This is a genomic window from Xanthomonas sp. MUS 060 (genome assembly GCF_000963215.1).
Classification (GTDB): Bacteria; Pseudomonadota; Gammaproteobacteria; order Xanthomonadales; family Xanthomonadaceae; genus Xanthomonas_A.
In genome coordinates this window covers 227,389-281,280 of record NZ_JZIM01000004.1, presented here as the reverse complement: position 1 = coordinate 281,280, position 53,892 = coordinate 227,389, and the positions used below count along the sequence as shown (strand labels likewise).

Annotated in this window: 50 protein-coding genes, 3 pseudogenes and 1 CRISPR repeat array (1 of these 54 only partly in view); of the genes and pseudogenes, 41 read left to right on the top strand and 12 right to left on the bottom strand. The window is 64.0% G+C overall.

Annotated elements, in window-relative coordinates; all coding sequences use genetic code 11:
• From XANALMUS060_RS20510 to XANALMUS060_RS07210, 4 genes are all read left to right on the top strand, one after another.
• On the top strand, positions 1-220 hold a 220-nt coding region (locus XANALMUS060_RS20510; RefSeq protein WP_161795387.1), incomplete at its 5' end, for a hypothetical protein.
• 166 nt (positions 221-386) lie between these two features.
• Positions 387-1,199 (top strand): EcsC family protein, encoded by an 813-nt coding sequence (locus XANALMUS060_RS07215; RefSeq protein WP_200894017.1) that lies wholly within the window; start codon positions 387-389, stop codon positions 1,197-1,199.
• A 108-nt stretch (positions 1,200-1,307) separates the two neighbouring features.
• Complete coding sequence (locus tag XANALMUS060_RS20505; protein ID WP_161795386.1) at positions 1,308-1,469, top strand: hypothetical protein; 162 nt, start codon at positions 1,308-1,310, stop codon at positions 1,467-1,469.
• A gap of 37 nt (positions 1,470-1,506) precedes the next feature.
• The gene (locus XANALMUS060_RS07210; protein WP_045737768.1) at positions 1,507-2,112 is read left to right on the top strand and encodes a DUF938 domain-containing protein; all 606 of its coding nucleotides are present in this window, start codon (positions 1,507-1,509) and stop codon (positions 2,110-2,112) included.
• 27 nt (positions 2,113-2,139) lie between these two features.
• Here the strand turns inward: XANALMUS060_RS07210 and XANALMUS060_RS07205 are convergent, their stop codons facing one another.
• Complete coding sequence (locus XANALMUS060_RS07205) at positions 2,140-5,733, bottom strand: indolepyruvate ferredoxin oxidoreductase family protein (protein WP_045737767.1); 3,594 nt, start codon at positions 5,731-5,733, stop codon at positions 2,140-2,142.
• A gap of 181 nt (positions 5,734-5,914) precedes the next feature.
• Here XANALMUS060_RS07205 and XANALMUS060_RS07200 point away from each other — a divergent pair, with 181 nt between their 5' ends.
• From XANALMUS060_RS07200 to XANALMUS060_RS07150, 11 genes are all read left to right on the top strand, one after another.
• Complete coding sequence (locus XANALMUS060_RS07200) at positions 5,915-6,541, top strand: tetratricopeptide repeat protein (RefSeq protein WP_200894019.1); 627 nt, start codon at positions 5,915-5,917, stop codon at positions 6,539-6,541.
• 106 nt (positions 6,542-6,647) lie between these two features.
• Entirely contained in the window at positions 6,648-7,562 is a 915-nt protein-coding gene (locus XANALMUS060_RS07195) for an AEC family transporter (protein WP_045737766.1), read from the top strand.
• A gap of 191 nt (positions 7,563-7,753) precedes the next feature.
• On the top strand, positions 7,754-8,386 hold the full coding sequence (locus XANALMUS060_RS07190) for a ParA family protein (protein WP_045737765.1): 633 nt from the start codon (positions 7,754-7,756) through the stop codon (positions 8,384-8,386).
• Positions 8,387-8,389: 3 nt separating this feature from the next.
• On the top strand, positions 8,390-8,878 hold the full coding sequence (locus XANALMUS060_RS07185) for a histidine phosphatase family protein (protein ID WP_045737764.1): 489 nt from the start codon (positions 8,390-8,392) through the stop codon (positions 8,876-8,878).
• Positions 8,869-9,489, top strand: a complete 621-nt coding sequence (locus tag XANALMUS060_RS07180; RefSeq protein ID WP_045737763.1) for a YceI family protein — start codon at positions 8,869-8,871, stop codon at positions 9,487-9,489. Before XANALMUS060_RS07185 ends, XANALMUS060_RS07180 begins: the two co-directional genes overlap by 10 nt.
• Positions 9,486-11,468 carry a phospholipase D family protein gene (locus tag XANALMUS060_RS07175; protein WP_161795385.1) on the top strand — a complete coding sequence of 661 codons (1,983 nt, stop codon included), beginning with the start codon at positions 9,486-9,488 and terminating at the stop codon, positions 11,466-11,468. Before XANALMUS060_RS07180 ends, XANALMUS060_RS07175 begins: the two co-directional genes overlap by 4 nt.
• A 101-nt stretch (positions 11,469-11,569) precedes the next feature.
• Entirely contained in the window at positions 11,570-11,989 is a 420-nt protein-coding gene (locus XANALMUS060_RS07170) for a hotdog fold thioesterase (RefSeq protein WP_045728765.1), read from the top strand.
• 124 nt (positions 11,990-12,113) lie between these two features.
• The gene (locus XANALMUS060_RS07165) at positions 12,114-12,908 is read left to right on the top strand and encodes a lysophospholipid acyltransferase family protein (RefSeq protein WP_045728764.1); all 795 of its coding nucleotides are present in this window, start codon (positions 12,114-12,116) and stop codon (positions 12,906-12,908) included.
• Between the two features lie 67 nt (positions 12,909-12,975).
• Entirely contained in the window at positions 12,976-13,968 is a 993-nt protein-coding gene (locus tag XANALMUS060_RS07160; RefSeq protein WP_045728763.1) for an alpha/beta fold hydrolase, read from the top strand.
• A 76-nt stretch (positions 13,969-14,044) separates the two neighbouring features.
• On the top strand, positions 14,045-16,123 hold the full coding sequence (locus XANALMUS060_RS07155; RefSeq protein WP_045737761.1) for a tetratricopeptide repeat protein: 2,079 nt from the start codon (positions 14,045-14,047) through the stop codon (positions 16,121-16,123).
• A gap of 20 nt (positions 16,124-16,143) precedes the next feature.
• Positions 16,144-16,755, top strand: coding sequence for a YbhB/YbcL family Raf kinase inhibitor-like protein (locus XANALMUS060_RS07150; protein WP_045737760.1), 612 nt, complete (start codon positions 16,144-16,146; stop codon positions 16,753-16,755).
• Positions 16,756-16,812: 57 nt separating this feature from the next.
• Here XANALMUS060_RS07150 and XANALMUS060_RS07145 read toward each other — a convergent pair whose 3' ends face one another.
• Positions 16,813-17,604 carry an undecaprenyl-diphosphate phosphatase gene (locus XANALMUS060_RS07145; RefSeq protein ID WP_045728760.1) on the bottom strand — a complete coding sequence of 264 codons (792 nt, stop codon included), beginning with the start codon at positions 17,602-17,604 and terminating at the stop codon, positions 16,813-16,815.
• 226 nt (positions 17,605-17,830) lie between these two features.
• On the opposite strand from XANALMUS060_RS07145, the gene glnA reads away from it, so the two are divergent.
• The 8 genes and pseudogenes from glnA (at position 17,831) to XANALMUS060_RS07105 (ending at position 26,414) form a co-directional block, all read left to right on the top strand.
• Positions 17,831-19,240 carry a type I glutamate--ammonia ligase gene (glnA, locus tag XANALMUS060_RS07140; RefSeq protein ID WP_045737817.1) on the top strand — a complete coding sequence of 470 codons (1,410 nt, stop codon included), beginning with the start codon at positions 17,831-17,833 and terminating at the stop codon, positions 19,238-19,240.
• A gap of 325 nt (positions 19,241-19,565) precedes the next feature.
• Positions 19,566-19,904, top strand: a complete 339-nt coding sequence (locus XANALMUS060_RS07135; protein ID WP_012917562.1) for a P-II family nitrogen regulator — start codon at positions 19,566-19,568, stop codon at positions 19,902-19,904.
• A gap of 22 nt (positions 19,905-19,926) precedes the next feature.
• Entirely contained in the window at positions 19,927-21,363 is a 1,437-nt protein-coding gene (amt, locus tag XANALMUS060_RS07130; RefSeq protein WP_045737759.1) for an ammonium transporter, read from the top strand.
• A 306-nt stretch (positions 21,364-21,669) separates the two neighbouring features.
• Positions 21,670-22,707, top strand: a complete 1,038-nt coding sequence (locus XANALMUS060_RS07125) for an ATP-binding protein (protein ID WP_045737816.1) — start codon at positions 21,670-21,672, stop codon at positions 22,705-22,707.
• Between the two features lie 10 nt (positions 22,708-22,717).
• Positions 22,718-23,614: pseudogene (locus XANALMUS060_RS18395) on the top strand (sigma 54-interacting transcriptional regulator); the annotation flags it as partial.
• A pseudogene (locus XANALMUS060_RS07115) lies at positions 23,614-24,144 on the top strand (ATP-binding protein); the annotation flags it as partial. The pseudogenes XANALMUS060_RS18395 and XANALMUS060_RS07115, both read left to right, overlap by 1 nt.
• Before the next feature lie 10 nt (positions 24,145-24,154).
• The gene (ntrC, locus tag XANALMUS060_RS07110; RefSeq protein ID WP_045737757.1) at positions 24,155-25,579 is read left to right on the top strand and encodes a nitrogen regulation protein NR(I); all 1,425 of its coding nucleotides are present in this window, start codon (positions 24,155-24,157) and stop codon (positions 25,577-25,579) included.
• A gap of 253 nt (positions 25,580-25,832) precedes the next feature.
• Positions 25,833-26,414 carry a superoxide dismutase family protein gene (locus XANALMUS060_RS07105; RefSeq protein WP_045737814.1) on the top strand — a complete coding sequence of 194 codons (582 nt, stop codon included), beginning with the start codon at positions 25,833-25,835 and terminating at the stop codon, positions 26,412-26,414.
• Positions 26,415-26,754: 340 nt separating this feature from the next.
• Here the strand turns inward: XANALMUS060_RS07105 and XANALMUS060_RS07100 are convergent, their stop codons facing one another.
• Entirely contained in the window at positions 26,755-27,639 is an 885-nt protein-coding gene (locus tag XANALMUS060_RS07100) for a hypothetical protein (RefSeq protein ID WP_045737756.1), read from the bottom strand.
• Positions 27,640-27,741: 102 nt separating this feature from the next.
• On the opposite strand from XANALMUS060_RS07100, the gene XANALMUS060_RS07095 reads away from it, so the two are divergent.
• Entirely contained in the window at positions 27,742-29,022 is a 1,281-nt protein-coding gene (locus XANALMUS060_RS07095; protein ID WP_045728757.1) for an acetyl-CoA C-acetyltransferase, read from the top strand.
• Between the two features lie 135 nt (positions 29,023-29,157).
• Here XANALMUS060_RS07095 and XANALMUS060_RS07090 read toward each other — a convergent pair whose 3' ends face one another.
• The 3 genes from XANALMUS060_RS07090 to XANALMUS060_RS07080 form a co-directional block, all read right to left on the bottom strand.
• On the bottom strand, positions 29,158-30,423 hold the full coding sequence (locus XANALMUS060_RS07090) for a heme biosynthesis HemY N-terminal domain-containing protein (protein WP_045737755.1): 1,266 nt from the start codon (positions 30,421-30,423) through the stop codon (positions 29,158-29,160).
• On the bottom strand, positions 30,420-31,400 hold the full coding sequence (locus XANALMUS060_RS07085; protein WP_045737813.1) for a uroporphyrinogen-III C-methyltransferase: 981 nt from the start codon (positions 31,398-31,400) through the stop codon (positions 30,420-30,422). Before XANALMUS060_RS07085 ends, XANALMUS060_RS07090 begins: the two co-directional genes overlap by 4 nt.
• Before the next feature lie 121 nt (positions 31,401-31,521).
• Positions 31,522-32,307, bottom strand: a complete 786-nt coding sequence (locus tag XANALMUS060_RS07080) for a uroporphyrinogen-III synthase (RefSeq protein WP_082064960.1) — start codon at positions 32,305-32,307, stop codon at positions 31,522-31,524.
• 33 nt (positions 32,308-32,340) lie between these two features.
• Here XANALMUS060_RS07080 and XANALMUS060_RS07075 point away from each other — a divergent pair, with 33 nt between their 5' ends.
• The 5 genes from XANALMUS060_RS07075 to XANALMUS060_RS07055 all read left to right on the top strand — a co-directional run bounded on the left by XANALMUS060_RS07075 (position 32,341) and on the right by XANALMUS060_RS07055 (position 35,412).
• Positions 32,341-32,811, top strand: a complete 471-nt coding sequence (locus XANALMUS060_RS07075; RefSeq protein WP_045737811.1) for a YiiD C-terminal domain-containing protein — start codon at positions 32,341-32,343, stop codon at positions 32,809-32,811.
• A 46-nt stretch (positions 32,812-32,857) separates the two neighbouring features.
• Positions 32,858-33,277 carry a hypothetical protein gene (locus tag XANALMUS060_RS07070; RefSeq protein ID WP_045737754.1) on the top strand — a complete coding sequence of 140 codons (420 nt, stop codon included), beginning with the start codon at positions 32,858-32,860 and terminating at the stop codon, positions 33,275-33,277.
• Positions 33,278-33,330: 53 nt separating this feature from the next.
• Positions 33,331-33,765 carry a rhodanese-like domain-containing protein gene (locus XANALMUS060_RS07065; protein WP_045728751.1) on the top strand — a complete coding sequence of 145 codons (435 nt, stop codon included), beginning with the start codon at positions 33,331-33,333 and terminating at the stop codon, positions 33,763-33,765.
• An 87-nt stretch (positions 33,766-33,852) separates the two neighbouring features.
• Positions 33,853-34,371 (top strand): protein-export chaperone SecB, encoded by a 519-nt coding sequence (gene secB / locus XANALMUS060_RS07060; protein ID WP_045728750.1) that lies wholly within the window; start codon positions 33,853-33,855, stop codon positions 34,369-34,371.
• An 18-nt stretch (positions 34,372-34,389) separates the two neighbouring features.
• Entirely contained in the window at positions 34,390-35,412 is a 1,023-nt protein-coding gene (locus XANALMUS060_RS07055; RefSeq protein ID WP_045737753.1) for an NAD(P)H-dependent glycerol-3-phosphate dehydrogenase, read from the top strand.
• 184 nt (positions 35,413-35,596) lie between these two features.
• Here the strand turns inward: XANALMUS060_RS07055 and XANALMUS060_RS07050 are convergent, their stop codons facing one another.
• The 3 genes from XANALMUS060_RS07050 to XANALMUS060_RS07040 all read right to left on the bottom strand — a co-directional run bounded on the left by XANALMUS060_RS07050 (position 35,597) and on the right by XANALMUS060_RS07040 (position 37,264).
• Positions 35,597-36,181 (bottom strand): Ax21 family protein, encoded by a 585-nt coding sequence (locus XANALMUS060_RS07050; RefSeq protein ID WP_045737752.1) that lies wholly within the window; start codon positions 36,179-36,181, stop codon positions 35,597-35,599.
• Positions 36,182-36,376: 195 nt separating this feature from the next.
• Complete coding sequence (gene trmL, locus XANALMUS060_RS07045) at positions 36,377-36,856, bottom strand: tRNA (uridine(34)/cytosine(34)/5-carboxymethylaminomethyluridine(34)-2'-O)-methyltransferase TrmL (RefSeq protein WP_045737751.1); 480 nt, start codon at positions 36,854-36,856, stop codon at positions 36,377-36,379.
• Between the two features lie 42 nt (positions 36,857-36,898).
• Entirely contained in the window at positions 36,899-37,264 is a 366-nt protein-coding gene (locus tag XANALMUS060_RS07040; protein ID WP_045737810.1) for a hypothetical protein, read from the bottom strand.
• 471 nt (positions 37,265-37,735) lie between these two features.
• On the opposite strand from XANALMUS060_RS07040, the gene XANALMUS060_RS07035 reads away from it, so the two are divergent.
• The 4 genes from XANALMUS060_RS07035 to XANALMUS060_RS07020 all read left to right on the top strand — a co-directional run bounded on the left by XANALMUS060_RS07035 (position 37,736) and on the right by XANALMUS060_RS07020 (position 41,504).
• The gene (locus tag XANALMUS060_RS07035) at positions 37,736-38,053 is read left to right on the top strand and encodes a DUF4156 domain-containing protein (protein ID WP_045737809.1); all 318 of its coding nucleotides are present in this window, start codon (positions 37,736-37,738) and stop codon (positions 38,051-38,053) included.
• Between the two features lie 101 nt (positions 38,054-38,154).
• Positions 38,155-39,171, top strand: a complete 1,017-nt coding sequence (locus XANALMUS060_RS07030; protein WP_045737750.1) for a 3-oxoacyl-ACP synthase III — start codon at positions 38,155-38,157, stop codon at positions 39,169-39,171.
• Between the two features lie 655 nt (positions 39,172-39,826).
• Complete coding sequence (locus XANALMUS060_RS07025) at positions 39,827-40,732, top strand: alpha/beta fold hydrolase (RefSeq protein WP_045728743.1); 906 nt, start codon at positions 39,827-39,829, stop codon at positions 40,730-40,732.
• A gap of 283 nt (positions 40,733-41,015) precedes the next feature.
• Positions 41,016-41,504 carry a hypothetical protein gene (locus tag XANALMUS060_RS07020; RefSeq protein ID WP_200894016.1) on the top strand — a complete coding sequence of 163 codons (489 nt, stop codon included), beginning with the start codon at positions 41,016-41,018 and terminating at the stop codon, positions 41,502-41,504.
• 114 nt (positions 41,505-41,618) lie between these two features.
• Here XANALMUS060_RS07020 and XANALMUS060_RS07015 read toward each other — a convergent pair whose 3' ends face one another.
• Entirely contained in the window at positions 41,619-41,993 is a 375-nt protein-coding gene (locus XANALMUS060_RS07015; protein WP_045728741.1) for a YkgJ family cysteine cluster protein, read from the bottom strand.
• A 109-nt stretch (positions 41,994-42,102) separates the two neighbouring features.
• Here XANALMUS060_RS07015 and oleC point away from each other — a divergent pair, with 109 nt between their 5' ends.
• The 5 genes and pseudogenes from oleC to XANALMUS060_RS06990 all read left to right on the top strand — a co-directional run.
• Positions 42,103-43,749, top strand: a complete 1,647-nt coding sequence (gene oleC, locus XANALMUS060_RS07010; protein WP_045737808.1) for an olefin beta-lactone synthetase — start codon at positions 42,103-42,105, stop codon at positions 43,747-43,749.
• Positions 43,750-43,905: 156 nt separating this feature from the next.
• Positions 43,906-44,916 (top strand): 2-alkyl-3-oxoalkanoate reductase, encoded by a 1,011-nt coding sequence (oleD, locus tag XANALMUS060_RS07005; RefSeq protein ID WP_045737748.1) that lies wholly within the window; start codon positions 43,906-43,908, stop codon positions 44,914-44,916.
• Positions 44,917-44,982: 66 nt separating this feature from the next.
• On the top strand, positions 44,983-45,624 hold the full coding sequence (locus XANALMUS060_RS07000) for an SCP2 sterol-binding domain-containing protein (protein ID WP_045737807.1): 642 nt from the start codon (positions 44,983-44,985) through the stop codon (positions 45,622-45,624).
• Complete coding sequence (gene ubiB / locus XANALMUS060_RS06995; RefSeq protein ID WP_045737747.1) at positions 45,621-47,279, top strand: ubiquinone biosynthesis regulatory protein kinase UbiB; 1,659 nt, start codon at positions 45,621-45,623, stop codon at positions 47,277-47,279. Before XANALMUS060_RS07000 ends, ubiB begins: the two co-directional genes overlap by 4 nt.
• Positions 47,280-47,331: 52 nt before the next feature.
• Positions 47,332-48,150, top strand: a pseudogene (locus XANALMUS060_RS06990) (pseudouridine synthase); the annotation flags it as partial.
• Positions 48,151-48,365: 215 nt separating this feature from the next.
• On the opposite strand, the gene XANALMUS060_RS06985 reads toward XANALMUS060_RS06990, so the two are convergent.
• Positions 48,366-48,896, bottom strand: a complete 531-nt coding sequence (locus XANALMUS060_RS06985; RefSeq protein WP_045737746.1) for a DUF2059 domain-containing protein — start codon at positions 48,894-48,896, stop codon at positions 48,366-48,368.
• Between the two features lie 141 nt (positions 48,897-49,037).
• On the opposite strand from XANALMUS060_RS06985, the gene arfB reads away from it, so the two are divergent.
• The 3 genes from arfB to dcp all read left to right on the top strand — a co-directional run bounded on the left by arfB (position 49,038) and on the right by dcp (position 52,536).
• On the top strand, positions 49,038-49,469 hold the full coding sequence (gene arfB, locus XANALMUS060_RS06980) for an alternative ribosome rescue aminoacyl-tRNA hydrolase ArfB (RefSeq protein ID WP_045729247.1): 432 nt from the start codon (positions 49,038-49,040) through the stop codon (positions 49,467-49,469).
• A gap of 51 nt (positions 49,470-49,520) precedes the next feature.
• On the top strand, positions 49,521-50,075 hold the full coding sequence (locus tag XANALMUS060_RS06975) for a lysophospholipid acyltransferase family protein (protein WP_045737805.1): 555 nt from the start codon (positions 49,521-49,523) through the stop codon (positions 50,073-50,075).
• A gap of 310 nt (positions 50,076-50,385) precedes the next feature.
• Positions 50,386-52,536 (top strand): peptidyl-dipeptidase Dcp, encoded by a 2,151-nt coding sequence (gene dcp / locus XANALMUS060_RS06970; RefSeq protein WP_045737745.1) that lies wholly within the window; start codon positions 50,386-50,388, stop codon positions 52,534-52,536.
• A gap of 109 nt (positions 52,537-52,645) precedes the next feature.
• A CRISPR array of direct repeats spans positions 52,646-53,573; the repeat unit is 28 nt; unit sequence TTTCTGAGCTGCCTACACGGCAGTGAAC.
• Positions 53,574-53,702: 129 nt separating this feature from the next.
• Here dcp and cas6f read toward each other — a convergent pair.
• Positions 53,703-53,892, bottom strand: the 3' end of a protein-coding gene (gene cas6f / locus XANALMUS060_RS06965; protein ID WP_045737744.1) for a type I-F CRISPR-associated endoribonuclease Cas6/Csy4. The gene runs 377 nt beyond the window's last position; the window shows 190 of its 567 coding nt (coding positions 378-567); its start codon lies off the right edge, out of view — the gene reads right to left on this strand; the stop codon is at positions 53,703-53,705.

Sequence of the window (53,892 nt, the reverse complement as noted above, 5' to 3'; positions counted from 1 at the left end):
GAGTCCAGAAGGGAAAAACGATTTCGTGGTCAAGGGCGATATATTCGAGGGGTACGATCTCGATGTCTTCTATAAGCACTTCACGCTGGACCTGCGCGAGCCTGCGCCGTCGGTGCAGTCCACGCTCCAGCAGGTGCAGACCCAGCAGCAGAGACAAGAAGCGGAGTTGACAGCCATGCGGCAGCAACAGCAACAACAACAGAACTCGTATGGCCGATAGCCAGACCGATAGCATGAGCGCCGCCGCACACGACACACGCAGACGGCGCATTATTGAATAAACTCAAGACGGCTCTTGGGCCAACGGTCCGCGCAGCCTTTGTCCACAGCCGCGCAAGGCGGCGTAGTGCATGCTGTGGTACACCCTCGCCAGGAGTCTTGCGGCCATGACCTCGCATTTTCCCGTTCCTGTGCTGGATGCCGACGACTACCGCGATCTGGCCCAGGCGCGGACGTTGCTCGAACATCCCGGCTTGGCGACGAAAATCGCCAATGCGGTCGGTGCGCCGGTCGAGCACCTGCTCCGCAAACGCTTGCCGCGCGTGTTGTCCTCGCGGGTGGAGGCAATCAGCCAGCGTGCGTTGCGCGTGGCGTTGCGCTCGGCGTTGTCGACCCTGCGCACGCAGGCGCCAGCCAAAGCCCGACCGCGTCTGCACGGAGCTGCGGTCGCCACGACTGGCGCGGTTGGTGGCTTCTTCGGGTTGCCTGGGTTCGTGGTGGAGTTGCCGCTGACGACGACACTGATGCTGCGTTCCATTGCCGATATTGCCCGCGCCGAAGGCGAGCGCCTGGACGATCCAGCCACCGCGCTGGCCTGTTTGGAGGTGCTGGCGCATGGCGGGCCTCGCCAGGACGACGACAGCGAATCCGGTTATTTCGCCGTGCGTGCGGCGCTGGCGCAGCAACTCGGCGCTGCCGCGCAGTACGTCGCGGCGCACGGACTCGGCAGCAAGGGCGCGCCGGTGCTGGTGTCGGTGCTGTCGCGCATCGCGGCCAAATTCTCGGTCACGGTCAGCGAGAAGTTGGCGGCGCAGGCGGTCCCGCTGGTCGGTGCGGCCAGCGGCGCGCTGCTCAACGCTTTGTTTATTGCGCACTTCCAAGCGCTGGCGCGCGGCCATTTCATCGTGCGCCGGCTGGAACGTCGCTATGGCGAGGCGGCGGTGCGCCAGGCTTACGAGGCGTTACCAGCGCAGCGTTGAGTGCTGCTGTGCCGGGTCTGCGCAGACACAGAGGCAGCGTGTCGCGTCGTCCCCGTTCTTTCTGGGATCATGACGTCATGCCGCATCCGATTTTTGCAGGGCCTTGCCATGAAATCCCGCAACAGCACCGAGACCGACCACGATCCGCCACGCCTGGCGGTGCGGATCGATGTCGACAACGCGCAGTCGGCGGTGATCCCAGGTCTACTGGCCGAAGCGATCAAATACGCTGTCAGCAGCAAGTGCATTTTCGTGCGTTCGCGCGGGTGAAGCGGATGCGTGGGCAGCGACTGGGAGAACGGACACGATGAGCGAGAAACCGTTTGCGCCGGCCTGCGAGCGCAACCGTGGACCAATCCTGGACGTGCTGCGTCGGCACTTCGCCGATCGCCGATGTGTGCTGGAGATCGGCAGCGGTACCGGTCAGCACGCGGTGCATTTCGCCGCAGCGCTGCCGCAGTTGACCTGGCAATGCAGTGAGCGCCCCGAGCACCTCGCCGGTATCGCGCAATGGTTGGATGCGGCGGCGCTGCCGAACACGCCACCGGCCTTGTGCCTGGACGTGCGCGAAGGGCCATGGCCGGTTGCCGGCTACGATGCGGTGTTCAGCGCCAATACCCTGCACATCATGGACTGGCCGGCGGTGCAGGCCTTCTTTGCTGGCGTCGGACGATTGTTCGCCGATTGCGTGGGCGCGACGCTGGTGGTGTATGGGCCGTTCAACGTCGGCGGTGCGTTCACCAGCGAGAGCAACCGTGTGTTCGACGCCTGGCTGAAGGCGCGCGATCCCGCCAGCGGTCTGCGCGATGTAGAGGCGGTGATGGCACTCGCGCATGCGCGGGGGCTGACGCTGGAGGAAGATGCGACCATGCCGGCCAACAATCGCTGCCTGGTCTGGCGGCGCGGCTGCTGAGCCACGTGTCCGCGTCCGCGGACGGAGTCAGGTGGTCTGCACGATGTGCAGCGCCTTGGGATTGCGCCACGTCGCCAGCAACCGCGCTTCGCGTTGCTTGGCATCGTCCAGGTGCGCTTGCTTGACGTGACCGTAGCCGCGGATGTGCTCGGGAATGCTGGCGATCTGCACTGCCAGCGCCAGGTTATCGGTCTGCAGCCGCTGCAGCAGTTCGTCGACCGTGGCGATGTAGTCGGCGATGAGCTGACGTTCGCCGCGGCGTTCGGCGCTGTAGCCGAAGACATCCAAGCGGCTGCCGCGTAGTCGGCGCAGCTTGGCCAGCCACTTGAACGCGGTGAACATCCACGGCCCGTAAGCATGTTTACGCGGTTGGCCCTGTGCGTCCTTGGCGGCCAGCAGCGGCGGTGCCAGATGGAACTGCAGGGTGTAATCCCCATCGAACTGGGCGTGGACCTGCCGCTGGAATTCGCCGCTGGTGTACAGCCGCGCCACTTCGTATTCGTCCTTGTAGGCCATCAGCTTGAAAGCGTAGCGCGCCACCGCTTCGGTTAGTGCGGTCGAGGTCGGGGCGATGTGGTGTTCGGCCGCGCGCACGCGTTCCACCAGCGTGGTGTAGCGCGCGGCATAAGCGGCATCCTGGTAATCGGTCAGGAAGGCGTGGCGGCGCGCGATGCGTTCGTGCAGTGAGTGCGACAGGCGGCTGTCGTCCAGCGGCGCAGCGGCAGCGTCATCGATCTCGGCGGCATCGTTGACCTGGGACTTTCCGGCTGCGCGCTGCACCGCAGGCAGATCCAGCGCCGCTCGCCGGCCCCAGGCGAAGGCTTGCTGGTTCATCGCCACGGCGGCGCCATTGAGTTCGATGGCGCGCATCAAGGCCGCATGCGACAGGGGCACCAGACCTTGCTGCCAGGCGTAGCCAAGCATGAACAGATTGCTGGCGATGGCGTCGCCGAGTAACGCCGTGGCCAATTGCGTGGCATCCAGCAGCAAGGGCTCGCGTCCGCGCAGTGCCAGGCGCACGCTGGCGATAATCTCCGTGGCGGGAAAGTGCATGTCAGGATGCGTGGTGAAGCTGCCGGGCATTGCTTCGTAGGTATTGAGCAGCACCTGGGAGCGTTCCCCGTGCACCTTGGACAGGACGCAATAGTCGTTGACCACGCCCATGTCGCAACCCAACAGCAGGTTGGCTTCGCCGGCGGTAATGCGCACGGCATGCAATTGCTCGGGTCGGCGCGCCAGACGGACGTGGGTGGTGACGGCGCCGCCCTTTTGCGCCAGACCGGTCTGATCGAGCACGCTGGCGCCTTTGCCTTCCAGGTGTCCGGCCATGCCAAGCAACGCGCCGATGGTGACCACGCCGGTGCCGCCGACGCCGGTGATCAGGATGTTCCAAGGTTGCGTCAGATCACTTTGGAACGTGGGTTCCGGCAGCTGCTCCAGTAACGCGGAGGCGTCGATCTGGCTGCCTTTGCGCAACTGCCCACCGTGCACGGTGACGAAGCTGGGGCAGAAACCTGAGATGCAGGAAAAATCCTTGTTGCAATTGGACTGGTCGATCTGGCGTTTGCGTCCGTACTCGGTTTCCTTCGGCAGCACCGACACGCAGAAACTTTTTTCGCCACAATCGCCACAACCTTCGCACACCAGCGAGTTGACCAGCACCCGCTTGGGTGGGTCGGGCAGGGTGCCACGCTTGCGCCGGCGTCGTTTTTCGGTGGCGCAGGTCTGGTCGTAGATCAGCACGCTGGTCCCCTTGACCTCGCGCAGGTACCGCTGCACCGCATCCAGTTCACTGCGGTCGTGAAATTCGACCTCGCTGGGGAACAGCTCGCGCCGCCGCGTCCATTTGTCGATGTCGTCGCTGACCACGACGATGGTGCGCACGCCTTCGGCCTGCATTTGCCTGACGATGTCGGGCACGCTGAGTGTGCCGTCCACCGGCTGTCCGCCGGTCATCGCCACGGCGTCGTTGTAGAGGATCTTGTAGGTGATGTTGACCCCGGCGGCGATCGACTGACGAATCGCCAGTGAGCCGCTGTGGAAATAGGTGCCATCGCCCAGGTTCTGGAAGACGTGCGCGGTGTCGGTGAACGGCGCTTGCCCGGACCAGGTCACGCCTTCGCCGCCCATGTGGGTGAAGGTGTCGGTGGCGCGGTCCATCCACGTCACCATGTAGTGACAGCCGATGCCGCCCATGGCCCGCGATCCTTCTGGCACGGCCGTGGAGGTGTTGTGCGGGCAGCCGGAGCAGTAGTGCGGGACGCGGGTGAAGTCGACACGCGGCAGTGCCATTTCGGCTTCTTTGTCCGTCATCCACTGCAGTCGTTGTTCGATCGAGGTGGTATCGATCGCACTGGATTGCGGCAGGCGCAGGATGCGCTTGGCGATCACCGCGGCGATGGTGGCCGGGGTCAGTTCACCGGTGGAGGGCAGGATCCATTCGCCGGCCTCGTCGTACTTGCCGATGATGTTCGGGCGTGGGCCGGCGTTGCTTGGCCAGGCGTACAACTGTTCCTTCATCTGCCGCTCGATGAAGGACTTCTTTTCCTCCACCACCACGATGTCTTGCAGCCCGCGCGCGAACGCGGCGATGCCCAGCGGTTCCAGTGGCCAGCTCATGCCGACCTTGTACACACGGATACCGATCTGCGCGCAGGTGTCCGCGTCCAGGCCCAGGTACTCCAACGCCTGCAACACGTCCAGATAGCTTTTGCCGGTGGTGACGATGCCCAGTCGCGCCTGCGACGCGTCCATCACCATGCGGTCGATGCCGTTGGCACGGGCGAAGGCTTGCGCGGCGCCGATCGCGTAGCGGTGCAGGCGCATTTCCTGGTCCAGCGGCGGATCTGGCCAGCGGATGTTGAGTCCGCCCGGCGGCAGCGCGAAATCCTCCGGCAACACAATCTGCCGCGCAAACGGATTCACTTCCACCGATGCCGAGGATTCCACCGTCTCGGCGATGGTCTTGAAGCCGATCCAGCGCCCGGTATAACGGCTCATCGCCCAGCCGAGCAGGCCAAGGTCGAGAATGTCCTGCACGCCGGCCGGGTTGAGTACCGGCATCATCGCACTGACGAACTCCTCTTCCGAGCCGTGCGGCAGGGTCGAGCTACGGCAGGCATGGTCATCGGCGGCCAGCACCAGCACACCGCCATGACGCGAGGTGCCGGCGGCGTTACCGTGTTTGAACACGTCGCCGCAACGGTCTACGCCCGGGCCTTTGCCGTACCACATGGCGTATACACCATCCACGTGTGCGCCAGGGAACAGGTTGGTCTGTTGCGTGCCCCATACCATGGTCGCACCCAGGTCTTCATTGATGCCTGGCTTGAAGACCACATTGGCGGCGTCCAGGTGCTTGCGCGCGCGCCACAACTCCAGGTCAAAACCGCCCAGCGGACTGCCACGGTAGCCGCTGACGAAGCCGCCAGTGTTCAGGCCGACAGCACGGTCGCGTAACTGTTGCATCAGCGGCAGGCGCACCAGCGCTTGCACGCCGGACAAATAGATCCGGCCTTCGGTGCGGGTGTACTTGTCTTCCAACGTATAGCTGGCATCCACGCCAGCGTTGGCCACTGTGGCGAGAGAGGACGATGGACGCGAATCGGCGATGCGGTTCATGTACTTGCCCAGGGATGGAAGGTTGGCGCGCCGCATGCTTTAGCGTGCGCCAGCGGACGATTGTATCAGTCACGTTTTTGCAGGCAGGCGCTCGCCCGCAGCGCTGTTGGCGGTTAGGATGGGGCAAGAGGGAGGGGACGACCTGCAAGGGGTTTCAGTAATGAAGATACACACACAGGTAATGGCCATGGCACTGGCTTGCATGGGGGCAGTCGGTGTGACGGGGGCGCAAGCGTTGCCGGCGCCGAAAGAATTTTATTTCGATCAGGACCCAAGCACCACGCGTCCAGTGGTTGCCATTGCTGGCAATGGCGATGCGCTGGTGGAGCGTCTTGCCAATGCCGTGCAGCGCAATTTGGATGCCGGTTCGGGTACGAGTCAGGCGCGTGCGCAACTGGCCGCTATCGCCATGACCGACGGCCGCCAGGAATTGGGCAAACAGCTTTACCAAGAGGCTTTGCACGGCCTCTCAGGTGGGGTACAGCGTCGTCAGGTGGAGTGGAATTACGGCTGGAGCCTGCTGCGCATTGACGATCCGGCTGGCGCGCTGAGCCACTGGAGTGGGCTGATCAATGGTCATCCAGCGACGCCGGATTGGATCCCGCCGACCCTGGCACTGGTCCTGTGGCGCTTGCAGCGCAAGGACGAAGCGGTGAAGTGGTACGCCGCTGCCGTGCGCACTTGGCCGGATAAATGGGGGAGCGGTGCCGATTTCGCCGCCTTGCTGCCGAACTGGCGCGATGCCGAGCGCGCCACGTTGGCCGATGTCCAAGCTGCCTGGCAGGCTGCGCCGCCGGCTTGGCCTTGAGCCGCCAGATGGCAGCGCCTGGCGCGGCGCCGGCACCCTTCGTCGCTGTGGGCGCACCGCGCGCGTGTAAATGGCAGCGTAACTTGCGCAGAGCCTTGTAGCACCGATGGCCTTCGATGCGTTTGCACTGATCCTGACCATGCTGGCCCTTGGCAAGCTGTTCGCGCGCCTGCGCGTGCTGCCGCCCAATACCACCGATGTCCTCAACGCAGTTGTGCTCTACCTGTGTTTGCCGGCTTCGGTGTTGATGTATGTGCCGCGCCTGCAACTTGATCTCAGTCTGCTGGGACTGGTGCTGACTCCGTGGTTATTCACCGCTGCGACGGTCCTGGCGGTGCTGGCGCTGCGCGCTCCGCTGCGCCTGCGCCGCGAACAGCAGGCGGTCCTGTTGTTATGCGTGGCATTGGGTAACACCAGCTTCATCGGTTACCCGATGGTGCATGCGCTGCTTGGCGAGGCGGCGTTGCCCTATGCGGTGGTCTACGACCAGTTCGGCACATTCGTTTTGTTGTCCAGCTTCGGTCTGTACGTGTTGGCGCGCTACAGCGGCCAGACGCCGCCCTCACCGAAGCAGACGCTGTTGCGGATGGCACGCTTTCCGCCGCTGTGGGCCTTGGCGTTCGCGCTCACGCTGATGCCTGTGCGGCCTCCGGCCTGGATCGCCTCGACTCTGCAGCATCTAACCGATGCGATGTTGCCGCTGGTGATGCTGGCCGTCGGTTTTTCGATTCAGTTGCGATTGCCGCGCGATGAATTGGTGCCACTGGTCGCCGGGCTGGTGTTGAAGCTACTGTTGCTGCCGGCACTCGTCTGGCTGCTGTCATGGGCTCTGGGGCTGCGTGGGCAAATGCTTCAAGCCAACGTGCTGGAGTCGGCGATGCCGACCATGATTACCGCGGCGTTGTTGGCGATTTCGCACCGATTGGCACCGCGGCTGGCGGCGGCGCTGGTGGGTTACGGCATCTTGCTGTCGCTGCTGACCTTGCCGGCGTGGTTGTGGGTGCTGGGGGCACGGGGCTGAGCTGGAGGCGTTTGCCCGGGGCATACACTCGCATCGGTTTGGTTTGGGAAATGTGGACATCGTGTCGCCCCGTTGTCGCTCGATGCCGATGGCCAGCGAGCGTGCTGTAATCCGTCCGAGAACAGACGTTGACTACCTGCTGACGGAATGCCGGTGTACGCTGCCGGTTCTTCCCCGGAAGCGAGGCGTGCATGAAGACGATCCTGGTGGCCGGCTCCAAGGGTGGGGTGGGCAAAACGACCATCGCCACACATCTGGCCGCGTTCTATGCGCTGGCCGGTAAGCGGACGGTGCTGGCCGATGCCGATCCCCAGGGTTCCTCGACCCGCTGGGCCGAACGCCGCGTCTGCCTGGAAAGCGCTGTGCTGCCAATCGATGTCAGCCGCAAGCGCGCGTGGCGTGCCGGGCTGCCGGACGATGCGCAGCGGGTGATCATCGATGCCCCTGCCGGTGCCATGGCGGAGGATCTGGCGCCTTTCCTGGACGAGGCCGACGCGGTGGTGGTGCCGTTGACGCCTTCTGCATTGGACATCGAGGCCAGCGTCGGCTTCCTCAACACGCTGGCCAAGGTGCCACGGGTGCACCAGCGTAAGTTGCCGGTCGGGGTGCTGCTCAACCGCTGCAAGCCGTGGACCCACGCCACCCAGCAGGCGCTGCAGATGCTCGGCGAGTGGCCTTATCCGGTGGTGGGGCAACTGCGCGACAGCCAGGCCTATGTGGTGCTGGTCGGGCTGGGCCGCAGTTTGTTCGATTACCGCTCTGCCCAGGTCCGCGATCATCAAATGGACTGGGAGCCCTTGCTCAAGTGGCTGAAGAAGGCTTGACCGATGACCATCGTTCTACGCGAAGTGATTCTGCTGCGCCATGCCCATGCCGAGCCGGCCGACACGGGTCAGGCCGATTTCGACCGGCCGCTATCGCCGCACGGCCTGGCCGAGGCGGAGACCGCCGGGCGCTGGCTGCTGGAACAACGTCTGGTGCCGGACAGAGTGCTGTGTTCGCCTGCACGCCGCGCACGCGAGACCCTGGAAGCGATCCTGGGCTTGACCGGCTATGTCGAGCAGCGTTTGGAGCCGCGCATCTACGAAGCCACCTCTGGGACCCTGGCCGGCCTGCTGGACGGCCATCGCGACGTCGAGCGGCTGTTGTTGGTCGGCCATAACCCGGGCCTGGAGCGCTTGGTCGCGCTGATGCACAGCGGTCAGTCCGGCGACTATCGCGGCATGCCCACCGCCAGCATCGCCGTGCTGGCGGTTCCGCAAGATGCGCCGATCGAGCCTGGCCTGGCACGTCTGCACGCCTTCTGGTGGCCTTGATTCGGTTCCGTCGTCATTTGACTGCGGCGCTGTGCGCCGCGTTGTTGCCGTTGTGTCTGCTGTCCGCTAGGGGTGGCACGCAAATGTCTGCGACGCAACTACCGCCAGGCGACTACGCTGTGGACGCAGCGCAATCGTACTTCGGGTTCGAGATTCGCACCCGCTTTGGCCTGCGCATCGAAGGCGTTTTCCCGCGTTACGAAATTAACGTCCACGTCCTGCCGGATGGCCGTCACCAGGTGCGGCTACGCCTGTTCAGCGCCTATGCGCAGATCCCCGGCAAGCCGCGCTATACCGGCTGGATGCGTGGCGAGGATTTCTTCGATGCCGCGCGTTACCCCACGGTCTCCTTCGATTCGCAACCGTTTTCCCCGCGTTTATTGAGCAGCGGCGGGTCGATATCCGGGATCTTGAGCATCCGTGGAGTCAGTCATCCCGAAGTGTTGACCGTGATGCCGGCCGCATGCAGCCGGCCAGGCTATGATTGCGATGTCATCAGTCGCGGCACGGTGTTGCGTGGGCGTTACGGGATGGATAAGTGGGATCTGGCCTTGAGTGATCGGGTCACGTTCGTGTTTCATACGCGGTTGGTCGAGGTGGGCGTTCGGTGACAGCACTGATGAGGGGAGTGGTACTGGCGGTGTTGCTGCTCGCCAGTGGTTGCGCGAGCCTGTCGCACACACAGCATGCCCGTGCCATGGCGATTGCGCAGGCCGCGCAAGACCGTCAACTGACCTGCACGCGCAGTGACCACTGCGCGCTTGTCTCGCCGCTGCGTGGGTTGGCCGGTCAGGCTTTCGCCCAGTCCGGCGATGGGGTGGCGCACCATTACGCCACGATCTTGGATCACGGCGAGGAGGCGTTGGTGGCGCGGATCAACCTGATTCGCAGTGCCAGCCGTAGCATCGATCTGCAAACTTACATCTTCGACAAGGACGATAGCGCGCGGTTGGTGATGGATGAACTGCTGGATGCGGCGCGGCGTGGGGTCAAGGTGCGGGTGCTGATCGACCAACTTTCGGCGATCTCCGATTTGCAGATTCTCGGCGCGTTGGCCGGGGAGCACGAAAACTTCTCGCTACGCATCTACAACCCCACCTTCGGCCTGGCCAAGACCAATTACCTGCACTACGCGGCCAGTGTGCTGTGCTGCTTCCGCCACTTCAACCAGCGCATGCACAATAAGTTGCTGGTGGTGGACGATGCGATCGGTGTGGCTGGTGGGCGTAACTACCAGGACGACTATTTCGACTGGGACAGGGAATACAACTTCCGCGACCGCGACGTGCTGGTGGCCGGCCCAGTGGCGCGCGCGATGGCTGCCAGTTTCGATAGTTACTGGGAGGCGCGGCGCAGCGTGCCTGTGGCACGGCTCAACGACGTCGGCAAGCTCTTGTTGCGCGATGGTGTGCCGGCACTGCCGCCAGCGCGGTTCCTGCGCCCGGAGCGGGTCCAACGGGTGCGGCAGGAGGCGACCGATTCGGCGTTCGTAGAGAACGCGTTCGTGTTGCCGGCACTGCCGGTCGAGCATGTGGACTACGTCGCCGACCTGCCGCAAAAGCATCGCCGCGAACATGGCCCCAAGGCGATCTCCACCGCGCCACGGCTCGATCATCTGATCGCCGAGGCACGCGAGGAAATCCTGCTGCAGACGCCCTACCTGGTGCTATCGGATCCAGCGCAGGCGATCTTCCGCGACCTGCGCAAGCGCGCGCATCCACCCCGGGTGGTAGTGGCCAGCAACAGTCTGGCCTCCACTGACAATCCGGTGGTCTACGCGCTGTCCTACAAGTACAAGCGGCGCAATCTGCGCGCGCTGGGCCTGGACATCTACGAGTACATGCCGTTCCCGCTGGATGCGCCGGTGAACTACGCCAATTTGCTCCCCGCGCCGTTGCGTGGGGAACTGCCCGATGGTGATACCGTTGACGCGCCGTTGCCTGATGCGTCGGTCGGTGGCAGCATCGACAAGCGTTTTTCCTTGCTGGGCAGCGGTGGACCGTCCGGAAGTCGTGGCGACGGCAGCCAGGTCGAGCGCCGCCTGTTGCGGACCGAGACCCGGCGCCCCTATCTGGGCCGACGCATCGCCAATCACCCGCTGCCGGTGACGCGTGAGGGCGCGCGCATGGGCGTGCATGCCAAGTCGCTGGTGGTGGATCGTCGTGTCGGAGTGATCGGCTCGCACAACTTCGATCCGCGCAGTGAGACCTATAACACCGAGGGGGCGGTGATCGTCGACGATCCAGCCTTTGCCCAGGCATTGGCGGCCAGCATCGACCGCGACATCGAGCCGGAGAATTCCTGGGTGGTGGCGCCACGGGTCAAGCCTGCGCTGTTGTCGGGTTTGAACTACAGCATCGACAAGCTCTCCGAAGCGTTGCCGGTAATGGATCTGTGGCCGTGGCGCTATGCCACCGACTACGCCTTCCAACCCGGCCCGGATTGCCCGGCCCCGCTGACCCGGCATGATCCTGGCTTCCACCGCTGCTACGCCGCAGTGGGGGATTTTCCCGAGGTCGATGTCGGACCGAAGTGGCTGCTGGTCCGGATGCTGACAGCGTTCGGGTCCGGGTTGGTGCCGATTCTCTGAGGGACACGACCAGGATCGTGCTGGTGGAAAAGTACGGCTTGTAGGGTGTTGCGACCTGCCTGACGTTAGGCTGGGGTTCTTTGATTGCAGGGAATTTGCGTATGGCCTTTCGTGAACCGGTCGATCTGGATGCTCTCAATGCCGATGCGTGCGACACCCTGGTGACGCAGTTAGGTATCGTTTTCAGCGAGGCCGGCTCGGACTGGTTGCGCGCGAGGATGCCGGTGGATGCACGCACGCTGCAGCCATACGGGCTGCTCCACGGCGGCGCCTCGATGGTGCTGGCCGAGACCCTGGGCAGCAGTGCCGGCAATCTGTGCGTGGCGCCGGACGAGGTTTGTGTGGGTATGGAAATCAACGCCAATCACCTGCGCAGTGTGCGCAGCGGATGGGTGGTCGGTACCGCACGGCCATTGCATATCGGCCGAACCACGCAGGTGTGGGAGATCCGCATCGAGGATACGGCGGGCAAGCCGGTGTGCGTATCGCGGTTGACCCTGGCGGTGATCGCGCGTGGTTGAGCTTTGCCATTGTGGCGTGGCGCAGCTTGCGCGGTGTCGTCGCGCAACTGTCGGTCGCCGCGCAAGCGGCGCGAGACTGACACAATAGCTCGTCTACTCCCCTTGCTTCCGGTAACTGTTCCGAATGAGTGAGTTTTTGCACATTGCCACGCGTGGACAGGGTGGAGCGCTGCGCTGGATTCGTTATGGCTATCGTGTGCCGCTGCTGGCACTGCACGTGTCGATATCGACACCGTGCGCGCTGATGTGCATGGCCTTGTCGCCTGGGCGTGGCGGCGCCGAGTCCTTTGGTGATCGTATGGCGCGCTGGTGGTCGATCTGCTTCCTACGCATCTTTGGCCTGCGCGTGCGCCGTATCGGCGCACCATTGCCCAATCCAGTGTTGTTCGTGGCCAACCACGTCAGCTGGATCGATATCGTGATGTTGCATAGCCAGCGCATGATGGGTTTGGTCGCCAAGCACGAGATTGCCGGCTGGCCGCTGATCGGCTGGTTGGCCGTGCGCGTGCGCACCATCTTCCACCAGCGTGGTAGCAACGCATCGTTGAGTGGCGTCATGCAGGCGATGCGGGAAGAGTTGCGCTCGGGGCGCTCGGTCGGGGTGTTTCCGGAAGGGCGCACCCGTAGCGGTCATGATCTCGGTCCGTTCCATGCGCGGATCTTCCAGGCTGCAGTGGAAGTCGATGCGCCTGTGCAGCCAGTGGCGCTGCGTTATGGGTCAGGCGGCTCGGCCCAGGCGATTGTGGCGTTTGGGCCGCAGGAGAGTTTCTTGGTCAACATGGTGCGTATGCTCGGCGAACCCAGTCGTGCGGCTGAAGTGCATTTTCTCCAGCCGATTCACTTGCATGACGTGGAAGGACGGCGGCACATCGCCGAGACAGCGCGCGCGCGCATCGTCACGGCAATGGAACAAGGCTGAACCCTGGAACACCGGTCGCACCGTGGTTACAGGTTACCCTCCCTCTTTGCATGCAAGCTCATCTCCCATGAATGCAACCGATTACTCTCCCCCACGCTGGTTGCGCAATCCCCACCTGCAATCGGTGCTGGGGTCCAGCCTGTTGCGCGTGCGTCGTGGCGAACAATTGCTTGTCGCCAGCGGTGCGATCACCACCTCGCATATCCTCGATGGCGGCGATGGCGTGCGCCTGCAGGGCTGGTTGAGCGTGCCGGCCGATGCCGCCCCGCTCGGCACAGTGTTGCTGTTGCACGGTTGGGAAGGCAGTGCCGATTCGAGCTACATGTTTTTGACCGCCGCACAGATGGTTGCCCGTGGTTACCAGGTGTTTCGACTCAATTTCCGCGATCACGGCGATACCCACCACCTCAACGTGGACCTGTTCCATTCCGATCGTCTGGACGAGGTGTTCAATGCCGCCTGCGATCTATGGCGGCGTTTCCCGGCACCGATGCTGTTGGTCGCTGGCTATTCGCTTGGCGGCAATTTCGCATTGCGTCTGGCCTTGCGCGCACCGGTGGCCGGCTTGCCGCTGCAACGCGTGGCTGCGGTGTGTCCGTTGCTGGATCCGGCTGCCGCCATGCAGCGCGTCGAGAACGGCCCGCAGTTCTACGATTGGTATTTCCGCCGGAATTGGCGCGGATCGCTGATGCGCAAGCGCGAACTGTTTCCGGACCAACATGGTTACGACGATGCCACTCTGGCGCTGGACATGCGCGGATTGATGGGGTGGCTGGCGCAGCGGCACGCGGGTTTCGCCAGCCTGGATGCGTATTTCGATAGCTACAGCATTGCTGGCGAGCGTCTATTGGGCCTGCACGTACCGGCCGACATTCTGATGGCCGAGGACGATCCGGTGATTCCCCTGGACGATTTCCGCAGTTTGCGCCTGCCGGCCTTGGCGCGGCTGGAGATTGCGCGCTGGGGTGGGCATTGCGGTTTCATCGAAAACGCCCGTGGTGACGGTTTCGCCGAGCGGTGGGTGGCCGAGCGCCTGACCCAGGGGCTGGTGACGTCCTAAATCCTGCACCGCCGCGTCGCTGCGGATTGGCCGGGCACCCCCGCTACAATGTGGGTTTGTCTTCAGCCAGAGCACCATGCACGAGTCCATTCTCGACGCCCTACGCCGCCAGGACACCGCCGATGCCCTGCGTCTTGCCCAGGCCTGGGCGGCACAAGCCGCCGACGATGCACAAGCGCAGCGCTGGTTGGCGCTGGCGCGGCAGCAGCATGGTGATACCGCCGAGGCCCTGGACAGCATCGACCGGGCGATTGCGCTGGCGCCGGAAGATGCGCAATTGCATCTGCTGCGCGCCAGCATGTTGGTGGGTGCCAACGACATGGCCCAGGCCGAAGTCGCATTGGCACAGACCGCGGCGCTGGATCCCAACGCGTTCATGGCCTACATCATGCGCGGGCATCTGGCCCTGGGCCGTGGCGACCTGGACGAAGTGGAGCGGTTGAGTCGCACCGCCGCGCGGTTGCAGCCGGAGCATCCGCAGTTGCTCGGGTTGGACGGCATGCTGGCGCTGCGCCGTGGCGAGGCCGACCGCGCGCTGGCCTTGCTGTCGCATGCCAGCAATGCCGTGCCGGACGATCCGCGCCTGCTCTACGCGCTGGGCTTTGCTTATCTGGACAAACAGCATCTGGCCTTCGCCGAGACGGCGTTCCGCCGGGTCGCCACACTCACTCCTGGGACCAGTGTGCCGATGATGGCGCTGGTCGCGCAGCTCGCGCATCGTCAGGGCCGCCTCGAGGATGCCATTGCCGCGCTGGAAACGGTGCTGGCCGATCCTGCCGGCGATACCGCCAACATGCGCCGCCTGGCCGGCGAATACGCCTTGCAGGCCGACCGACCGGCGCAGGCGCTGGAGCATCTGCGTCCGGCCCTGGCTGCGGCTCCGGCCGATCGCCGCACACTGCACGCGGCGCTGATTGCCTGGCAGCGTCTGGGCACGCTCGACGAGGCGCGCGCGACCCTTGAAGCGGCGCTGACCAGCACGACCGACGCCCATGACCTGTGGTTGGCACGGCTGGCGCTGGAGCCGGTGGGCGGTGCCGAGGCACGTGCGCTGATCGCGCGCTGGCAGGCCGCCATGCCCGCACACGTGCCGGCGTTGGAGGCACAAATGCGGGTGCACGACATGGCCGGCGAGCGCGACCAAGGCGAGGCGGTGGCCCAGCGTATCGTGGCGCTAGAGCCGGGTCGGATCAGCGGCGAGGAGCGGCTGGTCGAGGCGATGCTGGAACGCGGCGAACACGCGGCGGCCATCGATCACGTGTGCGGCTTGATGCAGCGTCTGCCTGAGCAGAACCGGACCATTCTGCGGCCGTGGCTGGCGGCGGTGCAGGATGCCGCTGGTCGCGTCGAGGATGCGCTGGCGACCTGGCTGGCATTCCAGCAGGAACAACAAGCGCACCGTTTGCCGTTGCCGCCGCTGGGCCAGGAGGCGCTGTCGCCCTGGCCGCCGCTGGCCACGGTCCAGGCGCACACGCAGGCACGGCCGTTGTTTGTCTGGGGCGCGCCCGGCAGCGGCGTGGAACGAGTGATTACGGTGTTGGGTGCGGCCAGTCCGGTGCTGCGTGGCGACCGTTTCGGCGCCCAGCCGCCCAGCGATGGCTTGCAGCGCTACCGCAGTGTCGGCGAACTCGATAGTGGCGCGCTGGACGGCGCGGCGCTGGTCGCCGAGTGGCGCGCGCAGTTGCCGGCGCGCGGCATTGGCGATGGCAACATCGTCGACTGGTTGCTGTGGTGGGACAACGCCTTGCTGCGGGCGCTGCGCCCGCATCTGCCGGAAGGGCGGTTGCTGATCGTGCTGCGCGACCCGCGCGATATGCTGCTGGACTGGCTGGCCAATGGTGCCCCGGCACCGCTGCAACTGGTCTCGCCGCAGGTCGGTGCGCGCTGGCTGGCGGCGGTGCTGGAGCAGATCGCCACGCTGCATGCGCAGGACCTGTACCCGCACCGGCTACTGCGGCTGGACGGCATCGAGACCGATCCGGCCGCTGTGGCCGCAGCCCTGGAGCAAGCGTTCGGTGTCGCCTTTCCGACCGTGCCCACGCTCGGCCCACCGCGTCTGGCCGCCGGCCACTGGCGCGCCTATGCGGAGCCGCTGGCTGCCGCGTTCGCCCTGCTCACGCCCGTTGCGGTGCGCCTGGGCTACCCTGAAACCTGATTTCCCACGGAGCTTCCCGTATGCGCCTTCGCAGTGACAGCTTGCAGCCCGGCCAACTGCTTGCCGCGACCTATGCGATGGGGCAGCCCGACGGTTTCGGCGGCAATCGCAATCCGCATCTGGCTTGGGACGAGGTACCGTCTACGACCCGCTCGTTCGCCCTGTTGTGCATCGATCCGGACGTACCGACCGTGGCCGAGATGGTCGGCCGCGCCGATGTGCGGATTCCGGTCGAGCAGCCGCGCACGGAATTCATCCATTGGGTCATGGTGGATCTGCCGGCGGATGCGCGCGCGATTGCCGAAGGCAGCGCCAGCGACGGCGTGGTGGTCAAGGGCAAACAGCAACCGCCCGGCCTGGAGGGCGCGCGGCAGGGACTGAACAGCTACACCGACTGGTTCGCCGGCGACGCGGCGATGGGCGGCGACTATTACGGCTACGACGGCCCGTATCCGCCGGCCAACGATCTGCGCGTGCATCGTTATTTCTTTCGCCTGTTCGCGCTGGACGTCGCCCGACTCGATCTACCGGCGCGCTTTACTGGCGCCGACGCGCTGCGCGCGATGCAGGGTCACGTGGTGGCCGAAGCCACTGTGTACGGCACCTACAGCCTCAATCCCGCCTTGGCTTGAATCGCTTACCTTTCGGAACAGGGATTGGGGCAAGGGCGAGCCGGATCGCCCGTGCCATCACGCTGCCGGCAGCCATAGCAGCAGCGCCGTGCCCAGCGCGATGCGATACGCCGCGAAGGCGGTGAACCGGTGCGATTTGATGTAGCCCAACAGCCACCTCACCACCATGAAGCCGGTCACCAGCGCCGCGGCGAAGGCGATGCTCACGTCGCCCCAGTTCTCGCTGCCCAGCGCGCCGTGCTTGTACAGTTCCAGGAAGGAGTAGGCGCTGGCCGCGAACATGGTCGGGATTCCGAGCAGGAAAGCAAAATCGGCTGCGGCCGAGCGCTTGCTCAGGCCAAGCAGCATCGCCAGGAAGATCGTCGCCGCCGAGCGTGAGGTGCCGGGGAACACGCCGGCCACCACTTGTGCCAGGCCGACCGCGATGGCTACTTTCCAAGTGACCGTCTCGCGCTCGGGCAGTCGGCTTGCGATCTGCTCGGCCACCAGCATCCACACGCCACCGATCACCAGCGCCCAGGCCACCGGATGCACGCTCTCCGGCAACTGCCAGCCAGCCTTGCGCACCGTCAAGCCGACCACGGCAGTGACCAGGAATGCCGCGCTCAGCTTGAACACATAGTCGCGGTTGGCGCGGTCCCCCAGGCCGGTTGCCAGTGCCCACAGCCGCTGCCGGTACACCAGTGTGGTCGCCAGGATTGAGCCGGCCTGAATGACGATGTTGAAGAAGTCCGAGCGGTGGCCGAGCCATTGCTCGGCGATCAGCAGGTGCCCGGTGCTGGAGACAGGCAGGAATTCGGTCAGGCCTTCGATGATGCCCAACAACAGGGCGGACAGCGGGTCGCTCATGGAGGAGATTGGCTCAATGGGATGGGGGCAGGAGATGTACGCAAGGATAGAGCATTGAATTGCGCACCACAGTGGTGCTTTTCATGGCAATTGCATCGCAATGGTGCGGAATGCCTGCGCCATCTGCGTGCATGCCCTGTAAATTCAATGGCTTGTGAAGTCTACGAAGTTGGCATGTGGATTGCTCATAATTTCTCGTGCCATTCATAAACTGAGGTTGTATCTGATGTCTGCGGAAACTATTGAGAAGCTGGTTAAGGACAACAAGATCGAGTTCGTCGACTTGCGCTTCGTCGACATGCGCGGCGTGCAGCAGCACGTCACGTTCCCGGTCAGCATCATCGAGCCGGCACTGTTCGAAGAGGGCAAGATGTTCGACGGCAGCTCGATCGCCGGCTGGAAGGGCATCAATGAGTCGGACATGGTCCTGCTGCCGGACGCTGACACGGCTTTCCTCGACCCGTTCATGGCCGACCCGACCCTGGTGCTGACCTGCGACATCCTTGATCCGGCGACCATGCATAGCTATGCGCGCGATCCGCGCGGCGTGGCCAAGCGCGCCGAGGCTTATTTGAAGTCCAGCGGTATCGCCGATCAGGCGTTCTTCGGCCCGGAGCCGGAATTCTTCATCTTCGACGGCGTGCGTTTCGGCAACGACATGGGCCACACCTTCTTCAAGATCGATTCCGAGGAAGCGGCGTGGAGCAGCGGCAGCAAGATCGAAGGCGGTAACAGCGGTTATCGTCCGGCGGTCAAGGGTGGCTACTTCCCGGTGCCGCCGACCGACTCGCTGCAGGACCTGCGCGCGGAAATGTGCAAGACCCTGGAGCAGGTCGGCATCGAAGTCGAGGTGCACCACCACGAGGTTGCCACCGCTGGTCAGTGTGAAATCGGCACCAAGTTCAACTCGCTGGTGAAGAAGGCCGACGAGCTGATGATGATGAAGTACATCATCAAGAACGTCGCCTATCGCAACGGCAAGACCGTGACCTTCATGCCCAAGCCGATCGTCGGCGACAACGGCTCGGGCATGCACGTGCACCAGTCGCTTGCCAAGGGCGGCGTCAACCTGTTCTCCGGCGACGGCTATGGCGGCCTGTCGCAGATGGCGTTGTGGTACATCGGCGGCATTTTCAAGCATGCCAAGGCGATCAATGCCTTCACCAACTCCGGTACCAACAGCTACAAGCGTCTGGTCCCCGGCTTCGAAGCACCGGTGATGCTGGCCTACTCGGCGCGCAACCGCTCGGCCTCGTGCCGCATCCCGTGGGTGTCCAACCCGAAGGCCCGCCGCATCGAAATCCGCTTCCCGGATCCGCTGCAGTCCGGCTACCTGACCTTCGCCGCGCTGATGATGGCCGGCCTGGACGGCATCAAGAACCAGATCGACCCGGGCGCGCCCAGCGACAAGGATCTGTACGACCTGCCGCCTGAGGAAGAGAAGAAAATCCCGCAGGTCTGCTCGAGCCTGGATCAGGCGCTGGAAGCGCTGGATGCCGACCGTGAGTTCCTCAAGGCTGGCGGCGTGTTCACCGACGACTTCATCGATGGCTACATCGCGCTGAAGATGCAGGAAGTGACCAAGTTCCGTGCCGCGACTCACCCACTGGAATATCAGCTGTATTACGCCAACTGAGTTGCATGCGCAGCGACGGCGAAGGTTTCTTCCTTCGTCATCGCCGCTGCTGGTCCGGCTGGGGAGCCGGGCCAGTGGCTCGCGCTAGTCATCAGACTTTCGGCGGATAGAGCAGGGGTATCCACGCAATACCGCGCTTGCGTGCCGTGGGCCACGTTCCCTCCCACGTTGCCGCTACCGTCGCACTTCACAAGGGTGTGTCGCGTCGCGGCGTGATTCACGGAATGCTTCGCGCAGCAGTACTCGCGCCGTTCGCGGCGCGCACCACGTGCCACGCGCCGGACAGCGTTCGGCGGTTGTTTCCTTCCATCAACGGGATATGCGCATGAAACTGATCACCGCCATCATCCGGCCATTCAAGCTCGACGAGGTCCGCGAGGCCTTGTCGCAGGCGGGTGTGTCCGGCATCACCGTCACCGAGGTCAAGGGCTTCGGTCGGCAGAAGGGTCATACCGAGTTGTACCGCGGCGCCGAATACGTCGTCGACTTCCTGCCCAAGATCAAGATCGAGACAGTGGTGACCGACGAACACCTGGAGGCCGTGGTCGAGGCGATCCAGGCCGCCGCCGGGACCGGCAAGATCGGCGACGGCAAGATCTTTGTCACCGCGATCGAGCAGGTCGTCCGTATCCGTACCGGCGAGATCGGCGCCGATGCGCTCTAATCCCATCCTGGAACCCTTGATCATGAAGACAGGTTTGTTCTCCGGGTGGAAGTCCCGGTTTTATGCGGCGTGCATGCTGATCCTGGTTGGCGCGATGACGGCGAGTGTGCCGGGCAGCGTATTCGCTCAGGCGCAGATCACGCCGGTGTCCACGGCGAATGTGGAGACCGAGCAACTGACGCCGCCGCCCGCGCCGGCCACCGCTGCCACGCCCGCCGCCGCGCCGGTGGTGGACAAGGGCGACGTCGCCTGGATGTTGACCTCCACCTTGCTGGTGCTGCTGATGGTGGTGCCGGGCTTGGCCCTGTTCTACGGCGGGATGGTGCGCGCCAAGAACGTGTTGTCGGTGCTGATCCAGGTCGGTGTGGTGTTCTGCCTGATCGCGGTGCTGTGGGTGGTGTACGGCTACAGCTTGGCCTTCGCCGATGGCGGCGCGTTCATTGGAACGCTCAACAAGGCTCTGCTGACCGGAGTGGATACCACCACGCTGGCCGATACGTTCTCCAAGGGCTTCAAGCTGCCTGAGTATGTGTTCGTCGCGTTCCAGCTGACCTTCGCTGGCATCACCGGCGCGCTGATCGTCGGCGCTTTCGCCGAGCGGGTGAAGTTCGCCGCCGTGTTGTTGTTTGTCGTCATCTGGTTCACTGCCGGCTACCTGCCGCTGGCGCATATGGTGTGGTCGACGCCGGGCTTCCTGTTCGGCAAGGGGGCGCTGGACTTCGCTGGCGGCACCGTGGTCCACATCAATGCGGGCGTGGCCGGCTTGGTCGGCTCCTACTTCGTCGGCAAGCGTCTGGGGTTCGGTCATGCCGCGATGAAGCCGCACAACGTCACTCTGACTTTCGTCGGTGCGTCGTTGTTGTGGGTGGGCTGGTTCGGCTTCAATGCCGGTTCGGCGTTGGAAGCCAATGCCATCGCCGCGCTGGCGTTCCTCAATACGCTGCTGGCGACCGCTGCCGCGGTGTTGGCCTGGTCGTTGACCGAGAAGGTGGTCAAGGGCAAGTCCTCGGCATTGGGCGTTGCCTCGGGCATGGTGGCCGGCCTGGTCGGCATCACCCCGGCGGCTGGTACGGTGGGACCGTTCGGCGCGATTGCCATCGGTGCCGCCGCTGGCGTCATCTGCGTGTGGGGCGTCACCGGGCTGAAAAAGCTGCTCAACGCCGATGACACGCTGGACGTGTTCGGTGTGCATGGTGTCGGCGGCATTGTCGGTGCGCTTTTGACTGGCGTGTTCACCGACAAGGCGCTGGGTGGCACCGGTTACGCCACAGGGGTGACCATGGGCCACCAAGTGCTGGTGCAGGCTACCGGCGTCGGCCTGACCGTGCTGTGGATCGGCATCGTCTCCGTGGTGGGTTTCCTTGTCGCCAAGGCGGTGTTTGGCCTGCGGGTGTCGGAAGACGCCGAGCGCCAGGGTCTGGACATCACCTCGCACGGCGAATCGGCCTACGAGTCCTGAGCATCACCGGCTCGCGACCTCATGGTCCCGGGACTCGGAACTGTATAGGTGCGGCCGGCGTTTTCGCCGGCCCGCACGACCCGAGGCCTTCACGACGGACGCTCCCTGGGGCGTAAGGATGCCCGTGTTCCCAGCGATCGAGGTATTTGCCGTGGATGCTCGCTTCGCCCGTTTCTGTTTTTTTCGTGGTCTCGCCGCTGGCGCAGTCTGGTGTGCGGGCAAGGCAACGGTGCAATCGGACCGCTGTGTGGCCGGTTATCCAGCGAGCGTCGGGTCGAGCGTTTATTTTTGCACTATATTGGTGCGATGACGATGAGCGCCGCGCCGCCCCCGCTTTCCGCCCTCATCACCCCGGTCGTCTGGGCGGATGCCGACGGTCTCCTGCGCGGCGCCAACCCCGCGTTCACGCGCTGGCTCGGGGTCAGTGTGCGTCGCTTGCTCGACCAGCCGCTGGCTTCGCTGGAACTGCAGGGCGACGCGCTGGCGCGGTTCCTGCGCAACGACGAGCGCGATGTGTTGCGCCTGCATCGCATGGCCTTGGCTATCCCTGGCGAGGCGCCGCGCTTCGCCGAGGGGTGGTTGTCGCGGCTGGACGATGGCGGCTGGCTACTGGAGGCGCATCCAGTCGATGAGTTTCCCACCCTGGACCCGGCGCAAGTCTTGCCCAGTGCGTTGAGCGCCGCACTGAAAGGCTTGGCCCACGAACTGCGCAATCCATTGGCCGGGCTCAAGGGCGCGGCGCAGTTGCTGGCGCGACGCGCGCAACACCGTGAGGAGGACGAACACGAACTGATCGAATTGATCGGAGCGGAGATCGAGCGTCTCAATAGTTTGCTCGACCAGTTGTTGTCGCCGGCGCCAGCGCGGCCGCATGCCATGCTCAACATCCACGCGGTGCTCGAACGTGTATTGCGCCTTGCCGAGTCGGAGGGTGGTTGGTCGGTGCGCCTGCAGCGCGATTACGATCCCAGTATTCCCGAGTTCCTTGGCGATGCCGACCGTCTCACCCAGGCGGTGTGGAATCTGGTGCGCAACGCGATCCAGGCCGGTGCCGCACAGGTCACTTTGCGCACCCGTGTCGAACACGGCCAGCGCATTCGCGACCGCGTGCATTCGCTCGGCCTGCGCCTTGACATCGTCGACGACGGTCGTGGCGTGCCCGAGGAATTGGCCGAACATCTGTTCCTGCCGCTGGTCAGCGGCCGTGCCGAAGGTAGCGGGTTGGGTTTGGCGCTGGCGCAGCAGGTGGCGCGTGAACATGCTGGTTTGTTGAGTTTCCGCTCCCGCCCCGGGCACACCGTGTTCACCCTGTTACTGCCGCAAGCCGCTGCGGACACCGATTAGGAGCACTGCGATGACCGATTCCCTACACGGAACGCAACGCATCTGGGTGGTCGACGATGACCGCTCCGTCCGCTTCGTGTTGTCCACCGCGCTGCGTGATGCAGGCTATAGCGTGGACAGTTTCGACAGCGCCATCGCCGCCTTGCAGGCATTGGTGGAACGCTCGCCTCCGGATCTGCTATTCACCGATGTCCGCATGCCCGGTGACGATGGCCTGGTGTTGCTGGACAAACTCAAAGCCGCGCATCCGCAGTTGCCGGTGATCGTGATGTCCGCCTATACCGATGTGGCCAGCACCGCTGGTGCGTTCCGCGGCGGTGCCCACGAATTCCTGTCCAAGCCGTTCGACCTGGACGATGCGGTGGCACTGGCCGCGCGCGCCTTACCCGAGTCCAGCGCCAGCGTCGTGGCCACGCCGCCGGCCTCCGCGCAGGGCAGTGCCGAACTAATCGGCGACACTCCGGCGATGCGCGCGTTGTTCCGTGCCATCGGTCGCCTGGCGCAAGCGCCGTTGTCGGTGTTGATCAACGGCGAGACTGGCACTGGTAAGGAACTGGTCGCACACGCGCTGCACAACGAGTCGCCGCGTGCGCGCAAACCGTTCGTCGCGCTCAACACTGCGGCGATTCCGACCGAGCTGCTGGAGAGCGAACTGTTCGGCCACGAAGCTGGCGCTTTCACCGGCGCGCAGCGGCGTCACATCGGCCGCTTCGAACAGGCCGATGGCGGTACCTTGTTTCTCGACGAAATCGGCGACATGCCACTGCCGTTGCAGACGCGCTTGCTGCGCGTGCTGGCCGAGAACGAATTCTTCCGTGTTGGTGGCCGCGAGTTGATCCGCGTGGACGTGCGGGTGATCGCTGCGACCCACCAGGATCTGGAAGCGTTGGTCGAACAGGGCCGTTTCTCGAGCGTCTCAATAGTTTGCTCGACCAGTTGTTGTCGCCGGCGCCAGCGCGGCCGCATGCCATGCTCAACATCCACGCGGTGCTCGAACGTGTATTGCGCCTTGCCGAGTCGGAGGGTGGTTGGTCGGTGCGCCTGCAGCGCGATTACGATCCCAGTATTCCCGAGTTCCTTGGCGATGCCGACCGTCTCACCCAGGCGGTGTGGAATCTGGTGCGCAACGCGATCCAGGCCGGTGCCGCACAGGTCACTTTGCGCACCCGTGTCGAACACGGCCAGCGCATTCGCGACCGCGTGCATTCGCTCGGCCTGCGCCTTGACATCGTCGACGACGGTCGTGGCGTGCCCGAGGAATTGGCCGAACATCTGTTCCTGCCGCTGGTCAGCGGCCGTGCCGAAGGTAGCGGGTTGGGTTTGGCGCTGGCGCAGCAGGTGGCGCGTGAACATGCTGGTTTGTTGAGTTTCCGCTCCCGCCCCGGGCACACCGTGTTCACCCTGTTACTGCCGCAAGCCGCTGCGGACACCGATTAGGAGCACTGCGATGACCGATTCCCTACACGGAACGCAACGCATCTGGGTGGTCGACGATGACCGCTCCGTCCGCTTCGTGTTGTCCACCGCGCTGCGTGATGCAGGCTATAGCGTGGACAGTTTCGACAGCGCCATCGCCGCCTTGCAGGCATTGGTGGAACGCTCGCCTCCGGATCTGCTATTCACCGATGTCCGCATGCCCGGTGACGATGGCCTGGTGTTGCTGGACAAACTCAAAGCCGCGCATCCGCAGTTGCCGGTGATCGTGATGTCCGCCTATACCGATGTGGCCAGCACCGCTGGTGCGTTCCGCGGCGGTGCCCACGAATTCCTGTCCAAGCCGTTCGACCTGGACGATGCGGTGGCACTGGCCGCGCGCGCCTTACCCGAGTCCAGCGCCAGCGTCGTGGCCACGCCGCCGGCCTCCGCGCAGGGCAGTGCCGAACTAATCGGCGACACTCCGGCGATGCGCGCGTTGTTCCGTGCCATCGGTCGCCTGGCGCAAGCGCCGTTGTCGGTGTTGATCAACGGCGAGACTGGCACTGGTAAGGAACTGGTCGCACACGCGCTGCACAACGAGTCGCCGCGTGCGCGCAAACCGTTCGTCGCGCTCAACACTGCGGCGATTCCGACCGAGCTGCTGGAGAGCGAACTGTTCGGCCACGAAGCTGGCGCTTTCACCGGCGCGCAGCGGCGTCACATCGGCCGCTTCGAACAGGCCGATGGCGGTACCTTGTTTCTCGACGAAATCGGCGACATGCCACTGCCGTTGCAGACGCGCTTGCTGCGCGTGCTGGCCGAGAACGAATTCTTCCGTGTTGGTGGCCGCGAGTTGATCCGCGTGGACGTGCGGGTGATCGCTGCGACCCACCAGGATCTGGAAGCGTTGGTCGAACAGGGCCGTTTCCGCGCCGATCTGTTGCATCGTCTGGATGTGGTGCGTCTGCAACTGCCGCCGTTACGCGAGCGGCGCACCGACGTGCCACAACTGGCCGAGAATTTTTTGGCGATGGCCGCACGCAAGCTCGACACACCACCCAAGCGGCTGTCGCCGGCCGCATTGGCCTCGTTGCGCGACTATGCCTGGCCGGGCAACGTGCGCGAACTGGAGAACGTGTGCTGGCGTTTGGCCGCGCTGGCTCCGGCTGAGGTGATCGATGCGCACGATGTCGATAGCGCGTTGCTGCGCGGTGGCCGTCGCGAGCGCAGCGTTGACAGCGGCGAGTGGGAGACACAATTGTCGGCCTGGGCGCAGCAGCGCCTGTCCGATGGTGCCGAGGGCCTGCATGCCGAAGCGCGCGAACGCTTCGACAAGGCGCTGCTGGAAGTCGCCCTGCGCTTCACGCATGGCCGTCGCGCCGAAGCCGCCGCACGCCTGGGCGTGGGCCGCAATACCGTGACCCGTAAGCTCGGCCCGGGCCGGCACCGGCGCTGAAACGGCTTGCCTGATTGCTCGCAACGGGTGCACAGGTGCACATCTGTGGCAATGACGTTGAAGCGGACCTGTTTTGGCAAAAGAGCGCATGTATGCGCGCGACGTTATGGCGGTGTCGCATCGGCGATCCGTCGCCGCGCAAGGCGTAGCGAGGCGACGCCACTTCGAGTGCCGGTTAGACTGGCGTGCCGCGCGGCTTTCATGTGGTTTGCACGGTGGCCTTTTTCTCTATTGCATACAGGAGTCGATGCCGATGCGTTGTGGATTACATGGTCTCGTCGGAAGCGGGTTGTTGATGTTGGCTGCGTGCAGTAGTAAGCCGCACTCAGCGCCATCCCATCCGCCTTCCAAGGCCACGACGCTGCCCAGCGTCGGTACCGTGCAACAGGCGCAGGCGGTGTTGGCACCTGCCTCCGGCAGTCTGGTGAGTGGCAAGCTGTCGTTGGTCGCGGCGCCCGGTGGTGTGCGCATCACCGGTACGCTCGGTGGCTTGCAGCCAAACTATACCGTTGCTTTCCATCTGCATGAGCGTGGCGATTGCAGTGCGGCTGACGCAAGCAGTGCCGGTGGCGATTTCAATCTGCTCGACGCTGCGCAAGGACGGTCCAGCAAGGGTCCGCGCCATGCCGGCGAGATCGATCACCTCACCGTCAATGCCGAGGGTACCGTTCAGATCGATGTGCTGCTGCGCGGCATTGTGCTCGGCGGCGGCGCGGCCAACGACATCGTGGGCCGTGCGCTGATCGTGCATACGGATCCTGACGACAACCGCGGCCAGCCGGCTGGCAATTCCGATGTGCGCGTGTCCTGCGGGGTGATCACGGTGCTGCGTTGATCGGCACAGCGTGGCGTGTTCCCACCCTGGCGAGCCTGGATCCTGCAACGAAGCGACGAGGGAGAGCGGCTGTACGTCTTCCCCCTCGGTTCTGCTTTCTCGTGCCGATGCGCAACAAGCACGGTTGCTAGTGACACGATGACGCATGCGTCGATGCGGTCTGCATGCACTGGAAAGACGGATGCGCAAACCCGTTCGTATTTTGTTGCCAGGAGGATCCATCGCACGTCAGGTACTGACGGCGAAGTGTTTGCTGGACGGCGTTTTTCCGCGACAACTGGTCGCCATTACACACTGGGATGCGTCGTCATCCGGTGCGGTGCAGCTTGCCGCTGTCTGGTCAGGACTCCAGTGCCTGCCTGGCGTCGTGGCCGCTCCCGCAGTGCACGTACAGCACAGGCATGCCGTGGGCTTCCAGCACGGCGGCCAGTTGCCGCTGACGTGCTAGATACTGCTCGTAAATTCGCTGCAGGCGGTCGCAGTCCTGATGGTCGTAGGCATAGTGTGCACACCAGCCGGCTGGGTCGAACAGGGCCATGCGCACCTCGCCACCGCGATAACACAGCAGCGGCTCGGGCGGGCTTTCCAGCCATTGTTCTTGTTCCGGCGCCAGCAACGCAGTCTCGATCAGTGGCCACAGCGCGGCAAGCCCCTGATGCTCGTACTGCATCGACATCATGGCCGCCAGATCGTTCACGGTCAGGTAGCGAGCATGCTCGATCTGCGCGCCGAAGCCCTGCTGCATCAGCAGCGCCGTGTCCGCTTGCGCCATGCCTTGCGCCAGCAGCACGTCTTCCAACGTCTCGGCCACCGGCTGTACGACGGCCGTCGGTCCGCTGAGCAGGAACGGCACCACGCGCAGTGCAGCTCCGCGGAGCGTGGCATCGGCCTGGAACGGTAACGGCACGCTGCCGTCGGCATCGGCGCCGAATGCGAGCAGGCGTGGACCGTCGTCACGTCCTGGCGCGCGTGCGCGCAGTTCGTCCAGACGCCGGTGCACTGGCCAGCCCGGTCGTAACACCTCGGCTGGATCGAAGTGCGCGCCGGCCAAGCTCAGGTCCAGTTCGCGTACCGCAGGTACCAACTGTGCGAGATCGCGGCCGATCTTTTCCGCCAACTCGGCGGTGAGTGCATGCGGCAATGCTGCATGCGCCGGTTCGCGCCCGGAAGACAGTTCAAGGGCGATCACACCACAGACATTGTTGCTGGCGAGGATTTGGCTCATGGTTGGCGGTTGGCCTGTCGCGGACGCATAGCTACACTCGCTTCATTATGCCTGCGCTAACGTGGAGGCGATCTTACCGACTTCCTCGCGCGAGGTGATCTCATGCCAGTAGCCCGCCCTGTCGCTATTCTCGGCGGCGTCCGTATTCCGTTTTGTCGCCAGAACACGGTGTATGCGGATGTCGGGAACCTCGGCATGTCGGTGCGCACGCTGGGTGCGCTGGTGGAGCGCTACGGCCTCCACGGCCAGCAGTTGGGCGAAGTGGCGATGGGCGCGGTGATCAAGCATGCCAGCGATTGGAATCTTGGTCGCGAGGCGGCACTGTCGTCGGGGCTGTCGCCGCTGACTCCCGGCATCACCCTGCAGCGCGCGTGCGGGACCAGCCTGGACAGCATTATCACGGTGGCTAACAAAATCGCGCTCGGGCAGATCGAATCTGGGATCGGCGGCGGTTCGGACACCACATCCGAAGTTCCGATCGTCTATGGCAAAAAGTTGCGCGCGCGTCTGCTGGCCGCCAACCGTGCCAAGACGGCTGGTGACAAGTTGCGCGTGCTCACCCGCAATTTCAAGTTCGCCGAACTCAAGCCCGAGTTCCCCGGTGTGGTCGAGCCGCGTACCGGTAAAAGCATGGGCGAGCATTGCGAGGACATGGCCAAGCAGTGGAGCATCGCGCGTGATTCGCAAGATGCCTGGGCGGTGTCCTCGCACAAGAAACTGGCGGCAGCCTACGCGCGCGGCTTCTTCGCCGACTTGATCGTGCCGTTCCGTGGCGTGGAGCGCGACAACATTCTGCGCGCGGATACGTCGCTGGAAAAATTGGCGACGTTGAAGCCGGCCTTCGATAAGGCCAGTGGCCGCGGCACCCTGACCGCCGCCAATTCCACTCCGCTGACCGATGGGGCCGCAGCGGTGTTGCTTGCCTCCGAGGAATGGGCGCGTGCGCATGGTCATGCGCCAATGGCCTATCTGCGCGACGTACACGTGTCGGCGGTGGATTTCGTGCATGGCGAGGGCCTGTTGATGGCACCGACGGTGGCCGTGCCGGAAATGCTCAAGCGTCACGGACTGGGCCTGCAGGATTTCGATATCTACGAAATCCACGAAGCTTTCGCCGCGCAGGTGTTGTGCACGCTGCGCGCCTGGGAGAGCGAGGACTACTGCCGCACGCGTCTGGGTTTGGATGCGCCGCTGGGGCAGATCGATCCGGCCAAGATCAATCCGCTGGGATCCTCGCTCGCCACCGGTCACCCGTTCGCCGCGACAGGGGCGCGCATTGTCTCGACCGTCGCCAAGCAATTGGTCGAGCGGGGCGGAGGTCGTGCGTTGATCTCGATCTGCACCGCTGGCGGGATGGGCGTGGTGGCGATCGTCGAGCGCTGAAGTGTCGGGTGTCCGCGCTGCAAGACCGTGCGGCGTGATGGTCAGAGGGTGTCTTACCTACGCGCTGCGGCGCTTACGCTGCGTTGCAGCTGGTGTGCACGGTGACGGCGATGGTGTGGCGCATGCCGTCGCAGTTCAGTCTTGCCGTTGTGTAAAGCCGTCGTCCTCGCGTTGCGCCATTACCTGTGCCTGTGGATCGTGCGACGACGGAGACACCTGCGCGGGTAATGGCGACGCCTGCTCGCCGCGCTGCACGCGCAGCGCATTGGCATAGCAGCGCTGCGCGGCGAGCGTGTCGCCGGCCTCGGCATATCCATCGCCCAATACCTCCCAGGCCTCGGCATCGGCGTCGAGCGTCAGCGCCCGGTGCAGGAACTCTTCGGCTTGCGGCCACTGCTGCTGGTGGCGCGCCAGGCGCGCCAGCGTCAGCAACAGCGCCGGGCTGTCAGGATGCTGCTGGAGCCAGCGTTGTGCGCTGGCGTGGCGCGTATCGTATCGCTCCATCGGCAGGCGTCCGTACAGCACCGCCAAGCGCTCGTCCCAGCGCGTGTCCAGCGCCTGTTCCAGACTGCGCAGTGCCGCATCGTCCCAGCCCAAGGCAGCGGCACGCAATGCATAGGTCCCAACCACATCCGGCTCGCTGCTCAGGGATCTGGGTAGGCTTTCCCAACGCTCGGCGAGTGCGTTGGCATCGCTGGCCTGTTCCAGTGATGCGGTGGCCAGACGGGTTTCCAGCGCGGCGATGGCGTCCAATGGCAAGGCTTGTTGCCGGCGGATCGCGCCAAGTTGGCCATAGGCCTCGTTGGCGCGACCGATCTGGATCAGTGCTTCGGTACGCAGTAACAGTCCGCGTGGCGGTAGCGGCTGCGCCGCCGCCACGTCGAGCGTGTTGATCGCATCGACCGGGCGCTTCCGGTCCAGATGGCGTTCGGCTTGTAGCAGCGCGTGGGCACAGGCATCGCGTTCGGCCAGGCGCCGCAGATGGCGTTCGACCGCTTCTGCATCGCCACGCGCGTCGGCCACACGGACCGCGGCGAGCAGGGCAATCACGCTCACGTCTGGATCTTGCGCTGCGGTATCCAGTTGTTTTTCCGCACGCGTCCACTGGCCGTTGTGTACGGCGGTCAGGCCCTCGATCAGGCGTGCTCGCGATTGTTTGCGGCGATGTTGGCCCCAAGCGCGGAACGGAAAACTCAGCACGTTTCCGATCAGCCACAGCAGCAGGAACGCGATCACCAGCAGCAACGCGGCCTGCGGGAGTGACGCGATGTAGTCGGTGTCGCCGGCACGCACGATCACTTCGCCGAATTCGCGCAGTTGCTCCTGCGCCAGCCATTGCGCGCCGATCACGCCGAGTGCGATCACGATCAGTAGCACGATCAGGGAACGGAAAGATTTCATGAGTGGCTCCTTGCGTCGCGCAGGGTGCGTAGTTGCTGCAGGGTGGTTCCCAACTCGGGAATCGTCGGGCGCAGGTCGGCATTACCCAGCGTGCGCAGGGTGTCGCGACATGCACGTAGCTGCGGCGATTCCGGCCAGAGCCGTCGCAGCCACCTGTCGGCACGCGCCAGGGCGCTGCGGTAGCCACGCGCGTCGCCACGCTCCAGCGCCGCACGGGTCAGGGTCAGGTCCAATTGCAGGGCGTCGCGGGCAGCCACGCGTTCCGAGCGAGCGGCCAGCACTCCGCCTTGTGCTGGACGAATCTTGATCAGCGGTGCCAGCAAACGCTGCCACAACGGTTGCTGTGCGCTCTCCGGCAGCCGCGTGGGCAGTGCATCGATACTGGCGGCGAAGGCGTCCAGTTGTGCCGATAAACGCGCCTGTGGTCCTTCGCCGAGCGCATCCAAGGCGGTACGTTCCTGTAGCAGGGTTTGCCGTAGGTTGAGGAAGTGTGGGTCGTCGATGCCATCGAGCACGCCGCTGGCCAGTGCGTAGGCGCGCCGCGCACCTTGCGCATCGCCGGCAAGCAGTAGGCGTTGCTGCCCCTGGTTGAGGAGCAGTTCGACCTCGTCCAGGCGCAGTGCCTGCGCGTCGTGGCGATTGGAATCGGCCAGTTTTGCCACGTTGGCTTCGAGCAGCGCGCTGCGCTGGCTCAATCCGAGCATTTCGTCGCGCAACACGCGATTGGTACTCGCTGCGTCCTGGAGCCGCTGTACGGTGGCGCGCTGATCGCTGCGTAGAACTTCAAGGTTCTGTTGCAAGGCCTGCAATTGCTGCTGGACTTCCGACTGCAGCACTCGTTCGCGTGCGCTGCGTGCCTGCCACCAGTTCCAACCTCGCCAGCCCGTGGCCCCAAGCGCCAGCAGTGTGGCAGCGACCAACAGCAGCCCGATCCAGTGCAAGGAACGGCGTGGCGTGGATAGAGTGTCGTCGGTCATTGGCAGCATCCTTATCCTTCATGGCTTTCGCCCCGTTGCAAACTAAGGTGAAGGTCGGCACCTCGCGACCGGAGCATGGCGTGTGCGGCACCGTGGCCGCAAGCCAGTTGTTCGCCCGCGTTCAGCGAGGTCGTGGATGTGTCATCGTGGCCGTAGCGGCTGCAGCCAATTGCTGCGGCCGTGGTCCGGCCGCGCGAGTGATGTCGGTAAAGCCCAGCTCGGCGGCCAGCGCTGCCAAACGCGCGCTGGCAGCGACCAGTGGTTGCGTGCGCCAGGCTGCACGCAGGTCGTCGGGCAGTTGCGCCACGATCAATTGCAGCGCCTCGCCACTGCTCAACGCCAGTACGCCGGACCCGACGGTGCGCAGTTGCGCGATCCGTTGTGGCTTGAGTTGTAGCGGTACGCGCTCATACACGTCGGCGCGCAGCAGTGGCGTGCCGCGCGCCTGCAATTGCGTGGCGATCATGCCGCGGCCGCCGGGTGCGGTGACCAATCCGACCGGTGCAGCAACAGCCGCCAGTTGCGGCAGGGCCAATAGTCCATCGCTATCCATCCGTGTCGGCACTGCCACGTCGGCGATACCGTGGCGGTGTAGTGCGCGTGCGGTGCCGGCACCGACCGCCAGCCAGCACTGGTCCGCCCTGGAGACCAACGGCTGCAGCGCCGCCGCTGCGCGTACCGCCGCCGGGCTGCTGAAGATCACCCGCGGTGCGGCCAGCGCCTGTGCCAGTGTGCTGCGGGTGGTGCTATCGGTGCGGCCTTGCAGACGCCAGGGCGACACTGCCAGCAGCCGCGCGCCATGGCGTGCGGCGGCCCGTCGCAGTGGTTCATGTTCGCCGAGCGGGCGCAGTGAAATCAGCGTCCAGGCCACCGCTGCGGTGGTTGCATATGTGCTCATGCCATGCATTATGCGAGCCTTCACTGGCCGCACAATCGCACCATGGCAACGGATCTCTCTTTCGATGCGTTCTTGCAGCAGTTGCAACGGCAGTTCGAGGCGATGCCGCCGGCGGCGGCGTTGCAAGTCACGCTGCAGGGCTATGCCGAGCGACGCCTGCATATGAGCGCGCCGCTGGCGGCGAACATCAACGACAAAGGTAATGCGTTCGGCGGTAGTCTGGGTTCGGTGATGACGCTGGCCGGCTGGGCCTTGGTCAATTACGAATTGCACCAGGCCCGATTGCATGGCGATGTGTACGTCGCCGAGACGCAGGTGCGCTATCTGGCCCCGCTGTACGTTGACTTGCATGCCCAGGCCGCTGCAGAGGAGGGCGCCGACTGGGACGTGTTTGTGGCCACCTTCCGCCAGCGTGGTCGTGCCCGGATCGGCATCCAGGCGCAGGTGGGCGCGCTTGGCGCGGCGGCGGCGGCGACGCTGAGCGGGCGCTTCGTTGCCATTGCCAAAGGATAGAATGCACGCATCGCACGCGCGGCGCGCCGCCCCGGGGGGACCTGTCATGCACTCGATGTTCCGCACGCTTGTGCTGGTGTTGCTGCTGGGTTGCCTCGGCACGGCCATGGCCGGTAGTCGCGCGCAACAGCGCAAACTGGACGATTTGCAGACTGCCTACGCCGCCGCGATTCGCTGGAGCGAGTTCGAATCGGCCTGGCAGGCGGTGGACCCGGCCTACCGGCAAGCGCACCCGCTGACCGACATGCAACTGGAGCGCTACCGTCAGATTCAGATTTCCTCCTATCGGGTCGGAGCCGCCATGGCGAGCGATGGTGAGGTGCAACGCGAAATTGAACTGGGGGTGATCAACCGCAACACCCAGGCCGAGCGTAGCGTCCGCTACCGTGAACGCTGGCGTTGGGATGCCGAGGCCAAGACCTGGTGGTTGCAGGATGGCCTGCCGGATCTATGGAATGGCCAGTAGCGCGGCCATCTAGCTGTGCGACAATCTGCGCCCGTTTCCAGTCCCCGATTCCTGTGAACTCCCAAGAACTGTTGGCCTTCGCCGGTCGCAATCCGATGCTGGCCATGGCCCTGGTTGGCCTGACCATCGCCTTGGTCGTCACCGAAGTGGCGCGCCTGTTTCGCGGCTATAAGGGCTTGCGCCCGGCCGAACTGACCCGGCTGATCAATGCTGGCAATACGGTGGTGGTGGACCTGTCGGCTTCGGCTGATTTCGAAAAGGGCCATATCGCCGGGAGCCGTAGCGCGTTACCTAGTCAGTTCGGTCCGCAACACAAGCTGGTGAGCAATGCCAAGTCGCAGCCGGTGGTACTGGTGTGCCGCACCGGTACTACCGCCGACGGCGCAGCCAAACAATTGAAGAAGGCTGGCTTCGAGCAGGTTTACGTGCTCGATGGCGGCATCGCCGCCTGGCAGCAGGCCGAGTTACCACTGGTCAAAGGCCGCTGAGGCGCGCCATCGCCGGCCATCGAGTCGTATGGCTGGCATGTGATAATCCCCTTTTGTGCTATTACTGAATCCACCGGAGTCAAAATAATGTCCGATGTCACCAACAACGGCGCGGCTGCGCCGACCGAAGCTGCGGCTGGCCCCGCTTTCACCATCGAGAAGATCTACGTCAAGGACGTTTCGTTCGAGTCGCGTAATGCGCCGTTGGTGTTCAACGATAACGCACAGCCGGAATTGCAGCTCAACCTCAATCAGCGCGTGCAGCGTCTGAACGAGCAGGCGTTCGAAGTGGTGCTCGGCGTGACACTGACCTGCACCGCCGCTGGCAAGACCGCTTACGTGGCCGAAGTGCAGCAGGCTGGTGTGTTCGGTTTGATCGGCCTGGAGCCGCAGGCAGTGGACGTACTGCTTGGTACGCAATGCCCAAGCATCCTGTTCCCCTACGTGCGTTCGTTGGTCAGCGATTTGATTCAGGCCGGCGGTTTTCCTCCGTTCTTCCTGCAGCCGATCAACTTCGAGGCGCTGTACGCCGAGACCCTGCGCCAGCGTGCGCAGCAGGGTGAGGACCAGGCGCTGGCCGATTCGGAGCCGGCAGGCAACGCCTGAGCGCGTCCGCCATTACGCATGCGCGATAACGCCAAGAAGATCGCCGTTCTCGGTGCCGGCTCCTGGGGGACGGCCTTGGCCGCGCTTACCGCACGGCATGGTTTTGCGACCGTGTTATGGGGGCGCGACCTCAGCGTCGCTGAGGCCATCGCGCAACGCCACGAGAATCCGCGTTATCTGCCGGCCATTGCGTTGCCGGCGACGCTGCAGGCCACCACCGATCTGGCGGCGGCGGTCCACGGCGCCGACTGGATCCTGGTGGTGGTGCCGTCGCATGCGTTCACCCAGACCATGCGTCAGCTAGCTCCGTTGCGGCCGGCGCAGGCAGGCGTGGCTTGGGCGACCAAGGGCTTCGAGCCCGGTTCCGGGCGTTTCTTGCATGAGGTGGCGCAGGAGATCCTGGGTCGGCACGTGCCGCTGGCGGTCGTCACCGGCCCTTCCTTTGCGAAGGAAGTGGCACTGAACCTGCCGACTGCGGTGACCGTGCATGGGGATGCCGCGTTCGCGCAACAGGTCGCCGGAGCGATGCATGGACCGACCTTCCGCGCCTACACCGGCGACGACATGATCGGCGCCGAGCTGGGTGGGGCGATGAAGAACGTGTTGGCGGTCGCCACCGGTGTGGCCGATGGCATGGAGTTGGGCTTGAACGCGCGCGCTGGGCTGATTACCCGCGGCCTCAACGAGATGCTGCGGCTGGCTGCGGCGATCGGCGCCAAACCGGAAACACTGATGGGCCTGGCCGGACTTGGCGATCTGGTGCTGACCTGTACCGGCGACCTGTCGCGTAATCGCCGCCTGGGCCTGGCCCTGGGGCGCGGGCAGCCGTTACAGGAAGCGGTGCGTGCGATTGGCCAGGTGGTCGAGTCGGTGCAGACGGCTGACGAGGTGATGCGCCAGGCCGAGCGTCATGGGATTGATCTGCCGATCTCCAATGCCGTGCGTGCCGTATTGCACGGCGAACTGACCCCGGCCGCTGGCTTGCAGCAGTTGCTGGCGCGTGAGCAGAAGCCCGAGTACCCGGCCACCCTGTTCAGCTGATTCGAGCCAGGCTCGACCGATTGCGCGCCTGGCTACGCCGGGCGTTTTCGTATGCGTTGCCGTAAACGGCGTCGTTGCTTGCGATCGATTGGTCGCGCACAAAAAAAGCCCGGTCGTGAGACCGGGCTTTCAGAGCCGCGCGCGGCGGGAGAGAAGACGTCGCGCGTGGCGCTAGGACAAGCGCTTACCAGCTGAAGCGCGGGCCGACGAACCATTCTTTGCTGCCGTGGCGGTCCATCTTCATGTCGGCGCTCAGACCCCAGTTCTGGTTGAGCTTGGCTTCGCCGCCGATAACGCCGTAGAAATAGCCCTTCGGATTGATACCGTCCTTCTTGAGGTAATCCTGGTAGCCGCCCAGCGCATACACTTCCAGGTATGGTGCGAAGGCGGTACGGAGGCCGGCTTCGGCGCTCCAGCCGTTGAACTTGGTGTTGTGCTGCGGGTCGAAACGGTTGTAAGCAACGCGGGTCACCAGGTCGGTGCTGCTCGCGATCTCGTAGTTGTAGCCAGCGCCGACGCGGAACTGGTCGATGCGGAAATTGCCGATATCGGTCTTCTGGCGGTTGAAATCGCCGAACACGCTGAAGTTCGGGTGGAACGCGTAGGAACCCTTCACGGCCCAGCCGTCAGCATCTGTGGCGTTGGTGCCGCCGCGGCTGTCGGTCTGAACGTAACCGCCCTCAACGTAGTTGTAGGAAATGCCTTCGGCGGCCGAAGCGGCGAACGGCAGGGTGGCCAGCAGGCCCAGAGCAAGCAAAGAGGTCTTCATAATAATCGGGTACCTTCGTTATGGGTGTGTTGGCGCTGAGGCGTGATGCCGTTCGCTGCCGTTTGTAAATTATCCGTTATCTATCCGAACTTGCCCTGAATTTAAAGCTGAGATTTCTCGCCGTGTTCAGGAAATTCTGGGGTGTAATTGCTTGACTTGGCAAGGTTAATTGGGATGTAAATTTTTTGTAGCTATTCACACAGCGTCGGCGAATCCCAGCTGTCGCCATGCCTCGAACACCACGACCGCCACGGCGTTGGACAGGTTGAGGCTGCGGTTGTTCGGGCGCATCGGCAGGCGCAGCCGCTGTGTTGGCGGGATCGCTTCCAGTACCTCGGTGGGGAGGCCTCGGGTTTCCGGGCCGAACAAAAACGCGTCGCCATCTGTGAACGCGGGAGCATCGTAACGGACGCATCCGCGCGTACTCAGTGCGAACAGGCGTTGCGGGGCGACCGTTTGCAACGCGGCGTTCAGCGAAGCATGGACCTGCAACTGGGCATATTCGTGATAGTCCAGACCAGCACGCTTGAGTTGCTTGTCGCTAAGGTCGAAGCCCAGTGGCTCGATCAGGTGCAACTGTGCACCGGTATTGGCGCACAGGCGGATGACGTTGCCCGTATTCGGCGGGATCTCGGGTTGGAACAGCAGAACGTGCAGCTTCGGTGTGGCAGTCATGGGCGCAGTTTACGCGCCGGGAATAGGTGTCGCGCGGGTCAATTATTGCGTCAGGTCGCTCGCCAGTGCCTGAGCACACTGCCGCAACACACTGCCCGCGCCATTGCCGAGCGCGAAGATCCCCTCCAGTTTGGCATCTGGGTGTACACACACCGTCGCCAGGGTGAGCAGGTGTGGGCTGGCGGCTTGCTCCACATCGCGCAGGGCGATCAGGTCGGCCGACGGGCGTACTCGCACTGCGGCAAGGGTGACGATGTGGTCCGACAGGACAGTACGGTGCTGGGCGAGCTGCTCGGTGGAAGGGTGCACCTGAACAACTCCCAGGGTGGCGATGCGGGGAGTAGCGAGTGCCGGTGTGACGCACGCGGCTGCAATGGCCGCAGCCAGCAGGAAGGAGACGGTTTTCATCGATGACCTCATTGGTGCTTTTGATTTGTGGTGTTGTAGTAAAGTAAAACACTAAATCAAAAAGGGCAAGCTCTCTTGGCTGTCGCGCATCTCAATTAAGCTGAAATTCATTTTTCTCTGTAGCGTTTACTCCATACAAGAGAGATTGCTGCAACGACAATCGATTGTTTTATAAGGAATTGACTCGTGCGGTGGTGTGCGCGAGCCGGTCAGGTCTTCCCGCATGCATCCGTCATATTCCAGCGCTGCATTAGGCTCACGAGCAGATGGGGGTGTTCACCAACGCCAAGACGCGGTCGATCGCGTAACAGAAGATGGCAGGCCTGCGCCGCGCCATCGGGCCCTGAGCTTGCCAACGCTGATCGAGATGGCCGACACCCGTGGCCCACGCTGCGGCATCGAGCCAGTGAACGTCATCGTCGATTCAGCGATGTGCGCCACAATCCGAGTCCACCTGCCAGCGAACTGCCCATGCGCCTATTGATCCTGTCCTTCCTGCTTGTCAGTCTCGTCGCCTGCACCTGGGTGCCGATGGCGCCGGAAGGTAAGAGCGTCCGGGTGCTGCTGCCTGGGCAGGCCGTCGCTGGTTGCGAGAAGCGGGGCGAGGTGGCGGTGTCAGTGAAGAGCAGCGTCGGCTTCTACCAACGCAATCCGCTGCGGGTGCGGGAAGAGCTGGAGACCCTGGCCCGCAACGAGGCGTCGGGTGTGGGCGCCAACACAGTGCAAGCCATGGGCGAGCCGAGCAATGGCGAGCAGCGTTTTGTCGCCTACCAGTGCGGCGGATCCTGAATCGCTCAGGCCATACGCTCTCGCTGGATCTGTTAAAGATGCGCTAAAACCGAGCAGCCGCTAGAATTGGTGCCCCTCGCCTTACCCTGGCGTACACCTCGATGCTCTTTAACAATGTCTCCATCGCGGGGCTGGCGCACATTGATGCGCCACACACGTTGACTTCTAAGCAGATCAACGAGCGTCTGCAGCCGACATACCAACGGCTGGGGATCCGTGCCGATGCACTGGGCGATATCGCCGGTATCCATGCGCGGCGCATGTGGGATCAGGGCATGCAGGCGTCCGACGTGGCCACCCTGGCCGCGCGCAAGGCGATGCAGGATGCGGGGATCGAGGCCAACCAGGTCGGTCTGCTGGTCAATACCTCGGTCAGTCGCGACTATCTGGAGCCGTCCACGGCCAGCATCGTTTCTGGCAACCTGGGCGTTGGCGAGCAGTGCATGACCTTCGACGTCGCCAATGCCTGCCTGGCCTTCATCAACGGCATGGATATCGCGGCGCGGATGATTGAGCGCCGCGAAATTGATTACGCCTTGGTCGTCGATGGCGAGACCGCCAACCTGCTCTACGAGAAGACCCTGGAACGAATGACCTCGCCGGAGGTGACCGCGAACGAATTCCGCGACGAGCTGGCCGCACTGACGTTGGGCTGTGGTGCCGTGGCGATGGTGATGGCGCGTGCCGAACTGGTGCCGGACGCGCCGCGTTACCGCGGCTGTGTGACTCGTTCGGCCACCGAATGGAACAAGCTGTGCCGTGGCAATCTGGACCGCATGGTCACTGACACCCGGATGCTGTTGATCGAAGGCATCAAGCTGGCGCATAAAACCTTTGCCGCCGCCAAGCAGGCACTGGGCTGGGCGGTGGATGAACTGGATCAGTTCGTCATCCATCAGGTCAGCCTGCCGCACACCCAAGCCTTCATCAAGAATTTCGGCATCGATCCCAAGAAGGTCATGACCATCTTTGGCGAACACGGCAACATCGGCCCCGCCAGCGTGCCGATCGTGTTGAGCAAACTGAAAGAACTGGGCCGGCTGAAGAAGGGCGACCGCATCGCGTTGATGGGCATCGGCTCTGGCCTGAATTGTTCGATGGCCGAGGTGGTGTGGTAGGCGGCGCGAGAAGCGTGCTTGCAGCGTCCATAGCAAAGCGAACATGTATAGATTTTTGGAAAAATTAGACAGGTTCGCTCTGGCGAGCAGATAAAATCCATTTCTCTTTGCATGTGCTTGCCAGGATGCCGATCCATGCGTTGAACTGGCGCTGTGCAGCGCGCCTGGACATCAACGACAGCATCCTTCGTCTACGCCGGAAACGGCTTTAGTGGCTGGATCGATATTGGCGGCTTCTCCAGGCGGTGCGCGAGCAAGACGAATGCAGCAGCCAAGTGCTGTACATGTCCGATGCTCTCGCCACCACTGCGGCATAGACAGGTGCGACGTGCGTGGCGATCAAACGTTGTTGCAGTCTCCAAGTAACGCCTGTGTCAGAGCGCGCTCAGTTCCATCGGCAGGACTTGATCCACGATCTGTTCAATCTCCAGACCGCTCGATCTGCTGGCACAGGATGGGGTCTTGCAGAAGCTCAGAGTCGGGCGCAACAACTATGATGTGAACCGGCCACTATTCGAATTGCTTGGACGCGGTGCCGACACCCCGGAGCGTGGCTGACGCACTTTCGTCCCGATGCGTGTGCTGCGCATGCAGATGTTGCAACGCGATGTCTGTCTCCCACTACCGTCTCCGCCCACGAGAAGTGTCCATTGGCATGAACTACCCCGGCTATCCCTTCACTCCGCAGCGCTTCCAGGTGCGTCCGGGTGTGCAGATGTCCTACCTCGACGAAGGTCCACGCGACGGCGAGGTGGTGCTGATGCTGCATGGCAATCCGTCGTGGAGCTATCTGTGGCGCACGCTGGTGACCGGACTGTCGGACCGATACCGCTGCATCGTGCCCGACCACATCGGCATGGGGCTTTCTGACAAACCGGATGATGCACCCGGTGCGCAACCGGGCTATGACTACACGCTGCAGTCGCGTGTGGACGATCTCGATGCGCTGTTGCGGCATCTGCGCATCGACGGACCGGTGACGTTGGCCGTGCACGATTGGGGCGGCATGATCGGTTTCGGCTGGGCTCTGTCGCACCCCGCGCAGGTCCGGCGCCTGGTGATCACCAACACGGCGGCGTTTCCGCTGCCGGCAGCCAAGCCGATGCCGTGGCAGATCGCCATGGGCAGACACTGGCGTTTGGGCGAGTGGTTCATCCGTACTTTCAACGCGTTCTCCGCCGGCGCATCGTGGTTGGGCGTGTCGCGACGCATGCCAGCCGACGTGCGTCGCGCTTACGTGGCGCCCTACGACACGTGGGCAAACCGCATTTCCACGATCCGCTTCATGCAGGACATTCCGCTATCGCCCGCGGACCCGGCGTGGTCGTTACTGGAGCGCGCGGCGCAGGCGCTACCTGGCTTCGCTGATCGTCCCGCATTCATTGGATGGGGTTTGCGCGATATCTGCTTCGATCACCATTTCCTTGAGGGATTTCGCCGCGCGCTGCCGCAGGCCGAGGTCATGGCCTTCGAGGATGCCAACCACTATGTGTTGGAAGACAAACACGAGGTGTTGGTGCCGGCGATCCGCAGGTTTCTGGACGCGCATCCGTTGACGTGAGCGTGCGCCTGTGTGAAATGGAGGCAAGTTTGGCGTAAGCGTTGCTGGCAATGCGGTGCGATGGCATGGCGTTGTTGTCCATGCTGTCCATGCGGATTTCTGGATCACGCAGGGCGGTCACGGCCGGCTACGTCGCCACCGGCTGCATCGGCAGTCGTGCGAGGTTGCCGAAATGCAACCGATTGCCACCCCGTCATAAGAGCGCCAAGATAGAGTGTAGATGCGTTGTGCATGCGATCAGCCGCATCGAGCGATTGATTGAAACCGACAGGAGACAAATCCAGTGAAAGCAATGGTAATGTCGATGTTAATGATGTCGATGAGCAGTACGGGTGTGCACGCGGAAGACTTGACGACTTCCCACGATGGCAAGACGCTGGTGGTCGGTTTCGGCCAGCCAACCATCAAGCAGGTGCTGCATTATCGGAAAATGTACGATAAAAAACCGTTCCCCGATGCCGAGCTCTATTACTACAGCAACGGCGTTTACAAGCTCATTTCCCAGGGCGAGAATCATTACGGCGTGTACGTGCTGCAAGGCAGTTTCGATGACCAGACCTATACCGTCAGGTTCATTTCCTTGCCTTCCGAAGATTGGGGCAACAAGACCGCCTTCCATCAATTGACGTTCGTGCGTGGCGAGAAGCAGAACGTGTTCATCCAGAACGCTATCGTCGATACCGGCGAAGCCATTGCCCAGCAGAACGGCACTTATACCCAGGAAAAGAACACCGTGACCAATCCGGTGCCAACCGGGTGGAAGCACAAGTGAACCGTGTCCACGCCTGTGCGTGGGGCATCGGCCGCAGCGCCGCACTGGACCCGGTCGGCACAGTGCAATAAAGCCTGTCCGGTGCAGACGGTCGCGACCTCCCTCGCGACCGCCTCAAGCATCCGGAAGGTTGCGCTCGATCACGCCGTCCCAGTCTGCTTCGTTCAAGAGTGAGAGCCCGTGTGCCAGCCGCGCCTTGTCGCATTGCGCACTGCGTTCGCCGAACTCCAGTGAGGCGGGAACCGCCGCACACACGGAGGGGCGCTGGGTGTGGATCGTGCAACGGCTGTAGCGACCGATGTCGGCATCCAGCGCGACGCAGCGCGGTTGCGCCTGCGAGGTTCCGCGCATCGCCCGCTCGTGCGTGCGTAGCGGTTCGGTGAGGTCCAACGGCACTCTGCCGCCGAGTGCGGGATCGGCTTCGCTCCAGTGGAAACTGACGCGAAAGTAAGCGCAGCAAGCGCCGCAAGTGAGGCAGGGATGAGCCATGACACAGCCGGATTTTGCGCGGCAAGCGCGTGGGGGAGCGGGTCATTGTGACCGAACCGATGCCACCTGTGGTGCAGTGCGCGGGTGCGGCATCGGCGATAATCCGCCGATGACCACCAATTGGAACATCGCGGCGACGCTGCCGCTGTTGGCGCGCGAGCGTCCCGACCAGATCGCGATCCGCTGTCCTGGCCGCCGCGGTGTCGATGGCTTGGCCGCCTACGACGTGACCCTGAGCTATGCGCAATTGGACGCACGCAGCGATGCAATCGCCGCCGGTCTGGCCGGTTACGGCATCGGTCGCGGAACCCGCGCCGTGGTGATGGTGCGGCCATCGCTGGAGTTCTTCCTGCTGATGTTTGCGTTGTTCAAAATCGGTGCGGTGCCGGTGCTGGTCGATCCGGGCATCGACAAGCGCGCGCTCGCGCAATGTCTGGACGAGGCGCAACCTCAGGCGTTCATTGGTATCGCGCTGGCGCAGTTGGCGCGGCGTTTGCTGGGATGGGCACGGTCGGCGACGCGCATTGTCACCGTGGGCCGACGCTGGGCTTGGGGCGGCACCACACTCGCGCAGATTGAACGTGCCGGCCAGGGCGCGGCCGGCCAGTTGGTGGCCACCGACGCCGACACGATGGCGGCGATCCTGTTCACCAGTGGCTCCACCGGCGTGCCCAAGGGTGTGGTCTATCGGCACCGCCATTTCATCGCGCAGATCGAACTGATGCGCAATGCATTCGGCATGCTGCCCGGTGGGGTCGACTTGCCGACATTCCCGCCGTTCGCCTTGTTCGACCCGGCGTTGGGTTTGACCTCGGTGATTCCGGATATGGATCCGACCCGTCCAGCCAACGTCGATCCGCGCAGGCTGCACGATGCGATCGCGCGTTTCGGCGTGACTCAGTTATTTGGATCGCCGGCCCTGATGCGGGTCTTGGCCGACTATGGCAAGCCGCTGCCGAATGTGCGTCGTGCGACCTCGGCGGGCGCCCCGGTGCCGCCGGAGGTCGTCGCCAAAATGCGCCGGTTATTGCCGCAGGACGCACAACTGTGGACCCCCTACGGCGCCACCGAGTGCCTGCCGGTGGCGGTGATCGAAGGGCGCGAACTGCAGGATACCCGCGCAGCCACGGAAAGCGGCGCCGGCACCTGCGTCGGCAAGGTGGTGGCGCCCAACCACGTGCGCATCATCGCCATCGACGATGCGGCGATTGTCCAATGGAGCGACGTGCGCGAACTGCCGCAGGGGAGTGTCGGCGAGATCACCGTAGCCGGGCCGACCGCCACCGATACCTATTTCAACCGCGATGCGGCCACGTCTCTGGCCAAGATTCGCGAACGCCTGGCCGACGGCAGCGAGCGCATCGTGCACCGCATGGGCGATGTCGGCTATTTCGATGCGCAGGGACGGTTGTGGTTCTGCGGGCGGAAAACCCAACGCGTGGAAACCGCGCAGGGGCCACTGCACACCGAGCAGGTGGAGCCGATCTTCAATACAGTGCCGTGGCTGCGACGCAGTGCTCTGGTCGGGATCGGCAAGCCAGGCGCGCAGCGCCCTGTGCTGTGCTACGAGGTCGTGCAGGGCGTGGCGGTGCCGACGCGAGCGCAAGCGCAACTGCGTGCGCTGGCGTTGGCGCATCCGCATACCGCCGGCATCGTCGATTTCCTGTGCCATCCGGGTTTTCCGGTGGACATCCGCCACAATGCCAAGATCGGTCGCGAGAAACTGGCCGGGTGGGCCAAGGACCGCGTGCGCTGAGCCACCACGCTGACGTGCTCGATGCCACGGTGAAGATTTCCGAAGGTATGCAGGATCCCGCGCTCGCATGACGCCCTCGCGGGATGCGCTGCTGTGGATCGCCTTCGCTGGTGACCCCGGCTATCGTGTGTCCCTTGGTTCGATGGATGCGACACGATGAAAATTGTGGTGACCGGTGGTGGTGGGTTCCTGGGGCAGGCGTTGTGTCGTGGCCTGGTCGCGCGTGGGCACCAAGTGGTCAGTTACAACCGCGGCCACTATCCGGAACTCCGGACGCTGGGCGTGGCCCAGGTGCGTGGCGACCTGACCGATGCGCGGGCGCTGCAGCATGCGCTGGCCGGTGCCGACGTGGTCTTGCACAACGCGGCCAAAGCCGGCGTCTGGGGTCGCTACGACAGTTATTACCAGTCCAACGTGGTCGGCACCGAGAACGTGCTGGCCGCGTGCCGTGCGCATGGGGTGAGCCGGTTGATCTACACCTCCACGCCGAGCGTGACCCATCGCGCCACCCATCCGGTCGAAGGCCTGGGCGCGGACGCGGTGCCATACGGAGAAAATTTCCAGGCACCGTATGCGGCGACCAAGATGCTCGCCGAACGCAAGGCGCTCGCCGCCAACGACGCGCAGTTGGCGGTGGTGGCTTTGCGCCCGCGCCTGATCTGGGGGCCGGGCGATCAACACATCCTGCCCAAGCTGGTGGCGCGTGCGCAGGCGGGTCGCCTGCGCCTGGTCGGCAGCGGCGACAACCTGGTCGATTCCACCTACATCGACAACGCCGCGCAGGCGCATTTCGACGCGCTGGACCATCTGGCGGTGGGCGCGGCCTGTGCCGGCAAGGCCTACTTCATTTCCAACGGCGAGCCGCTGCCGATGCGCGAGTTGTTGAACAGGCTGCTCGCCGCGGTCGGCGCGCCGGCCGTGACCAAGACGCTGTCGTTCAAGACCGCCTACCGCATCGGCCGCGCCTGCGAGACACTGTGGCCGCTATTGCGCTTGCGCGGCGAGCCGCCACTGACCCGCTTCCTCGTCGAGCAGTTGTGCACTCCGCACTGGTACAGCATGGAACCAGCACGGCGCGACTTCGGCTATGTGCCGCGCGTGTCGATCGCGCAAGGCTTGCAACACCTGGCATCCTCATGGCATCAGGGTGCCCACGTGACCCGTTAGCGAAGTGAAAACAGCCCCGCGCCGCAGGCGCATGTCTCATCACTGCAGCCTTGTAGAATGCCGGACATGTCACCTTCCCCTCTCGATGCTCTCAAGCCCCTGGCCGGCCGTGCGCTGGAAGCCGCGCTCAATCGCGTGTTGGCGCTGGACCCAGAGACCTGCCAGGCCCTGCGCGATCTCGATGGTCAGCGGGTGGCGTTGACCATCGAGGCACCGGCGCTGGCTTTGCAGATCCGCGTGGACGGCACCCGGCTGCGGGTCGGCCCGGTGGACGCGACGCAGGAGCCGGACCTGGCGGTGCGCAGCACCCTCGGTGGATTGTTCGCACAACTGCCGTTCCTGGCCCAGGCGCGGCGCGGCGCCAGCCCGGTTGGGCGGGTGCGCGTGTCCGGCGACGCCGAACTGGCGCGACGCCTGCAGCACCTGGCCGCGCGTTTCGATCCGGATTGGCAGCAGCCGTTCGCCCAGGTGTTCGGCGAGGTGCTGGGGGTGCAACTGGCCAACGCCATGCGCTCGGCGTTGCAGCATGCCTGGCAGGGTGCGCAGGATCTGGCGCACAGCGCAGCCGAATATGTCACCGAGGAATCCCGCGACGTGATCGCGCGCGCCGAACTGGAGGCGTTTTACGACGACGTCGATGTCCTGCGCGATGACCTGGAGCGCTTGGCCGCGCGGATAGCGCGGCTGCAACCGGGGCGTGGCGCATGAAGGCGCTGTTTCGCGCCAGCCGCATCGGTCGGGTGATCCTGCGCTACCGCCTGGACGATCTGCTCGACGGCACCCCGATGGAACGCTGGCTGGGTCTGGCCAAGCCGTTCGTGCCGCGCGCCAGTCCCGACATCGCCGCGCAATCGCGCGGTGCGCGCTTGCGCCTGGCGTTGCAGGATCTGGGGCCGATCTTCGTCAAGTTCGGGCAGATCCTGTCCACCCGCCGTGACCTGATGCCACCGGACGTGGCCGCGGAACTGACCTTGTTGCAAGATCGGGTGCGTCCCTTCGATGGCGAGGCGGCGCGTTGCATCGTCGAGCAGGCGCTGGGCCGGCCGATCACGGTGGCCTTCGCCAGTTTCGACACCGAGCCGCTGGCCTCGGCCTCGATCGCGCAGGTGCATGCGGCGACGCTGCACGATGGCCGCGAGGTGGTCGTCAAAGTACTGCGCCCGGACATCGAAATGCAGATCGATGCCGACATCGCGCTGCTGAAATCCGCTGCGGCGTTGATCGAACGCACCCATCCGCGTGCCGACAAGATCCGTCCGCGTGAAGTGGTGGCCGAGATCGAGACCACCCTGGCCGCGGAGCTGGACCTGCAGCGCGAAGGCGCCAACGCCAGCGTGCTGCGCCGGTTCTGGTTGAACTCGGACGATCTGTACGTGCCGGAGGTGATCTGGACCCACACCGCCGAGCGCGCGCTGACCTTGGAGCGGGTGCGCGGCATTCCCTCCGACGACATCGCCTCGCTGGATGCCGCCGGCATCGACCGTCAGGCGCTCGCGGCCAAGGGCGTGCGCGTGTTCTATACCCAGGTGTTCCGCGACAATTTCTTCCATGCCGACGCCCACGCCGGCAACATCTGGGTCGATGGCGACCCGGCGCGCGCGGCCAACCCGCGTTTCATCGCGCTGGACTTCGGCATCATGGGCCAGCTCTCGCAGGAAGATCAGTACTACCTGGCCGAGAACTTCATGGCCATCTTCAATAAGGACTACCGGCGCATGGCCGAGTTGCACGTGGAAGCGGGCTGGATGCCGGCCAACGTGCGCATCGACGAGCTGGAGGCGGCGGCGCGTTCGGTATGCGAGCCGTATTTCACCCGGCCACTGTCGCAAATCTCGCTGGCCGAGGTGCTGATCAAACTCTTCCGCGTGGCCCAGCGCTACCAGCTCACCTTGCAGCCGCAACTGATTCTGTTGCAAAAAACCTTGCTCAACATCGAAGGCGTGGGCCGCCAGTTGGATCCGGAGCTGGACATCTGGGCGGTCGCACGGCCGGTGCTCGAACGCATCTTGATCCAGCGTTACAGCCCGCAGCGCGTGCTGCAGGAGTTGCGCAAGCGCGTGCCCGAGCTGATGACCCATGCGCCGGATATGCCGCGGCTGATCCATGGCTGGTTGCGGCAACAGGTCGAAGGCCGCCACGAGTTGTCGATGCACTCGCGTGACCTGGCCGAGCTCAATCTGTTTCTGCGGCGCGTCCAGCGCCGTGTGGTCGCGGCAATCGCCGGCGTTGGCCTGCTCACAGTGGGCACCTTGTTGTACGCGCTGGATGCGGGTGGACCGCATGTGGGCGGGGCGTCGTTGTGGGCGTGGATCAGCAGTGCTGCTGGAGCGTGCGCGTTGCTGGCGGCGTGGTGGCGGCGCTAGCGCTCGCCGCGCTGTCTCTTCGTCACTGTATGCGCCGGGCGATACGTGTGGCATGGCTGTTCAGCACCGAGCCTGGCGCGAGAGTGGGTCACCCTCGCAGCAGGTGTGGCGCCGAGGGTGGATCATCGCGTGCATTGTGGCCCATCAATGCGATGCGGATAATGCAACGGTGAACGCTTCCGCCGATTCGCTGCAGATTCTCTACCAGGATCCATGGATCGCCGTGGTCGATAAGCCGGCTGGGCTGATGGCCCACGATAGCAAGCTGGCACGTGGCGAAGACGACTTCCTTGCCGACCGCCTGCGTGCGCAGTTGGGGCGACCGATCTTCCTGATCCACCGGCTCGACCGTGCCACCAGCGGCTGCTTGTTGTTGGCCTTCGACCGCGACACCGCGAGCCTGCTGGGCAAAGCACTGATGGGCGGAGAGGTTGAAAAGGACTATCTGGCGATCTGCCGGGGTTGGCCGGCGCAGATGCGGTTCGAGGTCGATCATCCACTCGACGGCGGTCCCGGTAAACCGTTGAAGAAACCGGCGCAAACGCGCTTCGAACGCTTGGCCTGTGGCGAAGTGGCGGTGCCTTCGGGCGCGTTTCCGACCTCGCGCTACGCGCTATTGCGCTGCAGTCCGGTGACCGGGCGCTTCCGGCAGATTCGCCGTCATCTCAAGCACCTCTCGCACCATCTGATCGGCGATACCAGTCACGGCGACGGCCGCCATAACCGTATTTTCCGGATGCAGGGAATACACCGCATGCTGCTGCACGCCGAGCGCCTGGCGTTTCCGCATCCGCATGGCCATCGCGTGGAAGTGCACGCGCCGCTGGATGCGCAGTTCGTGCGTACATTCGCATTGTTCGGTTGGTCGGTTGTGCCGTGGCTACCGGGCGCGATGGGCAGCGGGTTGCATCCCGCGCCCAGCGACGATCATGTGGCGCCGTCAGCAGCAGTGGTGTGCGTCGATGCGCACACAGGCGACATCGCGCATGCGCAGCCGTAAGCATCCGATCGCGTCAACGCCGTTGCACTGACGTCGCTGCCACCATCTGCGTGTTCGCGCGAGGCAAGACGATTTTCTTGCAACCATCAAGGCTTGGCTGGCGGCTCTTTGACCGTCTCTTGCAGTTCTTTCTGCAGGTTGGCGAGCAGCGGGGTCATCTTTTGCTGCATCGCGACCATCAGGTTCTGCATCAGTTGCGGGGTCTTGTCGAGCATGCTCTGGCCAGCCGGACTCTCGTAGAACTCGGCCATGGCCAACACGTCCTGCTTGGAGAACGACTGCTTGTATAGATTCACGTAGAGCGGGCGCATCTCTTGCCAGGACAGGGCCTGATGCACCGTGGCCTGGGTAATCTCCTGGATATGCTGCAATTTCTGCTGTTGCTCAGGACTCAAGTGGCGTTGCGCGGTCAGTTGCGCGAATTGCTGGCGCTGCATCGCCTCGATCTGCGGCAGCATGCTGTCGAGCATGTTTTGCGCGCGCGATGCCGACAGCAGACGGTTGATGTCGGCATCGCTGGGTGCCTCGGCCAGGGCCGGTACGCTGGTCAAGGCCAGCAGCATGGCCAGCAGCACGCGTTGCGACCAACGAGGGGAAAAGCGCGGAAGCGAATTCATGGAGCATCCTGCCTGACGATGACTGGCGACCAGAATACGGCAATCGCGGTGTCGCCGCCGCGATGGCCTTGCCACCGGTTGGCGACCGGGCAGCCGGCGGCCGGGAGATTCAGCGTTTGGCCGATGCCCTACAATCCGCGCATGGGTAACGGTGCGATCCACATCTCCAATAGCCTGGCGATTCCGGAGGACGAAATCGTCGAGCGTTTCGTGCGCGCCAGCGGCGCGGGCGGGCAGAACGTGAACAAAGTCGCCACCGCCGTGGAATTGCGCTTCGATCTGGCCGGCTCGCCATCCTTGCCCGAACCGCTACGGGCTCGGCTACTGGCGCGGCGCGATCGCCGGATCACCGCCGAGGGGGTGCTGGTGATCGATGCGCAGCGCTTCCGCACCCAGGACCGCAATCGCGACGATGCGCGCCAGCGTCTGGCCGAGTTCATTGCCGCCGGGTTGTCGGTGCCGAAGCGGCGCATTGCCACCAAGCCCTCGCATGGTTCCACGCTGCGACGCTTGGATGCCAAGCGTGAGCGTAGCCAAATCAAACGTGGCCGCTCGCCCGGCCGTTGGGAGTGACCCTTGAGCGAACGCGATTTCACACTGCCCCCCGCACCCCCGAACATGCCGATGGTCAAGCCCAGCCGCTTCATGCGCTGGCTCGGCCGGACCGCGTTGCGGCTCGCCGGCTGGCGGGTGGTCGGTACGTTTCCGGACCTGCCCAAACTGGTGATGATCGTGGCGCCGCACTCGTCCAACTGGGATGGTGTGCTGGGCTTCGTGGTCAAGTTCGCGGTCGGTTTCGAGGTGCGCGTACTCGGCAAGACCCAGTTGTTCTGGTGGCCGCTGGGTGCGCTGCTGCGCAAGCTCGGCGGCATCCCGCTCGACCGCAAATCCCCGCGCGGGGTGATCGAACAGGCGGTGGCGCTGATTCGCGGCGCCGAACGCATGTGGTACGTGATCACCCCCGAGGGCACGCGTAAACGGGTGGAGAAGTGGAAGACCGGTTTCTGGAAGATCGCCCACGATGCGCAGGTGCCGATTTTCCCGGTGTATTTCGATTACCCCAGCCGCACCGTCGGCCTGGGCGAACCGGTCTACACCAGCGAAGACATGCAGGCGGACATGGAGGCCATCCGCGCCTGGTACCGGCCATGGCGCGGCAAGCATCGCGATACGCTGTGAGCTGACGAGGCCGCTGTTGGAGCGGCAACGCTTGTCTTGCAGCACAGCGGCAATGCCGCTCGATCCGCATTCGATCCATATTGCACCGCCGCAGAATGTGTGGATACGCCGCACCGGAACCCGGCGCATGGCGCTCATGCGAGCCGCCATTGCCGTATAGACCAGACCCCACGGCTACGGCTCGGGCCTGTCCATCGTCCATGACCTTGCCCACGCCACCGCACGATCCAATGGCACATGCCAGTGCAATGCAAACCCGGTAGGGTGCTTGGTTGCCTTGGCCCTAACGTCCTCTCAGGAGTTCCACCTCATGTCGCGTACTGTCCTTCTGGCCGCCGCCATCAGCTTGGCGCTGGCCGCCTGTTCCGGTAAGGAGTCCACCGCTGTGCCTGCTGCCCCCGCTCCTGCCCCCGCGCAGCCCGCCGCCAATCCGCTGCTGAGCCCCAGCCCGTTGCCGTTCCAGGCGCCGCCGTTCGACAAGATCAAGGATGCCGACTACCTGCCGGCGTTCGATGAGGGCATGAAGCAGCAACTGGCCGAAATCCGCAAGATCGCCGACAACCCCGAGCCTGCCACCTTCGCCAACACCATCGAGGCGATGGAGCGCAGCGGCGAGACCTTGAAGCGCGTGTCGCGTATTTTCTTCGGCCTGGTCCAGGCCGATACCAACGAAGCGCGGCAGAAGATCCAGGAGACCGTGGCACCCAAATTGGCTGCGCACCAGGATGAGATCAGCCTGGATCCGAAGTTGTTCGCGCGAATCAAAAGCCTTTACGAACAACGCGACACGCTGAATCTGGACCCGGTGCAAAAGCACTTGGTCGAGCACGATTACGACCAATTCGTGCGCTCCGGCGCGCAACTGTCCGATGCCGACAAAGCAACGCTGCGCAAGCTCAATGTCGAGGAAACCTCGCTATCCACCCAGTTCCACAACAAGTTGATCGCGGCCAGCGCCGCCGGCGCGGTGGTGGTGGACGACAAGGCCAAGCTCGATGGTCTGTCCGATGGTGACATCGCCTCGGCCGCGCGCGACGCCAGCGCACGCAAACTCGATGGCAAATACCTGCTGCCCCTGCAGAACACCACCCAACAGCCGGTGCTGGCCTCGCTCAAGAACCGCGACCTGCGCTTGCAAGTCATGGTGGCCTCGCAGTCGCGCGCTGAGCAAGGTGACGCCAACGACACCCGCCAGACTGTGCAACGCCTGGCCCAGTTGCGCGCGCAGAAAGCCAAGCTGCTCGGTTTCGACACCTATGCCGCCTACAGCCTCAGCGACATGATGGCCAAGACCCCGGACGCGGCACTGAAGTTGCTCACCGACACGGTACCTGCCGCCACCGCCAAGGCACGTAGCGAAAGCGCCGAAATCCAGAAGGTGATCGATGCGCAGAAGGGCGGCTTCAAGCTCACCGCCGCCGACTGGGATTTCTACGCCGAGCAGGTGCGCAAGGCCAAGTACGATATCGACGAAGCGCAGATCAAGCCGTATTTCGAACTGGACAACGTGCTCAAGAACGGCGTGTTCTACGCCGCCACCGAGCTGTACGGCATCACCTTCAAGGAACGCACCGACATCCCGACTTACCACGACGGCATGAAGGTCTACGAGGTGTTCGACCAGGACGGCAAGTCGATGGCGCTGTTCTACACCGACTACTTCAAGCGTGACAGCAAGTCCGGCGGCGCCTGGATGGACCAATTGGTTGTCCAGAATGGCCTGACCGGCGCCAAGCCGGTGGTCTACAACGTCTGCAACTTCACCAAGCCCGCGCCGGGCCAGCCGGCGTTGCTGAGCTTCGACGACGTCACCACCATGTTCCACGAGTTCGGCCATGCGCTGCACGGCATGCTCTCGGCGGTGAAGTACCCCTCGCTGGCCGGCACCAGCACGGCGCCGGACTTTGTCGAGTTCCCCTCGCAGTTCAACGAACACTGGGCCTCGGACCCGAAGGTATTCGCGCATTACGCCAAGCACTATCAGACTGGTGAAGCGATGCCGGCCGAACTGGTCGAGAAAATCAAGAAGGCGCGGACCTTCAACCAGGGTTACGCCACCACCGAGTACCTGTCGGCAGCGCTGCTTGACTTGGCTTGGCACACGCTACCGGCCGATGCGTCGCTGCAGGACGTGGACAAGTTCGAAGCCGACGCGCTGAAGAAATACAAAGTGGATTTGGCGCAAGTACCGCCGCGTTATCACACCACCTACTTCGAACACATTTGGGGTGGCGGCTACTCGGCGAATTACTACGCCTACTTCTGGGCGGAAGTGCTCGATGACGACGCGTTCCAGTGGTTCAAGGAGAACGGTGGCCTGTCGCGCAAGAACGGCGATATCTTCCGTGCCAAGATCCTTTCTCGCGGCAACAGTGTCGACTTGGCCACCTTGTACCGCGACTTCCGTGGCAAGGACCCCAGCGTCGAGCCGTTGCTGGAGAATCGCGGTTTGAAGAACTAACCCACACCTGGGAAGAAACCGGGTTCAAGAACGGGATGGCCGTGTGGCCATCCCGTTTTCGTTGTGGTGTATGCGCGCTGTCGGCGGTGCTTGTCGGGCAGTGGCATCGTTTCTGGGCTGCCTACATGGCAGTGAACGCATCAGCAGTGGGTCAAGGAGATACGGGCAATTTCTGAGCTGCCTACACGGCAGTGAACCGAACATGCGTGATGAGAACGGCAAGGTCGTATTTCTGAGCTGCCTACACGGCAGTGAACAGCGCAGCCCCGTCCGTCGTCGTGACATTCGTTTTCTGAGCTGCCTACACGGCAGTGAACCTACCCTTCGGCGCGCACGCGGCGGCCCATCATTTCTGAGCTGCCTACACGGCAGTGAACCCACGCGACGAATGGCTTCATCGCGATCCTTTTTTCTGAGCTGCCTACACGGCAGTGAACAGCCATGCTGGATCGGCTGGCTGCCGAACTGATTTCTGAGCTGCCTACACGGCAGTGAACCCCACGGATGTACGCCTCGATCAATTGCGGCGTTTCTGAGCTGCCTACACGGCAGTGAACGCGACAAGTTGATATGCAGCGAGCGCGGAGAATTTCTGAGCTGCCTACACGGCAGTGAACTTCCGAACGTATCAATTTGCCCACTCATTGCTTTTCTGAGCTGCCTACACGGCAGTGAACACGCACTGGCAGCAGTAATCGCGCTCACAGCCTTTCTGAGCTGCCTACACGGCAGTGAACTTCCTCCGATGCGCACCAACGTCGTGACGTTGTTTCTGAGCTGCCTACACGGCAGTGAACCTGGGAGAGCGCAAGCCATCTGCCGAGGTGTGTTTCTGAGCTGCCTACACGGCAGTGAACGAAGGCCGATTGGCCTGGGACATGGCGGAACTTTTCTGAGCTGCCTACACGGCAGTGAACCGCGATAGCTCGTAGCTTGTCATGCCGGGGTTTTTCTGAGCTGCCTACACGGCAGTGAACCGATTCGCGGCAAATCTCACGGGCCACGCGCATTTCTGAGCTGCCTACACGGCAGTGAACTAGCCATCCTATTATCCAAGTCTTTGAACTGGAAGGTAAACGGGTAAAGAAAAGCAGCCGACCCCTTTTTCTTGGGCGGCTGCTAAGTGCTTGTTTTTTCTTGGTGGGTTTGGATGTGAGAAAAAAGGGTCAGAACCAGGGAACGGTCGCTCCCCGGCTGAGTCCATAGCTGCTGAAGTCGCCAGCGACGGGTTCTTGCTGTACGGGGCCATGCCTGACGAATACCGGGAACGCGGCTTGGCCGGTGCTGCGGCTGCCCAGGACGACGAACGGAAGTCGCACCTGTTCGGCCGCCGAATCCGGAATGCGTTGGACGGCA

What these genes read in the sequence shown, in the direction of transcription:
- XANALMUS060_RS07215 (WP_200894017.1), top strand. Translation starts at nt 387, where the DNA reads ATGACCTCGCATTTTCCCGTTCCTGTGCTGGATGCCGACGACTACCGC.
- XANALMUS060_RS20505 (WP_161795386.1), top strand. Translation starts at nt 1,308, where the DNA reads ATGAAATCCCGCAACAGCACCGAGACCGACCACGATCCGCCACGCCTG.
- XANALMUS060_RS07210 (WP_045737768.1), top strand. Translation starts at nt 1,507, where the DNA reads ATGAGCGAGAAACCGTTTGCGCCGGCCTGCGAGCGCAACCGTGGACCA.
- XANALMUS060_RS07205 (WP_045737767.1), bottom strand. Translation starts at nt 5,733, where the DNA reads ATGAACCGCATCGCCGATTCGCGTCCATCGTCCTCTCTCGCCACAGTG.
- XANALMUS060_RS07200 (WP_200894019.1), top strand. Translation starts at nt 5,915, where the DNA reads ATGGCCATGGCACTGGCTTGCATGGGGGCAGTCGGTGTGACGGGGGCG.
- XANALMUS060_RS07195 (WP_045737766.1), top strand. Translation starts at nt 6,648, where the DNA reads ATGGCCTTCGATGCGTTTGCACTGATCCTGACCATGCTGGCCCTTGGC.
- XANALMUS060_RS07190 (WP_045737765.1), top strand. Translation starts at nt 7,754, where the DNA reads ATGAAGACGATCCTGGTGGCCGGCTCCAAGGGTGGGGTGGGCAAAACG.
- XANALMUS060_RS07185 (WP_045737764.1), top strand. Translation starts at nt 8,390, where the DNA reads ATGACCATCGTTCTACGCGAAGTGATTCTGCTGCGCCATGCCCATGCC.
- XANALMUS060_RS07170 (WP_045728765.1), top strand. Translation starts at nt 11,570, where the DNA reads ATGGCCTTTCGTGAACCGGTCGATCTGGATGCTCTCAATGCCGATGCG.
- XANALMUS060_RS07165 (WP_045728764.1), top strand. Translation starts at nt 12,114, where the DNA reads ATGAGTGAGTTTTTGCACATTGCCACGCGTGGACAGGGTGGAGCGCTG.
- XANALMUS060_RS07160 (WP_045728763.1), top strand. Translation starts at nt 12,976, where the DNA reads ATGAATGCAACCGATTACTCTCCCCCACGCTGGTTGCGCAATCCCCAC.
- XANALMUS060_RS07155 (WP_045737761.1), top strand. Translation starts at nt 14,045, where the DNA reads ATGCACGAGTCCATTCTCGACGCCCTACGCCGCCAGGACACCGCCGAT.
- XANALMUS060_RS07150 (WP_045737760.1), top strand. Translation starts at nt 16,144, where the DNA reads ATGCGCCTTCGCAGTGACAGCTTGCAGCCCGGCCAACTGCTTGCCGCG.
- XANALMUS060_RS07145 (WP_045728760.1), bottom strand. Translation starts at nt 17,604, where the DNA reads ATGAGCGACCCGCTGTCCGCCCTGTTGTTGGGCATCATCGAAGGCCTG.
- glnA (WP_045737817.1), top strand. Translation starts at nt 17,831, where the DNA reads ATGTCTGCGGAAACTATTGAGAAGCTGGTTAAGGACAACAAGATCGAG.
- XANALMUS060_RS07135 (WP_012917562.1), top strand. Translation starts at nt 19,566, where the DNA reads ATGAAACTGATCACCGCCATCATCCGGCCATTCAAGCTCGACGAGGTC.
- amt (WP_045737759.1), top strand. Translation starts at nt 19,927, where the DNA reads ATGAAGACAGGTTTGTTCTCCGGGTGGAAGTCCCGGTTTTATGCGGCG.
- XANALMUS060_RS07125 (WP_045737816.1), top strand. Translation starts at nt 21,670, where the DNA reads ATGACGATGAGCGCCGCGCCGCCCCCGCTTTCCGCCCTCATCACCCCG.
- ntrC (WP_045737757.1), top strand. Translation starts at nt 24,155, where the DNA reads ATGACCGATTCCCTACACGGAACGCAACGCATCTGGGTGGTCGACGAT.
- XANALMUS060_RS07105 (WP_045737814.1), top strand. Translation starts at nt 25,833, where the DNA reads ATGCGTTGTGGATTACATGGTCTCGTCGGAAGCGGGTTGTTGATGTTG.
- XANALMUS060_RS07100 (WP_045737756.1), bottom strand. Translation starts at nt 27,639, where the DNA reads ATGAGCCAAATCCTCGCCAGCAACAATGTCTGTGGTGTGATCGCCCTT.
- XANALMUS060_RS07095 (WP_045728757.1), top strand. Translation starts at nt 27,742, where the DNA reads ATGCCAGTAGCCCGCCCTGTCGCTATTCTCGGCGGCGTCCGTATTCCG.
- XANALMUS060_RS07090 (WP_045737755.1), bottom strand. Translation starts at nt 30,423, where the DNA reads ATGAAATCTTTCCGTTCCCTGATCGTGCTACTGATCGTGATCGCACTC.
- XANALMUS060_RS07085 (WP_045737813.1), bottom strand. Translation starts at nt 31,400, where the DNA reads ATGACCGACGACACTCTATCCACGCCACGCCGTTCCTTGCACTGGATC.
- XANALMUS060_RS07080 (WP_082064960.1), bottom strand. Translation starts at nt 32,307, where the DNA reads ATGCATGGCATGAGCACATATGCAACCACCGCAGCGGTGGCCTGGACG.
- XANALMUS060_RS07075 (WP_045737811.1), top strand. Translation starts at nt 32,341, where the DNA reads ATGGCAACGGATCTCTCTTTCGATGCGTTCTTGCAGCAGTTGCAACGG.
- XANALMUS060_RS07070 (WP_045737754.1), top strand. Translation starts at nt 32,858, where the DNA reads ATGCACTCGATGTTCCGCACGCTTGTGCTGGTGTTGCTGCTGGGTTGC.
- secB (WP_045728750.1), top strand. Translation starts at nt 33,853, where the DNA reads ATGTCCGATGTCACCAACAACGGCGCGGCTGCGCCGACCGAAGCTGCG.
- XANALMUS060_RS07055 (WP_045737753.1), top strand. Translation starts at nt 34,390, where the DNA reads ATGCGCGATAACGCCAAGAAGATCGCCGTTCTCGGTGCCGGCTCCTGG.
- XANALMUS060_RS07050 (WP_045737752.1), bottom strand. Translation starts at nt 36,181, where the DNA reads ATGAAGACCTCTTTGCTTGCTCTGGGCCTGCTGGCCACCCTGCCGTTC.
- trmL (WP_045737751.1), bottom strand. Translation starts at nt 36,856, where the DNA reads ATGACTGCCACACCGAAGCTGCACGTTCTGCTGTTCCAACCCGAGATC.
- XANALMUS060_RS07040 (WP_045737810.1), bottom strand. Translation starts at nt 37,264, where the DNA reads ATGAAAACCGTCTCCTTCCTGCTGGCTGCGGCCATTGCAGCCGCGTGC.
- XANALMUS060_RS07035 (WP_045737809.1), top strand. Translation starts at nt 37,736, where the DNA reads ATGCGCCTATTGATCCTGTCCTTCCTGCTTGTCAGTCTCGTCGCCTGC.
- XANALMUS060_RS07030 (WP_045737750.1), top strand. Translation starts at nt 38,155, where the DNA reads ATGCTCTTTAACAATGTCTCCATCGCGGGGCTGGCGCACATTGATGCG.
- XANALMUS060_RS07025 (WP_045728743.1), top strand. Translation starts at nt 39,827, where the DNA reads ATGAACTACCCCGGCTATCCCTTCACTCCGCAGCGCTTCCAGGTGCGT.
- XANALMUS060_RS07015 (WP_045728741.1), bottom strand. Translation starts at nt 41,993, where the DNA reads ATGGCTCATCCCTGCCTCACTTGCGGCGCTTGCTGCGCTTACTTTCGC.
- oleC (WP_045737808.1), top strand. Translation starts at nt 42,103, where the DNA reads ATGACCACCAATTGGAACATCGCGGCGACGCTGCCGCTGTTGGCGCGC.
- oleD (WP_045737748.1), top strand. Translation starts at nt 43,906, where the DNA reads ATGAAAATTGTGGTGACCGGTGGTGGTGGGTTCCTGGGGCAGGCGTTG.
- XANALMUS060_RS07000 (WP_045737807.1), top strand. Translation starts at nt 44,983, where the DNA reads ATGTCACCTTCCCCTCTCGATGCTCTCAAGCCCCTGGCCGGCCGTGCG.
- ubiB (WP_045737747.1), top strand. Translation starts at nt 45,621, where the DNA reads ATGAAGGCGCTGTTTCGCGCCAGCCGCATCGGTCGGGTGATCCTGCGC.
- XANALMUS060_RS06985 (WP_045737746.1), bottom strand. Translation starts at nt 48,896, where the DNA reads ATGAATTCGCTTCCGCGCTTTTCCCCTCGTTGGTCGCAACGCGTGCTG.
- arfB (WP_045729247.1), top strand. Translation starts at nt 49,038, where the DNA reads ATGGGTAACGGTGCGATCCACATCTCCAATAGCCTGGCGATTCCGGAG.
- XANALMUS060_RS06975 (WP_045737805.1), top strand. Translation starts at nt 49,521, where the DNA reads ATGGTCAAGCCCAGCCGCTTCATGCGCTGGCTCGGCCGGACCGCGTTG.
- dcp (WP_045737745.1), top strand. Translation starts at nt 50,386, where the DNA reads ATGTCGCGTACTGTCCTTCTGGCCGCCGCCATCAGCTTGGCGCTGGCC.